Origin of the sequence: Pseudomonas sp. Q2-TVG4-2 (assembly GCF_013620795.1) — a bacterium.
Classification (GTDB): domain Bacteria; phylum Pseudomonadota; class Gammaproteobacteria; order Pseudomonadales; family Pseudomonadaceae; genus Stutzerimonas.
In genome coordinates this window covers 115,344-173,014 of record NZ_LGLW01000008.1, presented here as the reverse complement: position 1 = coordinate 173,014, position 57,671 = coordinate 115,344, and the positions used below count along the sequence as shown (strand labels likewise).

49 protein-coding genes (2 of these 49 cut by a window edge) are annotated in these 57,671 nt (G+C 60.5%); 29 read left to right on the top strand and 20 right to left on the bottom strand.

The window, feature by feature from the left end; genetic code table 11:
• The 4 genes from H3028_RS17610 to nirB all read right to left on the bottom strand — a co-directional run.
• Positions 1–866, bottom strand: the 5' portion of a protein-coding gene (locus tag H3028_RS17610) for a bifunctional protein-serine/threonine kinase/phosphatase (protein WP_181298521.1). The gene continues 856 nt to the left of window position 1, outside the view; 866 of the gene's 1,722 nt are visible here — the first part of the coding sequence; it begins with the start codon at positions 864–866; its stop codon lies beyond the left edge, outside the window.
• Between the two features lie 252 nt (positions 867–1,118).
• The gene (locus tag H3028_RS17605) at positions 1,119–1,931 is read right to left on the bottom strand and encodes a formate/nitrite transporter family protein (protein ID WP_181298520.1); all 813 of its coding nucleotides are present in this window, start codon (positions 1,929–1,931) and stop codon (positions 1,119–1,121) included.
• A 103-nt stretch (positions 1,932–2,034) separates the two neighbouring features.
• The gene (nirD, locus tag H3028_RS17600; protein WP_181298519.1) at positions 2,035–2,412 is read right to left on the bottom strand and encodes a nitrite reductase small subunit NirD; all 378 of its coding nucleotides are present in this window, start codon (positions 2,410–2,412) and stop codon (positions 2,035–2,037) included.
• A complete protein-coding gene (gene nirB / locus H3028_RS17595; RefSeq protein WP_181298518.1) occupies positions 2,412–4,970 on the bottom strand; it encodes a nitrite reductase large subunit NirB in 2,559 nt (852 codons plus the stop codon). Before nirB ends, nirD begins: the two co-directional genes overlap by 1 nt.
• A 557-nt stretch (positions 4,971–5,527) precedes the next feature.
• On the opposite strand from nirB, the gene H3028_RS17590 reads away from it, so the two are divergent.
• Together H3028_RS17590 and H3028_RS17585 are read left to right on the top strand one after the other, a co-directional pair.
• Positions 5,528–6,397 carry an aldo/keto reductase gene (locus tag H3028_RS17590; RefSeq protein ID WP_181298517.1) on the top strand — a complete coding sequence of 290 codons (870 nt, stop codon included), beginning with the start codon at positions 5,528–5,530 and terminating at the stop codon, positions 6,395–6,397.
• 161 nt (positions 6,398–6,558) lie between these two features.
• On the top strand, positions 6,559–7,905 hold the full coding sequence (locus H3028_RS17585; protein ID WP_181298516.1) for an esterase-like activity of phytase family protein: 1,347 nt from the start codon (positions 6,559–6,561) through the stop codon (positions 7,903–7,905).
• 139 nt (positions 7,906–8,044) lie between these two features.
• Here H3028_RS17585 and H3028_RS17580 read toward each other — a convergent pair whose 3' ends face one another.
• The 4 genes from H3028_RS17580 to H3028_RS17565 all read right to left on the bottom strand — a co-directional run bounded on the left by H3028_RS17580 (position 8,045) and on the right by H3028_RS17565 (position 10,677).
• On the bottom strand, positions 8,045–8,377 hold the full coding sequence (locus H3028_RS17580; protein WP_181298515.1) for a hypothetical protein: 333 nt from the start codon (positions 8,375–8,377) through the stop codon (positions 8,045–8,047).
• Positions 8,378–8,529: 152 nt separating this feature from the next.
• Positions 8,530–9,711: a hypothetical protein gene (locus tag H3028_RS17575; RefSeq protein WP_181298514.1), complete on the bottom strand. Its 1,182-nt coding sequence runs from the start codon at positions 9,709–9,711 to the stop codon at positions 8,530–8,532.
• A gap of 241 nt (positions 9,712–9,952) precedes the next feature.
• Entirely contained in the window at positions 9,953–10,240 is a 288-nt protein-coding gene (locus H3028_RS17570; RefSeq protein ID WP_181298513.1) for a hypothetical protein, read from the bottom strand.
• Between the two features lie 74 nt (positions 10,241–10,314).
• Positions 10,315–10,677 (bottom strand): hypothetical protein, encoded by a 363-nt coding sequence (locus H3028_RS17565; RefSeq protein WP_181298512.1) that lies wholly within the window; start codon positions 10,675–10,677, stop codon positions 10,315–10,317.
• A gap of 358 nt (positions 10,678–11,035) precedes the next feature.
• Between H3028_RS17565 and rfbD the strand changes: the two genes are divergently transcribed.
• A complete protein-coding gene (gene rfbD, locus H3028_RS17560) occupies positions 11,036–13,120 on the top strand; it encodes a dTDP-4-dehydrorhamnose reductase (protein WP_181298511.1) in 2,085 nt (694 codons plus the stop codon).
• A 118-nt stretch (positions 13,121–13,238) separates the two neighbouring features.
• Positions 13,239–14,405: an NAD(P)-dependent oxidoreductase gene (locus H3028_RS17555; RefSeq protein WP_181298510.1), complete on the top strand. Its 1,167-nt coding sequence runs from the start codon at positions 13,239–13,241 to the stop codon at positions 14,403–14,405.
• A 292-nt stretch (positions 14,406–14,697) separates the two neighbouring features.
• Here the strand turns inward: H3028_RS17555 and H3028_RS17550 are convergent, their stop codons facing one another.
• Entirely contained in the window at positions 14,698–15,072 is a 375-nt protein-coding gene (locus tag H3028_RS17550) for a YgaP-like transmembrane domain (RefSeq protein ID WP_181298602.1), read from the bottom strand.
• A gap of 542 nt (positions 15,073–15,614) precedes the next feature.
• On the opposite strand from H3028_RS17550, the gene hppD reads away from it, so the two are divergent.
• Positions 15,615–16,694, top strand: a complete 1,080-nt coding sequence (gene hppD / locus H3028_RS17545; RefSeq protein ID WP_181298509.1) for a 4-hydroxyphenylpyruvate dioxygenase — start codon at positions 15,615–15,617, stop codon at positions 16,692–16,694.
• 338 nt (positions 16,695–17,032) lie between these two features.
• Here the strand turns inward: hppD and H3028_RS17540 are convergent, their stop codons facing one another.
• On the bottom strand, positions 17,033–17,944 hold the full coding sequence (locus H3028_RS17540) for a LysR family transcriptional regulator (protein WP_181298508.1): 912 nt from the start codon (positions 17,942–17,944) through the stop codon (positions 17,033–17,035).
• A 153-nt stretch (positions 17,945–18,097) separates the two neighbouring features.
• On the opposite strand from H3028_RS17540, the gene H3028_RS17535 reads away from it, so the two are divergent.
• From H3028_RS17535 to H3028_RS17520, 4 genes are all read left to right on the top strand, one after another.
• On the top strand, positions 18,098–19,492 hold the full coding sequence (locus tag H3028_RS17535) for a uracil-xanthine permease family protein (protein WP_181298507.1): 1,395 nt from the start codon (positions 18,098–18,100) through the stop codon (positions 19,490–19,492).
• A 186-nt stretch (positions 19,493–19,678) separates the two neighbouring features.
• A complete protein-coding gene (locus tag H3028_RS17530) occupies positions 19,679–21,028 on the top strand; it encodes an amidohydrolase family protein (protein ID WP_258237837.1) in 1,350 nt (449 codons plus the stop codon).
• A 33-nt stretch (positions 21,029–21,061) separates the two neighbouring features.
• The gene (locus tag H3028_RS17525) at positions 21,062–21,769 is read left to right on the top strand and encodes a sulfite exporter TauE/SafE family protein (RefSeq protein ID WP_181298505.1); all 708 of its coding nucleotides are present in this window, start codon (positions 21,062–21,064) and stop codon (positions 21,767–21,769) included.
• Between the two features lie 203 nt (positions 21,770–21,972).
• Positions 21,973–23,229 (top strand): OprD family porin, encoded by a 1,257-nt coding sequence (locus H3028_RS17520; RefSeq protein ID WP_181298504.1) that lies wholly within the window; start codon positions 21,973–21,975, stop codon positions 23,227–23,229.
• A 122-nt stretch (positions 23,230–23,351) separates the two neighbouring features.
• Here the strand turns inward: H3028_RS17520 and H3028_RS17515 are convergent, their stop codons facing one another.
• Positions 23,352–24,125 carry an IclR family transcriptional regulator gene (locus tag H3028_RS17515; protein WP_181298503.1) on the bottom strand — a complete coding sequence of 258 codons (774 nt, stop codon included), beginning with the start codon at positions 24,123–24,125 and terminating at the stop codon, positions 23,352–23,354.
• A 102-nt stretch (positions 24,126–24,227) separates the two neighbouring features.
• On the opposite strand from H3028_RS17515, the gene hmgA reads away from it, so the two are divergent.
• Both hmgA and fahA read left to right on the top strand, forming a co-directional pair.
• Positions 24,228–25,532 (top strand): homogentisate 1,2-dioxygenase, encoded by a 1,305-nt coding sequence (gene hmgA, locus H3028_RS17510; RefSeq protein ID WP_181298502.1) that lies wholly within the window; start codon positions 24,228–24,230, stop codon positions 25,530–25,532.
• Between the two features lies 1 nt (position 25,533).
• A complete protein-coding gene (fahA, locus tag H3028_RS17505; protein ID WP_181298501.1) occupies positions 25,534–26,841 on the top strand; it encodes a fumarylacetoacetase in 1,308 nt (435 codons plus the stop codon).
• A gap of 59 nt (positions 26,842–26,900) precedes the next feature.
• Here the strand turns inward: fahA and H3028_RS17500 are convergent, their stop codons facing one another.
• The 9 genes from H3028_RS17500 to H3028_RS17460 all read right to left on the bottom strand — a co-directional run bounded on the left by H3028_RS17500 (position 26,901) and on the right by H3028_RS17460 (position 37,427).
• A complete protein-coding gene (locus H3028_RS17500) occupies positions 26,901–27,884 on the bottom strand; it encodes a hypothetical protein (RefSeq protein WP_258237835.1) in 984 nt (327 codons plus the stop codon).
• Between the two features lie 83 nt (positions 27,885–27,967).
• Complete coding sequence (locus tag H3028_RS17495) at positions 27,968–28,216, bottom strand: acyl carrier protein (RefSeq protein ID WP_168423789.1); 249 nt, start codon at positions 28,214–28,216, stop codon at positions 27,968–27,970.
• Complete coding sequence (locus H3028_RS17490; RefSeq protein WP_181298499.1) at positions 28,213–30,132, bottom strand: HAD-IIIC family phosphatase; 1,920 nt, start codon at positions 30,130–30,132, stop codon at positions 28,213–28,215. The genes H3028_RS17495 and H3028_RS17490 overlap by 4 nt, the downstream gene beginning before the upstream one ends.
• A 21-nt stretch (positions 30,133–30,153) precedes the next feature.
• The gene (locus H3028_RS17485; protein WP_181298498.1) at positions 30,154–31,692 is read right to left on the bottom strand and encodes an MBOAT family protein; all 1,539 of its coding nucleotides are present in this window, start codon (positions 31,690–31,692) and stop codon (positions 30,154–30,156) included.
• Between the two features lie 434 nt (positions 31,693–32,126).
• Positions 32,127–33,011 (bottom strand): lipid kinase, encoded by an 885-nt coding sequence (locus H3028_RS17480; protein WP_181298497.1) that lies wholly within the window; start codon positions 33,009–33,011, stop codon positions 32,127–32,129.
• Between the two features lie 263 nt (positions 33,012–33,274).
• A complete protein-coding gene (locus H3028_RS17475) occupies positions 33,275–34,615 on the bottom strand; it encodes a short-chain fatty acid transporter (protein WP_168423786.1) in 1,341 nt (446 codons plus the stop codon).
• A gap of 138 nt (positions 34,616–34,753) precedes the next feature.
• Positions 34,754–35,935, bottom strand: coding sequence for an acetyl-CoA C-acetyltransferase (locus H3028_RS17470; protein WP_181298496.1), 1,182 nt, complete (start codon positions 35,933–35,935; stop codon positions 34,754–34,756).
• 99 nt (positions 35,936–36,034) lie between these two features.
• Positions 36,035–36,691: a CoA transferase subunit B gene (locus tag H3028_RS17465; RefSeq protein WP_181298495.1), complete on the bottom strand. Its 657-nt coding sequence runs from the start codon at positions 36,689–36,691 to the stop codon at positions 36,035–36,037.
• A 37-nt stretch (positions 36,692–36,728) separates the two neighbouring features.
• Complete coding sequence (locus tag H3028_RS17460) at positions 36,729–37,427, bottom strand: CoA transferase subunit A (RefSeq protein WP_168423783.1); 699 nt, start codon at positions 37,425–37,427, stop codon at positions 36,729–36,731.
• A gap of 154 nt (positions 37,428–37,581) precedes the next feature.
• Here H3028_RS17460 and H3028_RS17455 point away from each other — a divergent pair, with 154 nt between their 5' ends.
• The 18 genes from H3028_RS17455 to pcaF all read left to right on the top strand — a co-directional run.
• Positions 37,582–38,481 (top strand): LysR family transcriptional regulator, encoded by a 900-nt coding sequence (locus H3028_RS17455; RefSeq protein WP_181298494.1) that lies wholly within the window; start codon positions 37,582–37,584, stop codon positions 38,479–38,481.
• Between the two features lie 231 nt (positions 38,482–38,712).
• The gene (locus tag H3028_RS17450) at positions 38,713–39,666 is read left to right on the top strand and encodes an AraC family transcriptional regulator (RefSeq protein WP_181298493.1); all 954 of its coding nucleotides are present in this window, start codon (positions 38,713–38,715) and stop codon (positions 39,664–39,666) included.
• 287 nt (positions 39,667–39,953) lie between these two features.
• Complete coding sequence (locus H3028_RS17445; protein ID WP_181298492.1) at positions 39,954–41,915, top strand: methyl-accepting chemotaxis protein; 1,962 nt, start codon at positions 39,954–39,956, stop codon at positions 41,913–41,915.
• A 349-nt stretch (positions 41,916–42,264) separates the two neighbouring features.
• A complete protein-coding gene (benA, locus tag H3028_RS17440; protein WP_181298491.1) occupies positions 42,265–43,626 on the top strand; it encodes a benzoate 1,2-dioxygenase large subunit in 1,362 nt (453 codons plus the stop codon).
• Entirely contained in the window at positions 43,627–44,115 is a 489-nt protein-coding gene (benB, locus tag H3028_RS17435; RefSeq protein WP_181298490.1) for a benzoate 1,2-dioxygenase small subunit, read from the top strand.
• A gap of 10 nt (positions 44,116–44,125) precedes the next feature.
• Complete coding sequence (gene benC / locus H3028_RS17430) at positions 44,126–45,136, top strand: benzoate 1,2-dioxygenase electron transfer component BenC (RefSeq protein WP_181298489.1); 1,011 nt, start codon at positions 44,126–44,128, stop codon at positions 45,134–45,136.
• Positions 45,137–45,317: 181 nt separating this feature from the next.
• Positions 45,318–46,097 (top strand): 1,6-dihydroxycyclohexa-2,4-diene-1-carboxylate dehydrogenase, encoded by a 780-nt coding sequence (locus tag H3028_RS17425; protein WP_181298488.1) that lies wholly within the window; start codon positions 45,318–45,320, stop codon positions 46,095–46,097.
• 146 nt (positions 46,098–46,243) lie between these two features.
• Positions 46,244–47,587: an MFS transporter gene (locus H3028_RS17420; RefSeq protein WP_181298487.1), complete on the top strand. Its 1,344-nt coding sequence runs from the start codon at positions 46,244–46,246 to the stop codon at positions 47,585–47,587.
• 36 nt (positions 47,588–47,623) lie between these two features.
• On the top strand, positions 47,624–48,745 hold the full coding sequence (locus H3028_RS17415) for a muconate cycloisomerase family protein (RefSeq protein WP_181298486.1): 1,122 nt from the start codon (positions 47,624–47,626) through the stop codon (positions 48,743–48,745).
• Between the two features lie 15 nt (positions 48,746–48,760).
• On the top strand, positions 48,761–49,051 hold the full coding sequence (catC, locus tag H3028_RS17410; protein ID WP_181298485.1) for a muconolactone Delta-isomerase: 291 nt from the start codon (positions 48,761–48,763) through the stop codon (positions 49,049–49,051).
• Positions 49,052–49,124: 73 nt separating this feature from the next.
• Complete coding sequence (catA, locus tag H3028_RS17405; RefSeq protein ID WP_181298484.1) at positions 49,125–50,063, top strand: catechol 1,2-dioxygenase; 939 nt, start codon at positions 49,125–49,127, stop codon at positions 50,061–50,063.
• A gap of 232 nt (positions 50,064–50,295) precedes the next feature.
• Positions 50,296–51,522, top strand: a complete 1,227-nt coding sequence (locus H3028_RS17400) for a benzoate/H(+) symporter BenE family transporter (RefSeq protein WP_181298483.1) — start codon at positions 50,296–50,298, stop codon at positions 51,520–51,522.
• A gap of 113 nt (positions 51,523–51,635) precedes the next feature.
• A complete protein-coding gene (locus tag H3028_RS17395; RefSeq protein ID WP_181298482.1) occupies positions 51,636–52,907 on the top strand; it encodes an OprD family porin in 1,272 nt (423 codons plus the stop codon).
• A gap of 132 nt (positions 52,908–53,039) precedes the next feature.
• Positions 53,040–54,359 carry an amidohydrolase gene (locus H3028_RS17390; RefSeq protein ID WP_181298481.1) on the top strand — a complete coding sequence of 440 codons (1,320 nt, stop codon included), beginning with the start codon at positions 53,040–53,042 and terminating at the stop codon, positions 54,357–54,359.
• A 211-nt stretch (positions 54,360–54,570) separates the two neighbouring features.
• Positions 54,571–55,413, top strand: coding sequence for an IclR family transcriptional regulator C-terminal domain-containing protein (locus H3028_RS17385; RefSeq protein ID WP_375154429.1), 843 nt, complete (start codon positions 54,571–54,573; stop codon positions 55,411–55,413).
• A gap of 202 nt (positions 55,414–55,615) precedes the next feature.
• Entirely contained in the window at positions 55,616–56,473 is an 858-nt protein-coding gene (locus H3028_RS17380; protein WP_181298480.1) for a CoA transferase subunit A, read from the top strand.
• A complete protein-coding gene (locus tag H3028_RS17375) occupies positions 56,473–57,267 on the top strand; it encodes a CoA-transferase subunit beta (protein WP_181298600.1) in 795 nt (264 codons plus the stop codon). The genes H3028_RS17380 and H3028_RS17375 overlap by 1 nt, the downstream gene beginning before the upstream one ends.
• Positions 57,264–57,671, top strand: the beginning of a protein-coding gene (pcaF, locus tag H3028_RS17370) for a 3-oxoadipyl-CoA thiolase (protein ID WP_181298479.1). 798 nt of this gene lie beyond the right edge of the window; the window shows 408 of its 1,206 coding nt (coding positions 1–408); the start codon lies at positions 57,264–57,266; its stop codon lies beyond the right edge, outside the window. The genes H3028_RS17375 and pcaF overlap by 4 nt, the downstream gene beginning before the upstream one ends.

Here is a 57,671-nt window from a genome sequence, read left to right as displayed (position 1 = left end):
GCGAGATATACGTGGCTGCGGCTACTGGCATGCACTTCGCGCACGATGGTGTAGCCGTCGAATACGGCCCGCGCCTCGAGAATCGGCGGGAAGGGCAGCTCGGTCAGCTGCTGGTAGAGCTCGTTAGCTTGAGGTGATGGAAGCGCGTCGATGCGCAGGATCTGCACCGTGAGGTTGTCATCGCTGCCCTGGTCCAGTGCCTGGGCGACGATCGCTCGTGCGGCTGCGTCGAGGTCTTCAGCGTTGCGGGCAATGGCACGGAGCATTGATGCCGCGCTGATGTGCTCGTAAACGCCGTCGGTGGCGAGGATGAAGGTATCGCCGACTTCGATGGGCTCGGCGCGGTAGTCCAGATCCAATTGCGGGTGGATGCCCAGCGCCCGGCTCAGGTAACTCGTATCTTCGGAGACCCACATACGATGGTCGTTGGTCAGCTGCTCCAGGGCGTCGCTCAGGACGCGATAGATGCGTGAATCGCCCGCATGGAACAGATGCGCCGTGGTCGACTTGATGACCAAGGCGCTGAAGGTGCAGACGTAACCGCGGTCAGGGTCGAAGCGATAGGGGCTTTGCTGGCTTTGTGCATACAGCCAGGAATTGGTTGCCATCAGCACCCGCTGCGCGGACGTTTTCACCGACCAGGCGTCGGAGGTGCAGTAGTAATCGGCGAAGAAACCGGTGACCGCCGACTCGCTGGCAATATGGCTGACGGCGCTGCTGCTGATGCCGTCGGCCAAGGCAATGGCGATGCCCTTGCTGCTCAGTTGCGGCTCTTTGGGCGTGTAGATGCCGTGGAAGTCCTGGTTGCTTTCCTTGCGGCCTTTGTCGGTGTGTTGGCCCACCGACACCTTGAGTTGGTTGGTCATTTGCTCATGAGGTCGGTGAGTACTTCGACGTGGCTTTCTTGGGGCAAACCGCAGGGTCCTTGAGGGCGATCCGCCGCATTGCATCTGGTACAGCGATCGCCAGCAAGGATTCGGCGCCCCCCCTCGCTCCTACAATAATCGTGGTGCGATGACGCGTTGTTGGAAACGACCGGTCATTCGATCTTGTAGGAGCCAGCTTGCTGGCGATCTGCTTGGCCCCGCGAGCGACCGGCGTTTCTACAAACGTCCGGCTCAGCGCAGCGCTCGCTTCGCGCCGGTCTTGACGTGGGTGGTGTAAAGCGTGAGGCCGGTGAAGGCCAGACCGCCAACCAGGTTGCCCAGCGCGGTCGGGATTTCGTTCCAGATCATGTAATCCATGACCGAAAAGTCACCGCCCATGATCATTGCTGAGGGGAACAGGAACATGTTCACCACCGAATGCTCGAAGCCCATGTAGAAGAACAGCATGATCGGCATCCACATGGCGATCGTCTTGCCGCTGACTGTCGTGGAGATCATTGCACCCACCACGCCCATCGACACCATCCAGTTGCACAGCATGCCGCGTAGGAAAATGGTGACCCAACCGGCCGCGCCGAACTCGGCATAACCCAGGGTCCGGGCTTCACCGATGGTGGAGATTTTTTCGCCGATGACGCCCGGATCGGTTGCAAAGCCTGTGGTGAAGACGAACGCCATCATGAAGGCCACGGTCAGCGCGCCGGCGAAGTTACCGAGAAATACCAGCCCCCAGTTGCGCAGCACGCCGTTCACCGTCACACCCGGGCGTCTGTCGAGCAGCGCCAGCGGGGTCAGCACGAAGACGCCGGTCAACAGGTCGAACCCCATCAAGTACAGCATGACGAAGCCGACCGGGAAGAGCATGGCCCCCACCAGTGGCGAACCGGTTTGTACCGTGATGGAGATGGCGAAGACTGCCGCCAGCGCGAGGATGGCACCGGCCATGAAGGCCCGAATCAACGTATCCCGTGTGGACATGAAGATCTTGGACTCACCGGCGTCGACCATCTTGGTGACGAACTCCGAAGGGACGATGTAGGACATATTCGATTCTCTAAGTTGGCGATCCGGCCCGAACAACGTCGGGTTTATCTTTTCAGCGAGCCCCTCTGCGACTGACGCACACACAAGGGGCTGGCGGTGCTGCTCAGCCCGTGGCGATTTCCACCGCATCGCCGTTAAGGCGCACCGGCCAGACCTGCAGACGTTGTTCGGGGTACTCCAGGCAGGCGCCGTCCTGCAGGCGAAAGTGTTGCTTGTACAGCGGCGAGGCGATTACCAGATCACCGTTCAGCTGCCCGACAATGCCGCGGCCGATGACGTTAGCGCCGGACTTCGGGTCCTTGTTGGCGATGGCGAAAATATGCTCACCGGCCTCGGTATCAGGCAGGTGAAACAGCGCCACCTGCTCGCCATCGAGCCAGGCGACCACGCCTGAATGGGCGACCAGGTCCCGGCGGCTGCACAGCGCTCGCCAGCTGGCAGATTCTCTCGATTGCATGCGTACGGCGTTGGGCTGGCTCATCAGAGCACCTCCTCGGTGACGGGAATCAAATGGAGTTCGGACGCGTGCACCGGACGTCGCTGGCCGCGTTCCTTGACGAAATGAATGTCCGGGTCGCCGCGCTGATCGTTGACGAATGTGCGGAAGCGCTTGAGCTTTTCCGGATCCTTGATGGCGTTGGCCCACTCGCATTCGTAGCGATCGACCACCAGCTGCATTTGCGCCTCGAGCTCGGCAGCGAGATTCAGGCTGTCGTCGATGATGACTTCCTTGAGGTAGTCGAGACCGCCTTCGAGGGATTCACGCCATACCGAGGTGCGTTGCAGTTTGTCCGCGGTGCGGATGTAGAACATCAGGAAGCGGTCGATGTAGCGCACCAGGGTCTCGTCATCGAGGTCTGTAGCGAACAGCTCAGCGTGGCGCGGACGCATGCCGCCGTTGCCGGCGACATACAGGTTCCAGCCGTTCTCGGTGGCGATGACGCCGATGTCCTTGCTTTGCGCCTCGGCACATTCGCGGGTGCAGCCAGACACACCGAACTTAATCTTGTGCGGCGAGCGCAGACCCTTGTATCGGTCCTCCAGGCGTAGCGCCATGCCGACGCTGTCCTGTACGCCGTAGCGGCACCAGGTGCTGCCGACGCAGGATTTAACCGTGCGCAGGGATTTGCCGTAGGCGTGCCCGGTCTCGAAGCCGGCCTCGATCAGCTCGCTCCAGATATCCGGCAACTCGTGCAGCTGGGCACCGAACAGGTCGATGCGCTGGCCGCCGGTGACCTTGGTGTAAAGGTCGTATTTCTTCGCAACGGCGCCCAAGGCGATCAGCTTGTCGGGGGTGATCTCGCCACCGGCGATGCGCGGCACCACGGAGTAGGTCCCGTTCTTCTGCATGTTCGCCATAAAGGTGTCGTTGGTGTCCTGCAGCGGAATCAGTCCCGGATCGGTGATCGGCTGGTTCCAGCAGGAGGCGAGAATCGAGCCCACCGCCGGCTTGCAGAGGTCGCAACCGGTGTGGCCGCGACCGTGCTTGGCCAACAGCTCCTCGAAACTGATGATGCCCTCGACACGAACGATTGCGTAGAGCTCCTGGCGGGTGTGGGCGAAGTGCTCGCAGAGGCTCTTGTCGACTTCCACCCCACGGGCGGTCAGCTCGTGTTCGAAGACTTGCTTGAGCAGGGCCGAGCAGCCACCGCAGCCGGTGCCAGCCTTGGTCGCGGCTTTCAGCTCGCCGAGGTCGGTGATGCCGGCATCGACCTGGCAGCAAACGGCGCCCTTGGTAACGTTGTGGCAGGAACAGATGGTCGCGGTATCCGGCAGGGCGTCGGCGCCCAGCGTCGGTGCGCCATCGGACAGGGGCAGGATCAGGCTGGACGGATCGGCCGGCAACTTGATGCCGTTCTGCGCGTACTGCAGCAGGGTGTCGTAGTAGCTGTTGTCGCCGATCAGCACGGCGCCGATGACGCGCTTGCCGTCCTCGGAGAGCACCAGGCGACGGTAGCTGGCGTTGGCTTCGTCGATAAACCGATAACTCTTGGCACCGGGCGTTGCGGCGTGGGCATCGCCGATGGAGCCGACGTCCACACCGAGCAGCTTGAGCTTGGTCGACATGTCCGCACCGCTGAAGGGCTGGTGCGGCTCGCCGCAGAGCAGGGCAGCCAGGTTGCGCGCCATGGTGTAGCCCGGTGCGACCAGGCCATAAATCATGCCGTTCCACGACGCGCATTCGCCAATGGCGAAAATTGATCGGTCGCTGGTGCGGTAGTCATGGTCGATCACCACGCCGCCGCGCGGTGCGATTTCCAATCCGGCGCTGCGTCCCAATGCGTCCTGCGGGCGAATACCCGCGGAGAACACGATCAGATCGGTCTCCAGATATTGGCCGTCGTTGAAGTTCATCCGGTAGGCGTATTCCTCGCCGATGACGATCTCTTGGGTGGCGCGCGACAGGTGCACGCCGACACCCAGCGCCTCGATACGGGTCTTGAGCGCCTTGCCGCCTTCCTCGTCCAGCTGAACTGGCATCAGGCGGGGGGCGAACTCGACTACATGGGCTTCGAGGCCGAGGGATTTAAGGGCATTGGCCGCCTCCAGACCGAGCAGGCCACCGCCGACCACAACGCCGCGCTTGGCGTTGCTGGCGGCAGCGCGGATGGCGTCGAGGTCGTCCAAGGTGCGGTAGACCAGGCGCGAGTTGCCTTCGGCACCGGGAATCGGCGGCACGAACGGGTAGGAACCGGTCGCCAGGATCAGCTTGTCGTAGGCCTGGCGGCCTTCGATGGTGATCACTTCCTTGCGCTCACGGTCGATCCCCAGCACCTGCACACCGAGGTGCATGCGCACCCCGTGAGCGGCGTAATAATCCGCTTCGCAAAGGGCGAGCGAGTCGGCATCGCGACCGCCGAAGTATTCGGACAGGTGTACGCGGTCATAGGCGCGCTGGCGCTCCTCGCCGTACACGTGCAGCTGGTAATGGCCCAGCGCACCGCGCTCGATCAACTGCTCGACGCAGTGATGACCCACCATGCCGTTGCCGATAACAACCAGCGTTTCAGTCTTGATCGGGGTGACGATTGCGTTCATGGCCTGGTCCTCCGTCGATGCCGATCACGGCGTCGTCGTACAAAAACAAAAAGGCGCCTGGAGCTGTCGTGCAGCTCCAGGCGCCTTTGCCTGGTATTCGTAAGTTTTCGGGGGTGACTGTCCGAGCCTCGTTGCCCGTCGCACCCGCCCCGTGCCGTTTGCGGCTGATGGTCTTCGCTGACCTCGGGAGCCTCTGCCGAATCGCTCGGCAGGTTACTCAGGGCTTAGCAGGTTGCGTGCCAGCGATGTGTGAGGCGTGAGTGCGACGGGCCGATGCCCGTATTTGGTGGGCTGGTGGTGGGCTGAAGCCCGCCCTACAGATCGATTGGATACGTAGGGTGGGCTTCAGCCACCTATGTTCACGAACCACAAGGGTGCGGTATTCGCAAAACGTTCCCTTTTTTGGGGCGATATGCCAAACGTTCTCATCGGGAGCCGACTGACGCTGCCGCACGGCGCCGAACCTTGCGCGCTGGGCTCGGTCAGTACACCACTTCCAGTACTCGGCATGGTTGTCCTTGCTGCTGGCCTCAATCTCTGACGAATCGGGAGATACCTTGAACAAGGTCGTTGAGCAACCCCTCTTGCTGGGCATGATGCGCCTGATGCAATACCCCGAACTGGCGCAGCCACAAGCGCTGCTGGGCTTTCTCGAGCGCTGCGTCGAGCGCGGCCTGAGTGGCTTCGATCACGCCGACATCTACGGCGCCGGCGAATGCGAGGCGCATTTCGGCGCCGCTCTGAAGCTGCGCCCCGCGCTGCGTCAGCAGATTCAACTGATCGGCAAGGCCGATATCGTGCCTGCTTCGCAGGACAGCTCCCGCTGGCAAGTCAAGCACTACAACACCCAGGCGGCCTATCTCACCCTGGCGGTGGAGGGCTCGTTGAAGCGGCTGGGTGTCGAACGTCTGGATGGTTTTCTGTTGCATCGCCCAGACCCCTTGCTGCGGGTCGACGAGGCTGTCAGAGCGCTGGACGATCTGGTCGGCAGCGGCAAGATTGGTTGGCTCGGCGTCTCCAATGCCGAACTGCTGTACTGCCAGGCGCTGGCGCGGGAGCTGCCGCTGCGCTGCAATCAGATCGAACTGTCACTGCAGGCCCAGGCGGCTGCGTGGGATGGGCGGCTGCACGCCATGGAAAGCGAAGGGCTGCACGTGCTGGCCTGGTCGCCGATGGGTGGCGGACGTTTCGGCCCGCAATTGCTGCGGGCGCTCGAAGAGGTCGGCGCAGCGCTGGACGCCACTGCCAATCAAGTCGCCTTGGCCTGGGCAAGCTACCCGGCAAGCCGGTACCGATCCTCGGCAGCCTGCGCTGGGAGCGTATCGAGGAAGCGCTGCTCGGTGCCGAGCTGCAGCTCGACACTCCAACTTGGTTCTATCTTGCGCAGGCGGCGCGAGGGCATGAGGTCGCCTGATGCGCAGTCATGACCGGGCCGCTCGGCGCTTCTCAGTGTGCGGTGACGTCTGGTTGACGGTTGTTCAGCTATAGCCATATTCCTGACACAGTGATTTTATAAGGTGGTTCTCCGGTGCCAGAGTGCCGCGCATGTCGCACGGTGCCGGCTCCAATCGGATGGAGACACTGACTCATGCGAATCCCGAAGCCATTGGTCGTGGCGCTTGCCACGGCAATTTCCACCCCGGTGATGGCCGCCGGCAACACCCTGGTCGGCTGGGCGATGATGCCCGCCGATACCTTTTCAGACGGCCCCACCTCAGGTCAGATGGCCAGCGGCAACCCTTACGGCACTTTCCAGCCGCCTTATGAGGGCCGCCAGCCGGTGCAGGGGTTCTCCGCAGTGTTGCCGGGCGCGAATGAAAACAGCTTCGTGTTCATGACGGACAACGGATTCGGTGGGCAGGGCAACTCTGCCGATACGCTGTTGCGCCTGTACAGCGTGCGGCCGGATTTCCGTACTGCTAATGGTGGCAGCGGCAAGGTCAGCGCAAGTGACTACCTCAGCGGCGCTCCGCTGGCACGTTTCACCCATCCCTCACGTCTCACACTCAACGACATCAACCAGAAGCTCGAGCTGCCCATCCAGGCGGACTACCGCTTTTATTACAACGACGGGTCGAAGCCGCGCGTCGACAGCGCGATCGACTTCGGTCGCCTGCTAACTGGCGCCGATTTGGACATCGAATCGGTGCGTCGCGACAAGAACTGCGCGATGTGGTTTGGCGATGAGTTCGGGCCCTATTTGATCAAGACCGATGCGTCCGGCACCGTTACTCGCAGCGCCATTTCCCTGCCCGGTGTCTACGCGCCGCAGCACGTCGATGTGGTGGCGGGGCGCGCAACGGCAAACCTGGGCGGCTCCGGCGGTTTCGAAGGCATGGCGATCAACCCGCGCGGTGATCGCCTGTACGCGCTGCTGGAGAAAACCGTCAGCGGCGATCCGGCCGGCACCTTGCGCATCAACGAGTTCGATATCGATCAGGAGCGCTACACCGGCAACGTGTTCTTCTACCGGCTGCAGGCGCCCGAGCATGCGATAGGTGACATGACGGCGATCGATGAGACTCGCTTCCTGGTGATCGAGCGCAATGGTGCGACCGCCACCAGCGGCACGCCGTTCAAGAAGATCTATCTGATCGATACACGTGGAGTCGCCACGGGTGGGGCAGTGCATAAGACCGAGGTCGTCGACCTCATGCACCTGGCCGACCCTGATGATCTGAACGGCGACGGACAAAGGACGTTCACATTTCCCTACGTGACTATCGAGAGCGTGCTGCCGCTGGACTCGCGGACCTTGTTGGTCACCAACGACAACAACTTCCCCGGCGGCGGTGGTCGCGAGCTAGCGGCGGATGCCACGGAGTTTCTGAAAATCCGCCTGGCGAAGCCCATTCCGGGCGTTCGCCCGCCGCACCTGCAGCAGGCGAAGGGCGAACGCCGCTGCGCTGTCTCGGGTCCCACGGCTCAGTATTGATGTACCCGGACCGTACTCATTTGCAGCGCCAGCTGTTGAACTATGTCCACCGGGGGCCGGTGAAATGGCCCTGAAATAGTCCGCCCCCAGCAAAGCTGAGGGCGGATAAGGTCGCTGGATGAGCATTCACGCTGCGGTTTTACACATCGAGCCAGCCTTCGTCACCGGCGTCATCGCGGAACATGTTGTACTCGTCTTCGTTCCAGTCACCGCTCTTGTCGCGATCGTAGCTATTGTACAAACCTTGGCCATATTCATCGTCAGATAGCGTGCCGTCTTTGTCCGTGTCCCAGCGAGAGAACAACGTGTCGTTATCGAAGCCGGCATTCCACTCGTTGTAGTCGAGCGCTCCAGACTTATCGGCATCCCACGTGTTGTAGTCCATGTCGGCCGCATAAGCCAAAGTCGAACCACCGACGAGAGCTGTTGCGAGGGCGATACCACCAGCTGCTTTTTGCCACTTAGTGTTCATGCTGCTTCTCCTCTGTAAATTACTGAAGTAGTCATCACCAGAGGATGGCGCTGACATAACTTTTGTAATTAGTCAGCATCGATGGTTCCATCGGATTCCGTTATGTGCGCCAGAATGAAACTGACGGATCCAACTCCGTCAACACCGTGAATTTACTGACCGATCAGGTTGATTGTGTTGTTGATGGGCATGTCTCTGACCGACTGTGCCTGGGCGAGCAGTTGTGAAACCATCGAAAGCACGGCGCCGGATTGCCCGCCAGCGGGGCCCTTGGGAATCCAGTACTGATCGCCGGCGAACTCGGTGCTGACGACCGCATTTCTGGCCAATCCGGTTTTCACACGGATGATGGGCTGCGGCCCGGAGTGTGTCCTGATGGTCGGCAAACTGCGTTTTTCATCCTGCACGCGCACGCATTCACCCAGGTAGTCGAAGACTTCCGCCAGAGAGCGGGTATGCAGCTCCACCTTGCCAACACCCTTCGCTTCGAAGTACACGCGGCCTCCGCCCACACTGCCAAAGAAGTCGGGATCATCCAGCTGAAACTCTTTCCGGCTTTCAAGTTCGCAGCGGGCGCGCTTGAACAGCTTTTCGTGGGGCCGCACGAAGCAGAACCGAGCGCTCTCCACCGCTTCAGTCAGTTGGTAGCGGTTGTTTCCAAGGGCACTGAATGCAAGGTTCTCCTTGCGCGCGGAGACCAGCTGATCGATCGAGGGGGCTTGCTCAAGCTCGAGTACCGGCCCGTAGCGGCTGAGGACCAACGCGGTTTCCATGGTGATGCCCTGGTCCACGAAGCGGTTCACTACCTGTTGGAATCGCTCGAAGTCGCTGACCTTTGATGGATTGTTGTAAAAGCGCTCCGTTCCGTTCGGGCTCTGGATATGCACGCTTTCGAGGAACAGGGAAAGAATCAATTCTGGGGCATGGTCCTGGCGCAACATGAACGCCAACGACGGGGTGCTGATTGGTGCGACGTAGCCCCGGTAGAACTCCTGGTTATCCTGCGTCGAGACATCGAACCCCGGCCCTTGCTCGACGGATACATGCGGATTGAAACTGAAGTCCGATGGTGCCTCGCCACCGAATGGCAGGGTCAAGTTGGCGCCGGCGAAAACACGGCTACGGCCACGGATGGTGGTCACCGTCGTGAAATGCGCTGGCAGCGAAGCGCTACGGCGCACGATGTTCAGCAGTAACGCTTCGTCCTGCAGCCGGCTGTAGTCCTGATTGATCGTCGCCATCGCCGAGGCAAGGCGTTCGGTCCCTACGCAGCCTGCCAAAAGGGTGAGCGAGGCGGCGGCCAGTAGCCGTCCTGCCAGCATCGAGCGGCTCATGTGCATTGCATTCCCGATTCGCTTTCAAGGTGATTGGATAGCGAAGCGGCCAGACCCACCGGACATATTCGCCAACAGAGGAGGCGCATACCTAACGCTACGGAGCTCTGTGAGCTGATGTAGGGATGCGCCTGATCGAGGCGATTACGGCCCTTGCGTCCCATACAAGCGCGCCATGCAGGCAAGTCCCTGAGGATATCTCCATACGAGTGCGGTGCCGCCTGCTTTGCCAAGGTTGCCTCTATTCGAGTTCCCCTGGAGTCGCGGAGTGGTGTGGCGGATCGTCGGTCACCGTTTCCTGCTCGGTGCGATGCATGTTGCGGTTGGGCACCGTGTCGTTCTCCGGCATGCCTTTAACAACGCGACCATCCTCGGTGACGATCTGGCCTTGTTCATTACGGTGGGTTTCAAGCTTTTCCTGTGACGTCGGGGTGCCCATCTGACTCGGCCGTGCGCCGGTATCTTCTCGTGGAGTGCCTGCTGGCCACTGTGCAAAGGCAGATTGGGTGGCGGCTAGCAGTGTAGCCATCGTCAAAGATGCTAGAAGGGATCTGCTCATTACGATCTCCTGTCGATCAGCGTGTGGATGGTGGGAATCCTTGGTCAGTGTCCTGGAGCGCCTTCCGGCTTGCACACCAGCAGGGCGATTGGCCCACCACCGGAGTATTTGCCTGGCACTCGCATGACGACTTGCTCGTTGGGGTTCACCGAAAACGCCGGCGCTGCCGTCATGACGGTTTCTTCTGGTAGCGCGTGGAACTGACACGAAGCAATCTCGTTGCTGCGGTTGGTCACCTTTACTGCCGGCACGCCAATTAGATCAACCTTGCTGGACTCTGCTTCTGGTACTCCGAGCGGCGTCACTTCAATGTCCATCCCGTTGAGCCGAGTGGACACATCAACGTCCTGCGCAAGGGCTGGGATTGCTATAGCCAGGCTGGCCAGCGCCAATAACGAGCTTTTCATCTAGTTCTCCGCTTGAGCGTATAGAGCATGTGAACAGCACCGGCACGCTGAGTTCGGAGCGGGTGTCACGGTTTTAGCGGCGCTTACTGGGCTGCCCGACGCCACAAGCGCCTGGGCTGGCTCATTTCGAAGATCCCTGCCTGGTAATGATTCCTGTTTTAGCGTGTCAATAACTAAAGCCAGGTTTATGCAACCTCTCATTACCGTGCAGTGAACCTCCACGATCTTCGCCGGTCCGAGCTGAGCGCTGTGCCCAAATCCGGGAATCTGCCGCAGCGGTGTCCAAAACCTGCATGTACCACCGCCGGCAGTTGCTTGGCTGAAATGACCTGCCTCTCGATCAGAGACCAATCACCCCATGGATCAGATATACGCTGTCGTACTCTCGTACAAACGCAAGCATCTGCTTGAGCGCTGTCTGGCCGGGATCAATGCCCAAAGCCGACCATGCGACGCCATCATCGTCGTCGACAATGCCAGCAATGACGGCACAGAAGAGATGCTGCTCGAGTCGGAGCTCGAAAATCTCCAGGTATACGTGCTGTCGCACAACACCGGCGCCTCGGGTGGCTTCAGCGCCGGGTTTCGCATCGCCTATCAACAGGGTGCTGACTTCGTCTGGATGATGGATGACGACGTCATACCTGAGCCCGATGCCCTGCTAAAGCTGCTTGAGGCCGATGAGCAACTTCGTGCGCTCGGCAAACCACGCTCGTTCCTGATTTCGATGGCGCATACCGAAGAGGGGCTGCTGACCAACGTTCCCCGAGTCGATGAGCGTCCCAATGCGATCGCCTATGAAAACTGGCCGGCACTGCTGGACCTGGGCGTGATTCCGGTGCGCCCGGCAACCTTCGTCTCGATTCTGGTTCCCAGGGCCTCGCTGCAAACCTACGGGCTGCCGATTGCCTCGATGTTCATGTGGGGAGATGACACCGAGTTCACCATGCGCATCAGTCAGGATGCACCCGGCTACCTGGTAGCGGCGAGTAAAGTGCTGCATATGCGACGGGTCAGCGGTGCCATCGATATCCACCGGGAGACCGATCCGAATCGGGTTGCATTGCATCGTCATCTGGTGCGCAACGAGCTGTTCGTGGCACGCAAATATTTCCGCAAGCGTCGTGTGTTGGGCTTACTGATGTCGCGCCTGGGTCTGATAGCGCAGATGCTCCAGCGCCGTCAGTTCAACAAGGCAAGAATCGTAATGAATGGCCTGGTCGAGAGCTTCCGCTTCTCGCCAGAGCCAGAGCCGGCCGACGCGCCGGTTGAGGCGCTTGGTGTCACTATGCGCGAGTTGATCCTCAGGCCGCAGAGCGCTATATCGGCCGCGGACACACCACTCTTTTCCGCCGATACCGCACCGGTTGCTGCAGCGAATGCGCCCTCAGGGGGAGCACAAAAAGAGATATCGGAGCGCCCACGCACACCCAAGTCAAACATGCGCGTCCTGATATGCGGAGCCGGCGGCCAGGTGGGGCATTGCTTGGTCAATCAGGCTGCGAGCTTTGGGCTAGAGGCCATCGGGCTGATGCATCAGGATCTCGACATTAGATCTGCGGAGCAGATCAGCCAAGCGCTCGAGCGTTACCAGCCTGCCCTGATCATTAATGCGGCGGCTTATACCAATCTGGATCACGCTGAAGCCGAGGTCGCTCAAGCCGAAGCGGTGAATCGCGATGGCGCCGCAAACCTGGCCCGAGCCGCCAGGCACTTCGATATACCGTTGTTTCATCTGTCCAGCGAACATGTTTTTGCCGGTGACAGCTCGGTGCCTTACCGGGAGACCGACGCGGCTTTACCGATCAGCGTCTATGGAGAAACTCGGCGGGCGGGGGAAATCGCGATCCGCGAAACCTTAGATCGGCATTTGATAGTGCGCACCAGCTGGATCTACGGCGAGCACGGCAACAATTTCGTCAAGACGATGCTGAAGCTCGGCCGTAAGACGGACGAGGTATCGGTCGTCAGCGATCAGGTTGGCTGTCCGACGCGTTCGCGCAGCGTGGCGCGCGTACTGATCGAGCTTGCGCTGCGCTACTGTCGCGACGGCAATCTCGAATGGGGTCTTTACCATTACAGCGGTTCATCACCTTGCTCATGGGCCGAGTTCGCCGTTGAGATCTTTCGCGAAGCCGAACGGGCAGGCCTGGTCGACAAGGCGCCGAGGGTGCTCCCGGTTACCAGCGGAAGCCTGCCACGCGCCGCGGCTCGGCCAGCCTGGTCGGTCCTGGACTGCAGCCGGATCGAGAACACGTTCGGAATCAAGCCCAAACCATGGCGAGACGAGTTGCGCCATGTGATCAGGCAAATGAGCGATCTTCCTTCGACACCCTTCGGGCCGGCGCACAGTCGCGTGCCATTCCGGACTTATCCGCAAAGTGGAGGCGAGGAACCGAGCCTGGCGCGGTTCGCGGTCGCGCAAGCAGCAAGCCAACAGTGAGGCCGTTCAAGCTGGAAAACTTTTGCTAAATGTTACGGTCTGATTTTCACGTTAAAACGAATGGGATTCTGTGATGGCCGATTCAGCGGTTACACGCGTGGGTGTTTCAGGCACAGGGATGATCTCGCACTGTTTCGTTCGCTTGATCATGGCGCACTATGACGATCTGCAGATCAGCCGTGTCCTGACTCGTCGACACATCGGAGCGCTGGCCGATTTTCCATTGCCGGACGTGCTGACCAATTCCATCGACGAACTCATCGCACATTCGGACATCATCGTCGAATGCACTGGCGACGTGTTTTTCGGAACGGAAGTGATTGAGCGCGCTTTCGAAGCCGGACTGCCGGTCGTCACCGTCAATGCCGAACTGCAGGTCACCACGGGTTCCTATCTGGCGGGCAGGGGATTGCTCACCGAAGCCGAGGGCGATCAGCCCGGCTCCCTCGCTGCGCTGCGCGAAGATGCGCTGCAGATGGGCTTTCAGCCGCTCGTCTACGGCAATATGAAGGGATACCTGAATCACAATCCAACCCCTGAAGACATGGCCTACTGGGCCAAGCGGCAGGGCATCAGTATCGACCAGACTACGTCCTTCACCGACGGCACCAAGGTGCAGATCGAGCAGGTGGTGGTCGGTAATGGCTTCGGCGCGACTATATCGCGACGCGGGTTGGAGGGTTTGGCGTCCACCGATCTGAACCGCAGCGGAAATATTCTCGGCTTGATCGCCGACGGCATTGGCCAGCCCATCGTCGACTACGTCGTGCCCAACGGTTACCCCGCTGGCGGGGTTTTCCTGGTCTGTCGTCACGACGAGATCCAGGCGCCGGCGATCGAATATTTCAAGCTAGGTACCGGCCCGTATTACTTGCTGACGCGGCCGTTCCATCTGTGCTCGCTAGAGGTCGGAAAGACAGTACGCCGCGTGTTGGCCGGTGGCGGTGTGCTGTTGAACAATTCCGTCGAACCCACGCTGGGCGTGGCGGCCATCGCGAAACGCGAAATGAAGGCGGGCGAACTGATCAGCCGGGGTATCGGCGGTTTTGATGTTCGCGGCGAAGCAGTGCAGCTTGCCAGTGAAATCGACCATGTGCCCATTGGGCTGCTGCGCAACACCGTGCTTAAAAGAGCCGTTGAGCCAGGTCAGTTGATCAGCTTCGACGATATCGAAATTCAGCCCAGCCGGGTGCTGGACATCATTTTTCAGCAGCGCCAGAGAGTGATACAGCAGGTCGAGGCCGCCACGCAGGCGGATCGCCTAATGCAGCAGGCGTGCAGTTGAACGGGGCTCATGACGAGGCGGAAGTCTGGGCCGATGGCTACGGGTTCGTTGAATTCCAGCGAACCGGGACCGGTCTCATCCCGTATCACTACGAGCCGTGTGCATCCAGATTGGCGCTGCCAGCGGATGGGGCTGTTTCAGCTGAGGACAAATCCCGAGATAGCGGGATGCCGTCCAGCTTTCTGGCCTGAATCGAGCTGCGTACCAGCTGTGGCGGCATTTTGCGATACGCGTCTCGATGATCGCCGGACCGCCAGGCAAACATCTGTACCGTTCGCCAGGTGCCTCAGCTTCAAGCGTTGCGGCGCGGCTCGCCCGGGTGCGTTTCGTGCCCCATCGGGGTGGTATCGGGAAGGGAGACTTCTGGTTTCGCGAAGTCGGGGCTGTGCACTTCCGAGTCGAGAGGCATATGACTATAGCGCTGCTTCTTTGCCAGATCCTGATCGGGCTGCGGCTGGTCCGTTTCGGTGAGAATTCGCTTGGCCTCGCAGCGTCCGCTGATACCCCGCGCCAAGGCCATGCCGCCCATGGCCAATTGCATAAGACCGCTCACGCCACCGCGACGCAGGCCCCGGCCCAACAGCATCAACCCGCCGGCAACGGAAGCGGTACGTTCCCAGCCGTGCACGTTCTGGGGAGCGGTCTTGTTGAAAAGTCGGTTCATGATGATTTCCTTGAGCTTAATGTCGAAATGTCAGGGTTATGGCTCCCTCGTGGTGCATAGATTCGGCACCTTGCTGGGAGGATTCGTTCTGAGTGAGGGACGAGCGGCGCTCGGTGACGGGTGGCTCGGCCTCGGTGCTGGCCGATAAGGGCTTGACAGTCGAGCAAGGCTCCCGCAGATTTCGCTAAACGTAATTCAGTTACGCAAAATAATAGAGCGCTCCGAAGACGAAGCGCGACCTTGCATCAGGCGTGGCACCAAATATGGATCCATCCAGCTATCACCCGTTCGACTCGGATCGCCTCGACGAACGAGCAGCCGGCCGACCGGACGAGCCCGGTAAATACCCTTGCCCGGTACGGACGAGCGGCTTCGCGCTGCGCTCGCTCGGCGTACTGGCGAGCTGCTGAGATGAAAACTTTCGGCTTTCGACTGATTCTTGGCGATCACCTCGGTCGCAGCGTCCGTGGAATTTCCTGTGCACCGCCGGGCTGACGCTTCGCACGTCATCCCTTTCTCACGCACAGCCAGTCAAGGAGCCAATCATGGCCGACCTATTTGAAAATCCCATGGGCCTCATGGGCTTCGAATTTATCGAATTCGCCTCGCCAACGCCCAACGTCATCGAACCTGTTCTGGAAAGCATGGGTTTCTCCCATGTCGCTAACCACCGCTCCAAGGATGTTGCGCTCTACCGTCAGGGCGAAATCAACGCCATCGTCAATCGCGAAACCACTGGAATCCCCGCCTATTTCGCAGCCGAGCATGGCCCGTCGGTGTGTGGCATGGCGTTCCGTGTGAAGGATGCGCAAAAAGCCTACGCTCGGGCGCTGGAGCTGGGTGCACAGGCCATGGAACTGCCTACTGGGCCTATGGAGTTGCGCCTGCCTGCGATCAAGGGCATCGGTGGTGCGCCGCTTTACCTGATCGATCGTTTCGGCGAGGGCAGCTCGATCTACGACATCGACTTCGTCTTCCTGGACGGCGTTGATCGCCATCCGGTCGGTGCCGGACTGAAGATCATCGACCACCTGACACATAACGTGTACCGCGGCCGCATGGCCTATTGGGCAGATTTCTACGAGAAGCTGTTCAACTTCCGCGAGATTCGTTACTTCGATATCAAGGGTGAATATACCGGCCTGACGTCCAAGGCCATGACCGCGCCGGACGGCATGATTCGCATCCCGCTCAACGAAGAATCATCGAAGGGCGCCGGGCAGATCGAAGAATTCCTCATGCAGTTCAACGGCGAGGGCATCCAGCATGTCGCGTTCCTCACCGATAACCTGATCGAGACCTGGGACAAGCTGAAGGCCAGCGGCACGGTGTTCATGACCGCACCGCCGGAAACTTATTACGAGATGCTGGAAGGGCGACTGCCCAACCACGGCGAGCCGGTCGAAGAGCTCAAGTCTCGCGGCATCCTGCTCGATGGTGCGTCTGAAGACGGCGAGCAGCGCCTGCTGCTGCAGATCTTCTCCGGCACGCTGCTGGGCCCGGTGTTCTTCGAGTTCATCCAGCGCAAAGGGGATAGTGGTTTCGGCGAAGGCAACTTCAAGGCGCTATTCGAATCCATTGAGCGCGACCAGATCAAGCGTGGCGTGTTAAGCACCGCTGAGTGATCGAACCAACGGCAGCCGGCTTTGGCTGCCGTCCGCGTCCTAATACTAGGATCAAGCCGCTACAGCGGTCTGCTGGACGCGGCGGGAGGAGGGCGGTACTGGCGCCGCGGCGCGGTACCCTACCGGAAGCACACACCGGCCTCTGCGCGCAAACCCGTTCAGCGGGCTGACCGCTGTAATCGCCCGCGTCGCCCAGCAGCCATGCGTGGGCGCGGAGCGATTCCTTGATGGTTACGAATTTCGACGGGGGCGCATCGCGGTGTTCCGCTCGTTCGTTGAAGCGCCATTTTTCTACCGAAGCGTCCTCTACCGAAGCGTCAATCTGGTTGATATGACCTTTATGGAGCCGGTTCGATAGAAAGCATTGCTTCTCGCAGCTGCTCTATCAATACAGTCACGGCCAAAGGCATTTCGCGCTCGGCATGGCTGCACAGTGTCAACTGAGCCTTCGCAATATGACGATCGGCGAGCGGTTTGAACACTAGCTCTTCCCGAGCAAGCTCTCGAGCGATATCCAGCCGATTGAGAAAGGCCACACCCAGCCCTGACCGAACCAGGGACTTGATGGTCAGGATCCGGTTGCATGCGGATAAAGAGGTAAGGTCGACATCTGAACGCGCCAACACATGTTCGAGTGTCGAGCCATGAAACATCTCGGTTCCCGGCAGGATCGTGGGATATGAACTGAAATCGCGTAACCAAACAGTCTGCTTTTCAGCCAATGGATGGGTGGGCGCCATGACCGCACCGAACTCTAGCTCGACTTGTTCGATAAACCGGATCCTGCGGGTTAGTGGTGGGTTGATGCAAATGCCGATGTCGGCGTCGCCTATCAGCACCTGCTCCATAATGGTTTCTGTCATCCCCGTGGTAAGTATCGAGCGCACACGCGGGAAGCGCTCATGAAACCTAAAAAGGATGTCGGGCAGTACCTGGTCAGTCAACGACTCCACTGTAGCGATCCTAACTTCGGCACACCCGGCGCCCTTGATCTCCCCGAGATGCTCCAAAAGTCGCCGCTCATCTCGCTGCCATTGTCGTACTTGTTGAAGTAACAGCTCGCCAGCCGGTGACAGTCTCAGGCCACGCGGGAGTCGTTCAAACAACGGCACTCCGAGCTCATCCTCCAATTTCAAGATCTGGCGATTGATGGCCGAGGCTGCCACGTGCAGCCGCTCCTCGGCTTTACGTAGCGATCCCTGACGCACCACCTCTTCGAAATAACGAAGTCCTGGCATCAATAGATTCATTGTCCTGACCTTTTATGACCGTTGCCAAAATGGCAACAAAGCAGCCGAAATATTGTTATAGACCAGAACAGTCGAGGCTACTAGGGTTTGCTCATAGGGTGGCTACGCCGCCTTCAGTGAGCTCCCGAACACAAAAATAAAAGGACAGCTGCTATGAGAACGACCCAGACGCCTTTCGAAAAAAGCTTAGAGCCAGTTGATGAGAGGCTACCTTTACGGACCCTCATCATCTTCGGCCTGCAACACGTTTTGGTTATGGCGGCGGCCCCAATCACGGCGGCTTTTTTAATTGGTCACACGTTGGGGCTTTCTGATGATGTAACCATCAGTCTTATGAGCGCCATTTTCTTAGCCTGTGGCCTAGGCACCATCCTCCAATCCACCGGTGTGGCCGGCTTCGGGGCCCGGCTTCCCTTCGTACAGGTGCCAGGCGGGGCACCGTTGGTGATTTTTCTGGGTATTGCCGAGGTCACCGATCTACAAACCGCCACTGGTGCCGTCATCATGACGGGGTTGTTTTATTTCCTGGCGCTGCCTTTTTTTACCAGAGCTCTGAGGTTCTTCCCGCCTATCGTGATCGGCACCATGCTATTGCTGGTGGCTGTGAATCTGATCCGCATCTTCGGCAGCCTTATCACGGGCCGGCCGGGCTCGCCGGACTTTGCCAGCATGACGAGTGTCGCCTTAGCGCTGGTGACTATCGGATTTACCGTGGTATTTGCGCGCGTCTTTACAGGTATGTGGCAGCGCATTGCGGTCATGCTCGGTTTGCTTGCAGGTGCCGCGGTTGCGGTGGCGACCGGAAATATGGCGGTTGAAAACGTGATGAACGGGGCCATGTTTGCGCTGCCCGAGCCTTTTCCGTTCGGCATGCCTAAGTTTGATTTTTTCGCTTCGCTTCCGTTGATCATCTTTAGCGTGGTTTCGATGACCGAAGCGACTGGTCAGACCATGGCCACCGCTGAGATCGTTGGCCGAAAGGGAGACCACCACTCAATCGTACCGAAGAATATTCGCGCCGACGCGTTGGGGTCCGTATTCGGCGGTTGTTTTGGCACTTCGCTAATCATTACAAGCGGCGAAAACATCGGAATCATTCGCGCTACAGGTGCCCGCTCTCGCTATGTCACGATCATGGCAGGATGCATGCTCACGGTGATGGCTCTTTTCGTACCGCTCGCCAGGCTGGCCTACGCAGTCCCCAACGCGGTGGTTGCCGGCACGGCCGTAATCGTCTTCGCCATTATCGGGGTGATGGGGATCAACATCCTTCGCAGGGTTGATTTCAACACCAACGGTAACTTGTTCACGCTTGCATCAGCGTTGGCGATGGGCCTGATACCAATCGTAGTGCCTGGCTTTTACAGCGCGTTTCCCGCCCACTTTCAGGTTGTCCTAGGCAATGGTTTGGCCATGGGAACCTTGACGGCCGTGCTCGTGAACATTCTTTTCCACCATCTGGGCAGCAGCTCCTCTCCAGCTGAAACAGTTGAGGCAGATGTAGCGATGGCCCCCGCTGAACCTAATAAGCCTTCCGTTTCGGAATAGTCCCGCCTGTCTCGGCATCCGAGCTAGCCGCTCCTGAAGCTAAGGCTGTAGCCCCGCTCGCTCAACACTTAGGTGGTACGCCGCGCTATTCGCGACAAGAACTTCACCAAGCAACACGCAACCGCGCAATTTTTAAGGACTGATATGAACCCGGCGAAAGAACATCTACCGAACCAGGAGCAACTAATGGCTCCCAATCAATTGCTCGCGCCGGAGTGGCTATTGCTGCCTGAGGGGCCCCGCCAAAATCACGCAGTGTTAGTAACGGACGGGTGTTTTGCAGACGTGGGCCCCCTGCAAATTCTTCAGCACCGTTATCCGGAGTTACCGGTACTGCGGCTGCAAAGTCAGTTGCTGATGCCTGGGTTTGTCGATACGCATCACCACTTAAGCCAGAGCTTCGGTAAAGGACTTGTCTTCGGGGAGCCTTCCGAAATCTTCAGGCGCATCTGGGTGCCGCTGGAAAGCAGCCTGAACGCTGAGCTGCTCTACCTCACGTCCAAGCTGGCTACCCTCGAGGCTCTGCGCGGAGGCTTCACAACAGTTTGCGATGCAGGAACACGCGCGCAGGAGGGGCTGGATGCCATCGCCAAGGCTGCGAAGGAAACGGGCATCCGTTGCGTCCTGGCAAGAGTTTGCAGTGACCGTCACGGCGAGGGCGTCCTTGACTCCGGTCCCGTTCTTGCCGATGCCGAACGGCATCTATCTGCATGGGACAGCGACCCGCTAATCATTCCATCACTGGCAGTCCCGATCCCTGAAATTGCTACGGATGGCATGTTGAGAAGTGTGTATGGGTTATGCGCCGAAGCTGGGCGCGTGTTTCAAAGTCATGTCAATGAGCACCTGGTTGCAGTGGAACGGTCCCTCGAACGCTTTGGCTTGCGTCCGTTGGAGCATCTGCATAGAGCCGGCGCTTTAGGCCCGAGGGCTTTGTTGGCTCATGCCACGCTGCTTACGCCTTCTGAGCTGTCCCTGCTGAGGGATAGCGGCGCAGCGGTCAGCTACAACCCTGTAGCCAGTGCATGGAAGGGCAACGCTGTCGCGCAGGCCCTGATGATGCACAGCCTAGGGGTGCCGTTAGGGCTTGGCACAGACGGGACGCGCAGTGATGGATTCCGCTTGCTTGATTACTCCGAAGCAGCGCAGCGCTTCGCCCATGGCCTTGCTGTCGGGGATTCGGTTTGCGGCTCTGGTCAAGTCTGGCTGGATGCGGGCACGCAAGGCGGTGCCAAGGTACTCGGTCTCGGCGAAGTGACCGGACGCATCGCAACTGGTCTGTCAGCGGACTTCTTGCTGGTTGATCTTGCTGTACCCGAATTGCTGCCTTCATGGGATCTGTCGTGGGAGTTGGTTCGCCTCGTCAACCGCGACCAGATCCAGGCAGTGGTCGTGCAAGGGCAGTTACGGTTGTGGCAGGGATGGCCCACGGACTGGGACGCGCGCGCGCTCATGCGTCAGGTCGATGTGTTGGCCAAAGATGCGATCGCTCGAGCACCCATTCACAAGGTCAATCCCAGCCCTTTGAATCGGTAATCCCTTCCATCATTAACGTGCACGGATCCAGCCATGCTGATCGAATCGTTTTTTTTCATCGCAGTCGCCGTCGCCGTAGGTGCTCTTGTACAGGGCACGACAGGTATGGGATTTGCCTTGATTGTCGCGCCGGTGATGGGGTTGTTAGAGCCAACATTGCTTCCCATTACCTTGCTGGCCTTGATGCTGCCGCTCAACGCCATCGTTGCGTGGCGTGAGCGTGACGCCATTGATTTGCGGGGCAGCTCGTGGATTACCTTGGGGCGAGTGTTCGGCACGTTCGGCGGGATATGGGTGCTCTTCTGGCTACCGTTGTCCCAGCTCAACGTGTTGATCGGCTTGTCGACGATTGCTGCTTGTCTTGCCACGTGGATGGCACCGGTCTTCGTACCTGGTCGTTGCGCGTTCGTTTCTACCGGGCTCATTACGGGTATCACCGAGACGGCTACGGGTATTGGTGGTCCCCCATTGGCACTGGTCTACCAACATTCGCCAGTGGCAACCCTCCGTGGGTCCGTAGCCCTCTGCTTCCTGATAGGTGAAGTGATCTCCCTTGCAGTGCTCGCTGCAGGGAACCATCTGCATGCTGAGCAGTTTCCGCCCCTGTTGTGGTTGTTTCCGCCACTGGCGCTGGGCTTGGCAGCTAGCCACTGGGCTCGGAGCGTTCTCGACGATGCCCGTCTGCGCCGCTTCGTACTCCTGTTTGCCTTCGTCTCAGGATTGTTGCTCTTGGCTCAATAAGACGGCGTTGGTTTAAACGCGAAGGTTGCTCAATTCCGTCTAGCAGCAGGAATCGAACAGCACCAAGTCTTGATTAGTGCTGTGGCTGACTGACCTCCACCGCAGAACTATTTGCCGCCTGCGCGGCAGAACTACTCCCCCTCGCTTAGACATCCGCAACGGCGGCGGGGAGCCCTCAACCTTGAAAAAGGAAAACAACAACAATGAAACACCACACCACCCAATCAAGCCGCATCCTCGCAACCACCTTGCTCGCCGCGTCCATCGCCGCTCTCGTTCCGCTGACCGCCGGTGCCGGGGGATTCGTTGAAGACACCAAGATCACCGTGAACGCGCGCAACTTCTACATTGGCCGTGAATTCCGCGACGACTCCATCACCCGCACCAAGGCCGAGGAATGGACCCAAAGTTTCTTCCTAAACGCCCAATCAGGTTACACCCCCGGCCCGGTCGGCTTTGGCATCGACATGATTGCCGGTTTAGCTGTCAAACTCGACGGCGGCCGTGGCACTTCCGGCACCGCGCTGTTGCCGCGCGACAGTAGCGGCCGCCCGGTCGACGACTATGGCCGCTTGGGCGTAGCTGCCAAGGCCAAAATCTTGAATACCGAACTGAAAGTCGGCGAAATGATGCCGGTGCTGCCGATCCTCCGTGCGGACGATGGTCGCTCGCTGCCGCAGACCTTCGAGGGCGGCATGATCACCTCGCGGGCGTTCGACGGGCTGATGCTTTCTGCCGGTCAGTTCCGCCAGAACAGCGTGCGCGACAACGCGAGCATGGAAGACATGAGCTTCGGCGGTGGTGTCTCGGACCGCTTCAACTACATCGGTGGCGAATACGCCTTCAATGACAAACGCACCACCGTCGGCCTGTGGACCGCTGAGTTGGCGGATGTTTATGAGCAGCAGTACGTACAGCTGTTGCACACCCAACCGCTGGGCGCCTACCTGGCCCTGACAGCCAATCTCGGCTATTTCCAGGGCGATGAAGATGGCAGCGCCCGTGCCGGCGAACTGGACAACAAGACCTATTCCGGCCTGTTCGGTCTGAAGGCTGCCGGCAACTCCTTCTACGTTGGCTTGCAGAAGGTCAGCGGCGACGCTTGGATGCGCGTCAACGGCACGAGCGGCGGCTCGATGGCCAACGACAGCTTCAATAACAGCTACGACAACGCTGGCGAGCGTTCCTGGCAGCTGCGTCATGACTACAACTTCGCCGCAGTGGGCATTCCCGGCATGACCCTGATGAATCGCTACATCAGCGGCGACAGCATCAGAACAGCCAGCACCGAAGACGGCGAGGAATGGGGCCGTGATACTGAGCTGGCTTATACCATCCAGAGCGGCCCGGCGAAAAATCTCAACATAAAGTGGCGTAACTCAAGCTATCGCTCCGAAATCAACGCCCGAGATAACGACGAGAATCGCCTGATATTCAACTTCCCGTTTTCGATCCTGTAGCTGCGGCCGCTATTGTTCCGTTGAACGCACCGCTGCTGTGTGCTCTTGGCCCGTCATTGGCGGGTCTTTTTTAAGCGTCCCGAATCGACCTGGCTCTAGCCACTGGCAACGCGAGTAGCACGCTACGCCCCCATCCGCGCGCTGATCGCTCGCGCAACCTCAAGCAACCGCTTCGCCGCTTCGCCGTCCGCTTCGGCCGTAAAACCGGGTTCTGCGCCGACGACTGTGATGACCCCCGCCAATTTCTGCCCGCCGCTGAACAGCGGTGCCGACAGCGCATTGACGCCTGCCATCAACAGGCCGTGCACGGGTTGAATATGTGTGCGCTGCAGCGCGCTCATGGTGGTGAGCAGGGCATCTGAGGAGGGTGCTGACGGCAGCTGCATTTCGGCTTCGCGCAGCTGGACGGTTTCCGCGTTCGGCATGAAGGCATTGAACACCAGGCCGGTTGATGAGCCCAGCAACGGCAGCACCGAGCCCACCTGCGTCACCAGCGTGACGGCGCGTACTGCCTGTTCAACATGCACCACCGCCGGACCGCGGTTGCCCCATACCGCGAGAAAGCAGGTCTCATTGAGTTCATCGCGCAGTTGCGCCAGATGCGGTGTTGCCAGCTTGACCACGTCCAATCGCCCCAGCGCCGCCAGACCAACGAACAGCGCGGCGCGGCCCAGACCGTAGTGATTGGTCAGCGGATCCTGCTCGGCGAAGCCGCTCGCCATCAGTGCTTGCAAGTAGCGATGCACCTTGCTGGCAGGCATGCCGACGTGCTCGGCCAGGCGCGACAGGGAGGTCGCCGGGGCTAGTTCGGCCAGCGCCGTGAGGATCTCCGTTCCCACCTCTGCCGCCTGGACTTTCTGCCGCCTTGGCGCTGTTTCCGCGTTGTTGTCTGCCATGAGTTCGATTGCCTGCCCGTGAAGGCGCTGTTTATAGCTTGACGCTGGAACGAGTTCAAATTACTTTTTGCGTAACACGGTTACGCAAGTCGAGAGGCAGCCATGCTCAGCCAAGAACAAGATATCCAGGCTCATCGATACCAGTCCGGCTTCGGCAATGAATTCAGCAGCGAGGCGTTACCCGGTGCGCTGCCCGTCGGGCAGAACTCGCCGCAGAAGGTGCCTTATGGGCTCTACACGGAGCTGCTTTCCGGGACGGCCTTTACCGTCTCGCGCAGCGAGGCGCGGCGGACGTGGCTGTATCGCATTCGCCCATCCGCCAACCACGGCCAGTACCAACGGCTGGGGCACCAGCTGAACAGCACGCTGGGAGCGGTCACGCCCAATCGTCTTCGCTGGAATCCCATGCCGATGCCCGAGGTCGCGACCGATTTCATCGATGGCCTGATGTGCGTTGCCGCTAACGGCGAGCCGGGCCAGCCGACAGGCGCAAGCATTTATCGCTACGCGGCGAATCAGTCGATGGAACGGGTGTTCTTCAATGCTGATGGCGAGCTGCTGATCGTGCCGCAGCAGGGCGCGCTGAAGCTGGTCACTGAGCTGGGCGTGCTCGAGGTGGCACCATTGGAGATCGCTGTCATTCCGCGTGGAATGCGGTTCCGTGTTGAGCTGGTTGATGCGAACGTCAGCGGATATGTGTGTGAAAACCATGGCTGCGTGTTGCGTCTGCCCGACCTTGGCCCGATCGGCAGCAATGGCCTGGCCAATCCGCGCGATTTCCTGGCGCCGGTTGCGCATTTCGAAGAGCGTGACGAGCCGGTGCAGCTGGTGCAGAAATTTCTCGGTGAACTCTGGGCGACTGAGCTTGATCATTCGCCGCTGGACGTGGTGGCTTGGCATGGTAACAACGTGCCGTACAAGTACGACCTGCGCCGTTTCAACACCATCGGTACGGTCAGTTTCGACCATCCTGATCCGTCGATTTTCACGGTGCTGACTTCACCCAGTGCCATCCATGGGATGGCCAACATCGACTTCGTGATTTTCCCGCCGCGCTGGATGGTGGCGGAGAACACCTTCCGTCCGCCGTGGTTCCACCGCAACTTGATGAACGAATTCATGGGGCTCATCGCCGGCGCCTACGACGCCAAGGCCGACGGCTTCTCGCCGGGTGGTGCCTCACTGCACAACTGCATGAGCGCTCACGGGCCGGATCACGTTTCGACTGAACAGGCGATCAACGCCGAACTCAAACCGCACAAGATCGAGAACACCATGGCCTTCATGTTCGAAACCGGCCAGGTGCTTCGCCCAACGCGCCAGGCGCTGGAAAGCCCGCAGCTGCAGGATGATTACGACAGCTGCTGGGCCGGCCTGACCAAGACCTTCGACAAGAACAGGAAGTGACATGACCGCACAAAACGAACTACGCAGCTGGGTCGAGTCCGCCAATGACCATTCGGACTTCTCTCTGGCCAACCTGCCGCTGGGTGTGTTCAGCCGCGACGGCGGACAGCCACGGGGCGGCGTCGCCGTCGGCGATTACATTATTGATCTGGCTGCTGCCTGTGAGGCCGGCCTGTTCGAAGGGCGAGCCGCCGAAGCGGCAACAGCCGCCAGCGCCAGCAGCCTCAACACCTTCTTTGCCCTGGGTGTATCGGCTCGCAAGGCGCTGCGTGAAGCGCTGCAAGGATTGCTGGCCGAGACCAGCGAACACCGCGAGCGCCTGCAGGGCATGGGTGAGTCCCTGTTGAAGCCGATGGGCCAGTGTCAGATGCACTTGCCGGCCCGGGTTGGCGACTACACCGACTTCTATGTCGGTATCCATCACGCTAACAACGTCGGCAAGCTGTTCCGCCCGGACAATCCATTGCTGCCGAACTACAAGTACGTCCCCATCGGCTATCACGGTCGTGCGTCCACCATCGATGTTTCGGGCGCGACAGTGAAGCGGCCCAACGGCCAAACCATGCCGCCGGGTGCCACCGAGCCGAGCTTCGGCCCGAGCAAGCGCCTTGATCATGAGCTCGAACTGGGGATTTGGATTGGCGAAGGCAACGCCCGTGGCGAGGCTATCCCGATTAGCGAGGCGGGGCGTCACGTGGCGGGCTTCTGCCTGCTCAACGACTGGTCGGCTCGTGATCTGCAGGCCTGGGAATATCAGCCGCTGGGTCCGTTTCTCTCCAAGAGCTTTGCCACCAGCGTCTCGCCTTGGATCGTGACGCCGGAAGCGTTGGAACCCTTCCGCTGCGCCCAGCCGGTACGTCCCGAAGGCGATCCGCAACCGCTGCCGTATCTGTATGACGAAAAGGACCAGCAACAGGGCGCTCTGGATATCGAGCTGGAAGTGTTGCTGCTGACCGAGGCCATGCGCGACAAGGATCTACCGCCGCAGCGCATCACCCTGAGCAGCACTCGGAACATGTATTGGACGGTGGCCCAGATGGTGGCGCACCACAGCGTCAACGGCTGCAGCCTGCAACCGGGCGACCTGTTCGGCTCGGGCACATTGTCCGGCGAGAGCACCGACAGCTGCGGCAGCCTGCTGGAGATCACCCAAGGCGGCAAGCAGTCGCTGGAGCTGGCCAGCGGTGAGACGCGTACCTTCTTGGAGGACGGCGACGAGATCATCCTTAAGGCGCGGTGCCGACGTGAGGGTCATGCCTCGATTGGGTTCGGCGAGTGCCGTGGTCGGGTCCTGCCCGCTTCGCGCTAACTCAATCAACAAGCCCGGTGGCTATTAAGCACCGGGCTTTTTTCGTGGCGTTCAGCGAATCAAGGTGCCCCCGCTGTTTCCAAGGCCGGCGCAGGCCCTGGTCCGGTGGCCGCTTTTTGCATCTGCTCAGCCAGGGCAGCCGAGAACTCCTGGACGGCGGACCAGCGCATATGCACGGCATCGACGAACGAGGTGACCGGCGTGTTCCAGTCCTTGTCAGCGTTCCAGTAGGTACCGCTGGCGCCCAAACTATCGACAATGCGCTGGTCGAAGTCGGCGAGGAAGGTACCGTCCGGGTCGTATTTTTCCTTCCATTGCGGATGCAACGGGGTGGAGACCACCATTAATTGCCGACCTTCCTGCTGTAGGCGCGCGCTCAGTTCGCGTAAGGCGTCGAAGCAGTTGCGGTCCAGCGCGTCTGGACGGCCGTACATCAGCTTGCGGGTGTTTTCGGTTACCAGCGGGCCATCACCAAAGCGGTTGAAGACCAGCGGATCCCATTCGATCTGTCCGGCGCGCTGAGCTTTGACCGTCAGCGCGTTTCGCGCCAATGACTTCGGCGAGAAGTAGCGCATGTAGTAATTCCAGCGCGAGGCACCCTGATAGACGTAGGGGTCGACATGCTCGCGGCTGAAAACCGCGTCTTGTACCTTCCAGCAGCCGGCGAAATCCTGCGGATCGGCGATCATGACGACGCTGCGGATGCTCGACTCCCGGTCGAGTAGCCAGTGCGCGACATAAGCGGACTGATTGGCGAACAGACCGCAGAAGGCGCCATTCATTGGCCGAACCTCCGGCAGTGCCTGCGCCAGTACGTGGCCGTTCACGTGGCGCCAGGCCACGGAAGAACCAATCACCAGCAGGTTGGGGGACTTGATCCGGTTGGCACGCATAAAGCTGAGTTTTTCATCAACGCACAGGTTGTTGGAGAACGCTGGCGGCGGCAGGTTGCCGGTTCGGTCCAGACTCAGCAGCGTCAGACAAAACAGCGTCAGGGCACCGACCAGACCGGCAAACAAGGACAACAAATACAGTGAACGCATCTGGCCCGGCGCGCTGGCCGCGCTTGCATCTCCGCTTTGGGCGGCGTTCCCGTTCCTGGGTAGTCCAGCGGCATGGGCCATGGCTATTTCCCTTCGAGTTTTGCGCTGATGACTTGAGCGAAATGGCCAACGTTGCGCAGCGATTCAAGCTCCGCTGTCCGAAACTTGATACCGAAGCGTTGCTCCGCCGCGACGGTGAGCATCACATGAGCTTGGCTGTCCCAGCCGTCGATGTCGTTGGCAGTCATTTCCGGTGAGAGGATGATGCTGTCATCGTCGAATATGTCGTGGAAAACCGGGGTGAGCGCCGTGAGTACTTCTGATTCGGTCATGCCGTTACCTCGATAAAATGGCAGGGAATGCGGGTGGTGTTGAGGTCATAGCGCCAGAATGTCGCCTGGCTGGAGGAATCGGTGGGCGCGGGGTATTGATCAAACCCCAGTCGTGGATAGTGTTCTGCGACCATGCCATTGCGTTCGGTAGGTCGGTATTCGCCGATCAACGCGCGGTAGCCGGCGGCAATTGCGGCACTGGCGAGCACCTGAAGTACGGCGTCTTCGACCTGTCGACCGAGCACGCGGCAACTCATCAGCCAGCTGTCGATGAGCAGTTCATCTTCGGCGATAGCCTCGTCCGGGCGCGCCAGCACCACACTGATCAACCCGTTGTCGCCAAACTTGTCGGCCAGCCGGATGGCGAGCGCCACGCAGTGCGGGTCGCTGGCCATGCGCTCGACCTCCGCCTCGCTGTAGCGACGGGTGGCGAGGTTGAACTGGTTGGTCTTGTTGATCAGCTGGGTGCAGCGGGCCAGCTCGGCGGCGCCGATCGGGGTCGCGGTCAGCACCATTTCCAGCCCGCGCAGATAACCTTCCATATCGGTGGCCTGGCTCATCGCCGCCTTGCGTTCGGCATTGAGCGCATAGTTGCGGCCGCGGGTGGCGTCGTCGGACGTGAAGGACACCGCTTCGAAGTAGCCGGCCGCAGCCACTCGCGCGGGGTAATCGGCCACGTCATCGGGCAGCTCGGGCACAGCGACTTCTGGCAACTCGCGGCGCACGATGTCGCGCTCGGCCGGGTTGTCGTCGACGAAAACCAGGCTGTCCAGGCCGATGTCCAGCATCGACGCGATACGCCGCAGGTTGCCGGCCTTGTCGTCCCAGTTCGCTATGAAAGCGGCAACGTCGCTGCGTTTGAGTGCCATCTCTGGGTGATTGAACGCCGCCTCGGCGACGCTCAGGTCGTTCTTGCTGCACACGGCAAGGATGATCCCCCGACGGGCGAGCAGCGCGGCGTAGCGCTGGAAGGCAAGGAAGGCTTCGCCGCTGGGTGAACCTTGGCCCAGGTGAATGCCGCCAACACCGTCGTCGCCGACCACGCCGCCCCACAGCGTGTTGTCCAAGTCCAGCACCAGGCATTTACGCGACAGGCCAACGCTTGCCGCAGCGATGCGTGCCAACTGATCGCCGTACAACGGTGCCAGATTGGGGCTAACCAATTGCTTGGCCTGATGCCAGCGCAGCGGTTCGGCCAGACCATCACCGTAGCTGCCGCGTGCGGCTTCCCAGGCGAGATCCATCAACAGCACGCCGTCTTCACGAGCGGCGGCGCGAATGGCGGCGTTCAATCGGTCGATCACTGCGTAGGGCGCGGCCGGCACCAGCGCTTCGAAGGAGCCGAAGATTGGCGGATCGGCCGGCACTAGCGTTTGCTGCACCACCTGCGCGGCGAAGCGTTCCCGGGCACGTCGCCAGAGTAGCCGCAGTTCGTCGACCCGTTCGGCGACCGCTACGTCCACATTCGCCTGCGAGGCCTCCAGGGGCAGCTGCAAAGGTGCATCGCGCGCATCCAGCGCCAGCACCAGCAGTTGCGGGGCGAAGGCAGCCAACTCCGCGTCGTGTGTCAACAACGCCTGGCGATACATCCCATAGGGCGCAACGTGAACGGAGAGCGCCAGTCGGCGCTGCAGGCCCGCGACCCGGATAGCCGGTAGTAGATGGTCCACTGTGTGTGAGGAGAGCAGGGCGATGCGTAAAGAGCACAATCCCGACACGGACGCCTCGCCGCTGGCCACGCTGCGCAGGCCCTCGCTTGCCAGGCGATCCAGGCGCATCGTTTGGGTGAAGTCGCGGCGGTAGCCGGCCAAGCGTGCGGCTTCGATGAGTCGCGCGATCGGGTCGAGTTCGCGTTTGGCCTCGCTGATGGCGGCGCTCAGGTCCTGATGTCGGGCTAGCCAGAGAAGCTGATCCATTAGCCATTCACTCCTTGAAGATCAGAACTGGAAGTAGAGAAACTCGGTTGGGGCCACGGAGAACGCGACGGCCAACGCGAAGAAACCCAGCACGCCGATGGCCACGCCGATTACCGGGGTCGGGCTCCACAAGGCGACCGGGAACCAGCGCAGCAGCCAGTTTTCGCGGGGTTGCGCATCCAGGGCGGTACGAAAGCGCGCCATCCATTGCTGCACGTTGGGCATCAGCCAGACGAAGGCGAGTAGCAGGGCGATGGTGAGGAAATCCGATTTGTCGAACTTGGTGGCCTGCTCGCTCAGCCCAACCATGCCGGAGAGCATCGCCATCGCCGCCGGAACACTCGCTGCGCGGAAGAACACCATTGCCACGACCACGCAGAGGAAGGTCAGCAGGACGGCGCCGGTGTGATGCCAAAGCTTGTCGCTATCGAGAGGCAACCCCTGGCGCGCCTTATAGGCCCGGAAACCGTGCGCAACCACGAGATAGAAACCATGTAACAGGCCGAACACCACGAACTGCCAGCCAGCGCCATGCCAGACGCCGGAGATGAACATGGTCAGCACCGTCGGATAGGCGACCAGTACGACAAATGTGCTCAGGCTCATCTTGCCGCGACGTGGTAGCGGTTTGCCCGTCGCCATTCGCGAGCGAGTGATGCGCATGACGATGGGGTTGTAGATGTAGGCGGTCAGGAAGCGCGTCAAGGTCATGTGCCAGCGCGACCAGTAGTCGATCACGTTGTGGGCCTTGAACGGGCTATTGAAATTCACTGGCAAGCGCAGGCCGAAGAGCAGTCCGAGGCCGATGGCCATGTCGCTGTAGCCGGAGAAGTCGAAGTAGATCTGCAAGGTATAGGTCAGCGCGCCAAACCAGGCGTCGTATAGCGCCGGTACTGTGCCGTCGGCCGCGACGGCGAAGATCGGCGAGGCATTGGCGCCCAGCGGATCGGCAATGATTACCTTCTTGAACAGGCCAAGCAGGAATACCGTGAGGCCCAACGAAATGTTGTCGATTCGCGGGCGGAAGGTGCTGCTGTCGTTGAACTGCTTGAGCATCTCGCCGTGATGGGTGATTGGGCCGGCGATCAGTTGCGGGAAGAAGCTGATGAACAGGCAGTAATTGATGAAATCGTGTTCGCTCACTTCCCCATCGTGGGCGTCGACCAGATAGGCGATCTGTTGGAAGGTGAAGAACGAGATCGCTAGCGGCAGGATGATGTCGCCCACCGACCAGCCCAGGCCGAACGCATTGTCGAGCGCGCCGAAGAGGAAGCCGGTGTACTTGTAATAGCCCAGCAGTGCGACGTTGGCAGCGACGCCGAGCACCAGCAGCAGTCGCGACGGCCGGCGCAGCAGATATCCCCCGATCAGGTAGTTGACCACCATGCTGCCGACCAGCAGCGGCACATAGGCAGGGTTCCACCAGCCATAGAACACTAACGATGCCAGCGTCAGCCAGATCGCCGCGTAGCGTTGTCTGCCAGTGCCCGCGAAAAGAATGAAACCCAGTAAAACGACCGGAAGAAACCCGGCGATGAACACCACGGAGTTGAAGAGCATCGTCCTTTTCCCTATCCCTGAACATCCGCCGCCGTTCTACGATCAGAACCGCGGCTTAGCGGTGAACCACCACATACCGATAACTGCCTATCGGTGCGTTCGCTGAAGACTCCTCGACCTTTACTGCATGCCCTCAAGGGAGGCACTACCGCCAGGCTTGCTTCGTGAGGCACGCCGGCCTGGCTTGGGTCTGTTAATTGCGACACGGATTTGTAAAAAAAAGTTGCGCTGTTTATCTGGCCCTAGAACGTCCAGCAGACGAGCGGGCGTGTCGCCAAATCAAGCGAAACGCCTATTCCAAAGGGAACGTTTGATGTGCGTAGCCAATTGGAGGACATGTTGCCCCGTGCACCTGCGTGGTGCGCGGTTGCAAGGCGATGATGGCGCCTGGCTTGAAGGGAAGACCGGGCATCGCCAAGAGCGGCTGAGTGCGATCAGCGCTCTGGCGAATAGACTGATAGTGCTTTTGGCTTGATGCTGAATTCGGCTGGTGTATGGGTCGTCAGCTCGCCATCGGTATTGATCGGCATCGGCTTGCGCGTGGAGAGGGTGATTGCCGTGGTGCGAAATGCTCGCACGTCGCGGGTCGCACCATGGGTGCCGCGCCGCAGGCGAGGAAACAGCAGCAGCAGTTTCCACCAGCGACGAATTTCAAGGCTGTAGAAATCCAGATGGCCGTCGTCTGCCGTAGCGGTTTGTTCCACGGTCATGCCACCGCCGTAATATCGGCCATTGCCCACCGACGCCTGGATGGTTTTGACCATCATGCGTTCGCCGTCGTGCTCGATATACAAAACGAAGCGCCGTAAACGGCGCAACAGCCGGAAAGCGGTGATGGCATAACCCAGCCGACCCCACTTTTTCTTCGCTTCGGCGCTGAGCTGACGGGCCAGTTCCGAGCTGAACCCGATGCTCGCTACGTTCAGGAAGATATGCCCATTGACTACGCCAACGTCCATCGGGTGGGGCGTGCCGGATACGATCAGCAGTGCCGCCGCGACCGGGTTCGGCGGTATACCCAGCGTCTTTGCCAAGTCGTTGGCGGTGCCGAGCGGCAAAATGCCGACCGGAAGTCCCGCCATGATGAGCGCCGGTGCCGCGGCGTTTAGCGTGCCGTCGCCACCGCCGATGATGACCAGGTCACAGCCATCGGCGCTCTGGGCAATCTGCTCGGCGACTGGAGCATCCGGATTGCTTGGGCGCACCAGTTCGATACCGCCCTCGCGCAGCGTATCGAGCACATCGTCGATCAAGCCGGAGCCGTTACGCGCGTGACGGTTGATAACAAGCAGAGCGCGGCGGGTCTCGTCTGTTGGCATTGCAATACTCGAAGTCAGAGTTGTCACCGGGCGTCACGGCGGGGGTGGCGAGCTTACCGCTTGCCCAAGCCTGCCGGGCGAGCGCGCCTTCTGGCGTTGTTCACGCTGCATCGGATACGCCGCGCCTGTGATTGTTCATTCATCGAAGACAATCAGCGTGCCTGGCGGATAAGGTGAGCATGTATAGAGGGCGTTCTGGGTGCGAGCCGGTTGTATCCGACTATGGAGAGAGGCCGACGCCGTTGCGGCGTCAGCCTTTTTTATCAGCCGAGAAAGTACAAGCAGCCTGAAATGACGATGCCCGAGTACACCAGCATCAGCAGGCAGTAGCCCATGATGTCCCGCGCGCCAAGACCGACAATGCCGAGGATCGGCAATGCCCAGAAGGGTTGGACCATGTTGGTCCAGGCATCGCCCCAGGCAATCGCCATGGCCGTGACGGCTGGCGTCACGCCGAGTGCTTGGCCAGCAGGCAGCATGATTGGCCCTTGCACCGCCCATTGACCGCCACCGGACGGCACGAAGACGTTGACCAGACCGGCGCTGAGGAAAGCCAGCACCGGGAAAGTATCGGCCGACGACCAGGCGATAAAGGTGTCGGTGATCTGCTTGCCTAGCGAAAGCCCGTCAGCGTTGGCACCGACCATCATGCCCATGATCCCGGCGTAGAAGGGAAACTGAATGACGATGCCGCTGATGCCGCCAATACCGTCTTGGACGGCGCGCATGTAGCGCTCCGGCGAGCCATGCAGCGCCAGACCGATGAATAGGAACAGACCGATGACGATGTTCAGCGTCAGGGCGAAGCCGTTCTCAGCGAAGTAATAACCGAAGTAGATGGCACCCAGTGCGACGATGATCAGGTTGAGGATACGGCTGTCGTCCAGGCGTTGCGCCAAGGTGCCGCGCGGCAAGGGCTCATGTTCGGGATCGAGCAGCAGTGCCGGGTCGGCGACCTTCGGCTGCTTGGGGTGCATCGCCCAGTTGAGGATGGGCAGGCCGATCACCAGCAGGGCAATGATGGTCAGGTTCAGGGTGGTAAACAGCGTGTCGCCAACGCCGATGGCCGCTGTCACGACCCCGCCGGTCATACGTTCGACGTCCGCGCCGCCGGTGGCCAGTGACAGCGGAATGGAGCCGGACAGGCCGCCATGCCAAATCAGGAAGCCCGAGTAGGCCGCCGCCACCAGCAGAGGGTAGTCGACGCCTTTGACCTCACGCGCCAGGGCGCGGGCGAACACCGCGCCGATGACCAGACCGAAGCCCCAGTTGATCCAGGAACCGGCCAGCGCTATCAGCGTGACCAGCACGACGGCTCGGCCGGGTGTTTTGGCGGTGCGTGCCAATCCGGCAAGCAGACGATGTATCAGGGGGGCGCTGGCCAGTGCATGACCGGTGACCAGAATCAGCGCCATTTGCATAGCGAAGGTCAATAGATTCCAGAAGCCGGTGCCCCAGTGCTTGGCCATCGCCGGCAAGCCTTGGCCGGTGATGAGCATGCTGGTGGCGAGCACGATGAGGCTCAGCAGTATGGCGAAAACAAAGGGGGAGGGAAGGTAGCGCTGTACGAGCTTGACGCTCCACGCGGTTACGGTGTTAAGCATGGTGATCCTGCATTATTTTTCTTAGGGAGGGCGGCGCCGGTCTCCCAGGGCGCCGCCGTTGAGGTGAAGCGGTGTAATAGGCTATCCGGCCACAGTGACAGGACAGCGAACCTCGATGGCGGAGGCGGATGAGCCTCCTCAGTCGCGCTCGATTGCCAGCGCGACGCCTTGCCCGCCACCGATGCACAAGGTGGCGAGCCCCTTTTTGGCGTCGCGTCGAATCATTTCGTGCACCAGCGTGACCAGGATGCGGCAGCCCGAGGCGCCGATCGGATGTCCCAGGGCGATGGCACCGCCGTTGACGTTGACCTTGCTGGCGTCCCAGCCGAGCTCCTGGCCGACCGACAGCGCCTGCGCGGCGAAGGCTTCGTTGGCCTCGATCAGATCGATGTCCTCCAGTGACCAGCCGGCCTTGTCCAGGCAGCGGCGGGTCGCCGACACCGGGGCGATGCCCATGATCGCCGGGTCAACACCAGCATTGGCGTAGGCCTTGATCCGTGCCAGTACCGGCAAACCGAGAGCTTTGGCCTTGTCCGCGCTCATCAGCAACACCGCGGCGGCGCCGTCGTTGAGACTGGAAGCGTTACCGGCCGTGACGCTGCCGTCCTTCTTGAAGGCAGGGCACAACTTGGCCAGCGCTTCGGCGGTCGTACCGGCGCGCGGTTGCTCGTCGGTATCGAAACGAAGCGGCTCACCCTTGCGCTGAGGAATCTCGACCGGGGTGATCTCGTCCTTGAAGCGCCCGGCCTCAATGGCCGCAACCGCTTTTTGCTGCGAGGACGCGGCAAAGGCGTCTTGCGCCTCGCGGCTGATGCCGTATTTGTCCACCAGATTTTCGGCAGTGATGCCCATATGAAAATCGTTGAACGCATCCCAAAGCCCATCGCTGATCATCGAGTCGACCAGTTCTGCATGGCCCATGCGCAGCCCGGTGCGGGCCTTTGGCAGTACGTAGGGTGCCAGGCTCATGCTTTCCTGGCCGCCGGCGATGATGACCTCGGCGTCGCCGCAGCGAATCGCCTGGGTGGCCAGATGCAGCGCTTTGAGGCCGGAGCCGCAGACCTTGTTGAGGGTGAACGAGGGCACGGCGTGTGGCAGGCCAGCCTTGATCGACGTTTGCCGTGCTGGGTTCTGGCCGGCGCCTGCAGTCAAAACCTGGCCGAGGATCACTTCGTCCACGTCGGCGGGGTTCAGCCCGGTTTGGGCGAGCAGATTCTTGATGACCGCCGCGCCCAGGTCCGGCGCGGCGATATTGGCCAGCGCGCCCTGAAAGGAGCCGATGGCGGTACGGGTCGCTGCAACGATGACGACGTCTTGCATGTTCTTGCTCCGGTTGAGTCGGGTGTTGTAGAGAGCGGGCGGTCGCTGGGCTCTGTAGAGCCTGCGAGCAAGCTCGCTCCTACAGGGAAACGTGTGCGTTCAGAACGTCATTTCCGGCACGTGTTCCGGTACCACCAGCTCGCCGGCGGTCTTGGCGACGATTTCTTCGACGCTGACGCCCGGCGCGCGCTCCTTGAGCACGAAGGCGCCGTTCTCGATTTCCAGGTAGGCCAGGTCGGTCAGTACGCGCTTGATACAGCCGGCGCCGGTCAGCGGCAGGGTGCACCTCGGCAGCAGCTTCGACTCGCCGTCCTTCGACGCGTGGGTCATCAGCACGATGATGTTCTCGGCGCCGGCCACCAGGTCCATGGCGCCGCCCATGCCTTTGACCAGCTTGCCGGGGATCATCCACGAGGCGATGTTGCCCTGTACGTCAACCTCGAAGGCGCCAAGCACGGTGAGGTCGATGTGCCCACCGCGGATCATCGCGAACGATTCCGCCGAGTTGAAGATGGAGGCGCCGATGCGCGCCGTAACAGTCTGCTTGCCGGCGTTGATCATATCGGCGTCGAGTTCTGCCTCGGTGGGAAAGGTGCCCATGCCGAGCAGGCCGTTCTCCGATTGCAGCATCACTTCCATGCCCTCGGGCACGTAGTTGGCGACCAGGGTCGGGATGCCGATTCCGAGGTTCACGTAGTAGCCGTCCTGCAGTTCGCGAGCGACGCGCTGGGCCATTTGTTCGCGGGTTAGTGCCATGGTTTTGACCTCTTGTTCTTTCAACCACTAAGGGGGATCAGCTGCGGACGGTGCGCTTTTCGATGCGCTTCTCGAAGGTGCCGCAAATGATGCGGTCGACGTAGATGCCGGGCGTGTGGATCTGGGTGGGGTCGATCTCGCCGGGCTCGACGATCTCCTCGACCTCGACCACCGTGATCTTGCCGGCGGCTGCCGCCAGCGGGTTGAAATTCTGCGCGGTATGCCGGTAGATCACGTTGCCGTAGCGGTCGGCCTTCCAGCCTTTGACGATGGCGAAGTCGCCGGTGATGGCGTGTTCGAGGATGTGCGGACGGCCGTTGAACTCGCGGACATCCTTACCTTCGGCGATGGGCGTGCCATAGCCGGTGGCGGTGTAGAAGGCCGGAATCCCGGCGCCGCCTGCGCGCATCTTCTCGGCCAGGGTGCCTTGGGGCGTCAGCTCGACTTCCAGCTCGCCGTCGAGCAATTGCTTCTCGAACAACCCGTTCTCGCCGACGTAGGAGGCGATCATCTTGCGAATCTGACGGTCTTCCAGCAGCACACCCAGGCCGAAGCCATCGACGCCGCAGTTGTTCGAAACCACCGTCAGGTCGCGGGTGCCCTTGCGCTTGATCTCGGCGATCAAATTTTCCGGGATGCCACACAGACCGAAGCCACCGGCCAGCACGGTCATGCCGTCCTGGAGCCCGTCGAGGGCTTCGGCGTAGGTGCTGACGCGCTTGTCGAAACCAGCCATGAACCATTCCTCTTATTGTTGGAGACGCATGTCGTGCGACCGAGTGTTCCTGCTGAGAAGTGATTTGTTAAGTTGATTTTTAAGCGCTATTGATTGATAAAACGAATCAAGCTGATGCGATGACTGCGAATCGCACTTCCCGTGGATTGGGCCTATGACCGTAAAACAGCTGCGCGCCTTTCTAGCGGTGGCGCATACCCTGAGCTTTGCCCAGGCGTGCGAGCGCCTGCATCTATCGCAGTCGGCGCTGAGTCTGACTATCAAGGCGTTGGAAGACGGCCTGGGGGGACGGCTGTTCAGCCGCACTACGCGCGCGGTAAGCCTGACGCCCGAAGGCGAGGCGCTGTTGCCACTGGCGCGTCGGCTACTGGCCGATTGGGACAACGCCGAGGACGAGCTGCGCCAACGCTTCACCTTGAAACAGGGCCGGGTGGCGTTGGCATCGATGCCATCGTTCGCCGGCAATCTGTTGCCGTCGGTGCTGCGTACCTTTCGGGATCAGTACCCCTCGATCAGCGTCACGGTGCATGACGTGATCAACGAACAGGTCATGGAGATGGTGCGGGATCGGCAGGTCGAACTAGGCATAGCCTTCGAGCCGGAGCCCAGCTCACCGCTGAGCTTCATTCCGCTCTACACGGATCGCTTCGTCGCGGTGGTGCCGGCTGATTCGGCCTTGGCTCGCGATGGTGAATTGAGCTGGTCTGAATTGCTCCAGCATCCCTTCATTACGCTGCAACGACCCTCTACCGTGCGTTACATGCTCGAAGATCACCTGCGCCAGCGCGGCTGCAGTCTGCCGGTGCAGTTCGAGAGTCATCAGCTGGCCACGGTCGGGCGCATGGTAGCCAGCGGCCTGGGGGTCAGTGCTGTGCCGGCGCTGTGCCGCGAGCAGATGCTGGAGCTCGGTGCACGTTGTGTTGCCTTAGGCGACCCCGTAATCGAAAAGCCCGTCGGCATCCTGACCAAGCCCGGACACGAGCTCTCGGTGGCTGCCCAGGCCATCGCTGATACCTTGTGCGCTGAAAAGGGATATCCACGCGCCATTGGCTAATTGCCTCAGGTTGCGAAAACCGGGGGCGCCCGCCGGTCAGTGAGTACGAAAACGTGCGGTTACCGGACGGTACGGATGTTGGCCGTTCGTCCAATCTCCTATGCTTGGCAACAGCGATATGCTTCGCGCACAGGCTGAGTGACCACGGTCCCGGTCCGGTGTGACGACAGGCCTGGTGTCGCTTCGCAATGACACCAGCCTAACTATAAAAAAGACAAGAGTGCCCCTGTGATGGATAGTCTGCTGAACGCGAAAAGCAGGATTTTCGAGCGTGCCGATCCCCACGCGGTGTCGGAGTACGTCAATCAGCATGTTGGTGCGCACTGCATTCAGTTGCCACGCACCGGCAATCCGCAAGCCAGCTTGAGTCACTGTACGTTCGGCAAGCTCGATCTCTGCCGGCTGAGTTACGGTGGCAGCGTGCATGTTACGTCCCCGGCGCTGGAAACCATCTACCACTTGCAGCTGTTGCAACGCGGTCACTGCCTCTGGCGCGGCCGTGGTCAGGAGCACTATTTCACTCCCGGCGAGCTGCTGTTGATCAACCCGGACGATCCGGTCGATCTGACCTATTCCGATGATTGCGAGAAGCTCATCGTCAAACTGCCGGCTTCGTTTCTGGAAAAGGCCTGTGCCGAGAACCAGTGGCGCGCACCAGGCGAGGGCATTCGGTTCACCAGCAGCCGCTATGATCTCAAGCAGCTCGAAGGGATCGAAAGCCTGCTCGGGTTGATCTGCCAGGAGGCCGAAGCCGAGCATTGCATACCGCAACTGCAAGACCAGTACAGCCGCATCATTGCCTCGAAGCTGCTATGCACCCTGGCTAATAACATCCACCGCGAGCCGTTGAGCGACAGTTGCCCATCGTTCGGGCGCATCACCGATTACATCGACGAGCACCTGAAGAAGGACATTTCGGTAGAACAATTGGCGCAGCTGGCGAACATGAGCCCGCGCTCGCTGTACATGCTGTTCGAGCGCAAGCTCGGCACGACGCCAAAATCCTACATTCGCCAGCGCAAGCTGGAGCAGATCCATGGCCGTCTGAGTGACCCCTCGGCCAAGGTTCGCAACATCACCGAGATCGCGATGGACTATGGCTTCCTGCACCTGGGGCGCTTCTCGGAAACCTACAAAAGCGCTTTTGGCGAGTTGCCGTCCGATACGCTGCGCCGACATCATTAGAGCGCTCTAGTGGCCATTGCCCGCGCGTCGTTGCACATGAGCGACGCGCCCGAACAGTAACCCCCTCCCCAACGGCGGAATCCACAATTCCGCCTGCTCAAGAATGCTCCGCGATTGCCGCTGGGTCTCGATGCGAGAAACGGTCCGGTATGTAGAGCTCGTAGTTGATCTCAGCGGACCGCTCACACTGGTGGTGTAAAACTGACGCCCAATAATTGACGAGCCTTTACAAAGCTTGTACAAAACGCTTCGGCTGTTTTCTGTTGTACAACTTTTAAGGTGAATAGATGGACAGGTTCCGAAGCCTTCTGCTCGATATCAGCGTTAGACGCAAATTGTTATTGGGCTTCGGCCTTGTACTGATGATCACATTGGCGATCGCCTGGATCAGTTACCAGGCGTTGGATACGGTTCTGGAGCGGTTCGCCAAACTAAGTCAGGTCGCTGAGATCAAGGGACTGGTGGCCGAAGCACGGCAGAACGAGAAAAACTACCTGTTACGACAGGAGGCCGCCTTTCTGAACGAAGCCCGGCAGGCGATCGATAAGACCCTGCAAATTGCCGCCTCCACACGCGCCGACTTACGAAGCCCCGATAAAATCGCACAGTTGGACCAGCTCAAGCAGGACGGAGAGGGCTACCAGACCAAGCTGGGCGAATTCAGCCAGGCGATGCAGCAAAGCCAAATTGCCGAGGACAATATGGAAGAGGCTGCGCGCGACGCGCTCAATGGCTTCGCCACGGCGGAATCCGAATTACGCAGGCGGGCCGAGGAGCAGATCCGACAGACTGGCGACACCGAGAGTATTCAGACTCTGGATCGTTTCGATCAGGCCGCCGGACTGGCCAGGCTGATGCTGGATGCCCGCAGGCTGGAAAAGAACTTCGTCATCGGCGGCAACCAGAGCGATGCTGATGCCTTGCTTGCCCAGCTGGAGACTTCTGCCGTGGCAGGCGCAGCGCTGCGCAACAGCTTGCCCGAGGGTGACAGCAGGCGTGCACTGGACCGGGCGTTGCCCAGGCTGAACCAGTACCGACAGGAATTTCTCGGTTACCTCAAGGCGCATTCGACTCGCGTCGCCAGCGAGGCGGAGTTGACTGAGCGTGCGCGTCAGATGGTCGGTGTTGCACAAAATGCCTACGCCAGCCAGCTCGAAGAATTGCGTCTCGAGCAGCGCCAGGTTCGCATGGTCCTGATTGGTGCGACGGCGGTGGCGCTCGTCATGAGCTTGTTATGTGCCGTGTTGATCACCCAAATGATCGTCGGTCCACTGCAGCGCGTGGTTTCTCTCGCCCGGCGTGTGGCTGATGGGGATCTGTCGGAGAATCTCACCATTGATCGCCGAGATGAGCTGGGTCAGTTGATGCAGGCCATGCAGCAAATGACCGAGAATCTGCGCATGCTGATGACCCGGCTCTCGGATGGCATTGCCCAGCTTGCCGCTGCTGCCGAAGAGATGTCCGCGGTGACCGAACAGACCAGTGTCGGAGTGGGGCAGCAAAAGCTCGAAACCGATCAGGTGGCTACGGCGATGAACGAGATGACGGCTACTGTTCAGGACGTTGCGCGCAATGCCGAGTCGGCGGCGCATTCGGCAGCATCGGCTGACGTTCAGGCACAACAGGGGCAAGCGGTGGTCCGGCAAACCATCGAGCGTATCGAAGAACTGGCACGATCCATCGAAGCTTCAGCCGAATCCATCGAGCGGCTAAAGCATGACAGCAGTGGCATCGGTAGCGTGCTGGATGTAATCAAAGGCGTCGCCGACCAGACCAACCTGCTCGCACTCAACGCTGCAATCGAAGCGGCTCGTGCAGGCGAGGCGGGCCGAGGTTTTGCTGTAGTGGCTGATGAAGTACGAGCACTGGCGCGCCGCACCCAGGAATCCACATTGGAAATCGAGGGCCTGATCGGAGCACTGCAGAGCGGATCTCAGACCGCGGTTGAGGTCATGGGTAAGAGCTGCGGCCTGGCAGGCCAGACGGTTGAGGCGGCGCAATTGGCTGGAGAAGCACTCAATGCGATCAATGCTGCGGTATCGAGCATTCAACAAATGAACCAGCAGATCGCGACTGCGTCGGAGCAGCAAAGCGCCGTCGCGGAGGAGATCAATCGAAGCGTTTCCAGCATTCGTGACGTGGCCGACCAATCTGCTGCTGCCACAGAGCAGACCTCGGCAGCCAGCGCAGACCTCGCACGGCTAGGCAGCGAATTGCAGTCCCAGGTTGCTCGATTCCGCCTCGTCTGACGCCCACGCGCAGCGACAGCGAAGGCGCCGATTATCGGCGCCTTTTTTTTGGGTTACGAAATGGCCTCTTGAGCCGCGATGCCTCCCGGTGCGTACTCCCAGTGCGTCGGCTGGTTGGTTCTTGCACCAACCGGTCTCCGGCAGCTCAAGGGGCAAACCGTCTGGCGTCCTGCCGTGCTCAACCATTCCCCCTCCGTTACTCCTCTTGTTATAGGCCAGCCCGTCGACCGGCCGGCTCGGTGTGCCATTGCAGAAAACGGATAAAGGTGCTGCAGGAAACGGATATTGATGCCGCTTCTCGCGCCGTAGCCTTCATCACGTAGACACAATAACAATGGAGGCCCCGGTCATGTCCCTGGGATTCGACTACCTTGATTCGCTTGTTGAAGACGACAAAGAGAAGGGCATCTTTCGCTGCAAGCGCGAGATGTTCACCGACCCTCGGTTGTTCGAACTGGAGATGAAGCACATCTTCGAGGGCAACTGGCTGTATCTCGCTCATGAGAGCCAGATTCCCGAAAAGAACGACTACTACACGACCTATATGGGCCGTCAGCCGATCTTCATCGCGCGCAACAAGGAAGGCGAACTCAACGCCTTCATTAATGCCTGCAGTCACCGCGGTGCCATGCTTTGCCGCTTCAAGAGCGGCAACAAGGCCACCTATACCTGCCCCTTCCATGGCTGGACGTTCAATAACTCCGGCAAGCTGTTGAAGGTCAAGGATCCGAAGGAAGCCGGCTACCCGGACAGCTTCGATTGCGACGGTTCCCACGACCTGAAGAAGATCGCCCGCTTCGAGTCCTACCGTGGCTTCCTGTTTGGCAGCCTGCGAGAAGATGTCGCTTCGCTCGACGAATTTCTCGGCGAGTCGAAGAAGATCATCGACATGGTGGTTGACCAGTCGCCCGAAGGCATCGAGGTGCTGCGAGGCTCTTCCAGCTACGTCTTTGGTGGCAACTGGAAGCTGACCGCCGAGAACGGTGCCGATGGCTACCACGTCACGGCCGTGCACTGGAACTACGCGGCTACGCAGAATCAGCGCAAGCTGCGCGAAGCCGGTGAAGAGATCCGCACCATGAGTGCCGGTGGCTGGGGCAAGAAGGGCGGTGGGTTCTACTCCTTCGAGAACGGCCATCTGCTGCTCTGGACTCGCTGGGACAACCCGGAAGACCGGCCGCTCCACGCGCGCCGCGAAGAAATGATCGCTGAGTTCGGTCAGGCACGTACCGACTGGATGATCGGCAACTCCCGCAACCTCTGCCTATACCCGAACCTGTATCTCATGGATCAGTTTGGCTCGCAGCTGCGCATCGCCCGGCCGATCTCGGTCGACGAGACCGAAGTCACCATCTACTGCATCGCACCCAAGGGTGAGAGTGCCGAGGCGCGCGCCACCCGCATTCGTCAGTACGAAGACTTCTTCAACGTCAGCGGCATGGCCACGCCGGACGACCTGGAAGAATTCCGCGCCTGCCAGGCCGGCTTCCAGGGACGCGCCATGGAGTGGAACGACATGTCTCGCGGGGCCAAGCACTGGATCGACGGGCCCGACGAGGGCGCGAAGGAGATCGATCTGCATCCCAAGCTGAGCGGTGCCCGCTCGGAAGACGAAGGCCTGTTCGTCATGCAGCACCAGTACTGGCAGCAGCAGATGATCAAGGCCGTCAAGGCGGAACAGGATCAGCTGATCCATGTGGAGGGCGCATAAATGACCATCTCCTACGACGCTGCGCGCGACTTCCTCTACCGTGAGGCGCGCTACCTCGACGACAAACAGTGGGAAAGCTGGCTGGAAATGTACGCCCCGGACGCCACGTTCTGGATGCCGGCCTGGGACGATCGTGACCAACTAACCGAAGACCCGCAGCGTGAAATTTCGCTGATCTGGTACGGCAATCGTGGCGGCCTCGAAGATCGGGTTTTCCGCATCAAGACCGAGCGCTCCAGCGCCACCGTTCCGGATACCCGCACCAGCCACAACATCAGCAACCTGGAGTTGCTTGAGCAGTCCGATGGCGTCTGCAAGCTGCGCTACAACTGGCACACGATGAGCTTCCGGTACAAGACGGTAGATCACTTCTACGGCACCAACTTCTACACCCTCGACACACGCGGCGAGAACCCGCTGATCAAGGCCAAGAAGGTCGTGCTGAAGAATGACTACATCCGCCAGATGATCGACGTATACCACCTCTGAGGGCGCCGCCATGACCCATAAGATTGCATTGAACTTCGAAGACGGCGTCACTCGTTTCATCGACGCCAATACCGGCGAAACCGTAGCTGATGCGGCTTATCGTCAGGGCATCAACGTGCCGTTGGACTGCCGTGACGGTGCATGCGGCGCCTGCAAGTGCTTCGCTGAGAGCGGCAGCTACGACCTCGGTGAGGAATACATCGAGGATGCGTTGAGCGAAGACGAAGCCGAGCAGGGCTACGTGCTGACCTGCCAGATGCGTGCCGAGAGCGACTGTGTGATTCGCGTACCGGCCGCCTCGGATATCTGCAAGACCCAGCAGGCCAGCTACGAAGCGTCGATCAGCAATGTGCGCCAGCTATCCGAAAGCACCATCGCGCTGTCCATCCGGGGCGAGTCGCTGAATCAACTGGCGTTCTTGCCTGGCCAGTACGTCAATCTGCAGGTGCCGGGCAGTGACCAGACCCGCGCCTATTCCTTCAGCTCGCTGCAGAAGGATGGCGAGGTCAGCTTCCTTATCCGCAACGTGCCGGGAGGGCTGATGAGCAGCTTCCTGACCGGGCTTGCCAAGGCGGGTGATAGCGTCAATCTGGCCGGTCCACTGGGTGCTTTCTACCTGCGCGAGATCAAGCGGCCGCTATTGCTGTTGGCTGGCGGTACGGGCCTCGCACCATTCACCGCGATGCTGGAGAAGATTGCCGAACAGGGTAGTGAACACCCGCTGCATCTGATCTACGGCGTCACCCATGACCACGACCTGGTGGAGATGGACAAGCTCGAGGCCTTCGCCGCGCGCATCCCTAATTTCACCTACAGCGCCTGCGTCGCCAGCCCAGACAGCGCCTACCCGCAAAAGGGCTATGTGACTCAGCACATCGAGCCCAAGCACCTCAACGACGGTGAGGTGGATATCTACCTTTGCGGTCCGCCACCGATGGTCGAGGCGGTCAGCCAGTTCATTCGTGAACAGGGCCTGGAGCCGGCGAATTTCTACTACGAGAAGTTCGCCGCCAGCGCGTGAGCCGTTCGTTCCGGCCATAAATAAACAAAAGCTTCGCCCCGGGGCGGGCCTCCCACAGAGCACACGCGTCCGCCGGACCTGTGGGAGGCGCGCCCTCGCGGCGAACGCATATCGCAGATGAGTAGGGTGGGTAACCGCGAAGCGTTACCCACCGGACCCTGGCATTCCAGAGGTTAGAAACATGAACAAGCGTTTCCAGAACAAGGTTGCAGTGATCACCGGCGCTGCCCAGGGCATCGGCCGTCGTGTGGCCGAGCGTATGGGAGAGGAGGGCGGCCGCCTGGTGCTGGTCGATCGCTCCGAGCTGGTGCATGAACTGGCCGATGAGCTGGGCATGAAGGGTGTCGAGGTGGTCACCCTGACCGCTGATCTCGAACAGTTCGCCGATTGCCACCGCGTGATGAGTGCGGCCAAGGAGCGCTTCGGGCGCCTCGACATTCTGGTCAATAACGTCGGGGGGACCATCTGGGCCAAGCCGTTCGAGCATTACCAGGAGCACGAGATCGAGGCCGAAGTCCGCCGCTCGCTGTTTCCCACGTTGTGGTGCTGCCATGCCGCGCTACCGCACATGCTGGAGCAGGGCGCGGGCGCCATCGTCAACGTGTCCTCGATTGCAACTCGCAGCCTAAACCGTGTGCCTTATGGCGCGGCCAAGGGCGGTGTGAATGCCCTGACCGCCTGCCTGGCGTTCGAGAATGCCCAGCGTGGCATCCGGGTTAACGCCACCGCACCGGGCGGTACCGAAGCGCCACCGCGTCGTATCCCGCGCAACAGCGCCGAGCAGACCGAGCAGGAGAGAGTCTGGTACCAGCAGATCATCGACCAGACCGTCGATTCAACCCTGATGAAGCGCTACGGAACCATCGACGAGCAGGCCGGTGCGATTCTCTTCCTCGCCTCCGATGATGCGTCCTACATCACCGGCGTGACCCTGCCGGTGGGTGGCGGCGACCTGGGCTAGAGATCCGAAAGACAAGGTCGCTGCTGGGACTTGCTGCTCTGCAAGCAGCAATCCGCCGCGCAGCTGGCGTGCGCGGCGCCAGCCACGAGAGCCGGGCCGGTACGGCCGGCGAATCAAGACATACAAAAACAATAGAGAGTCATGCCATGCGAAAGATAGACGTACACGAAGTCATCGATAACGCTCGCTTCAGCGGGTTTCACTGGTTGGTCGTGAGCCTGTGCGCATTGCTGTTGATCTTCGACGGCTATGACCTGTTCATCTATGGCGTGGTACTGCCGGTGATCATGAAGGAGTGGGGGCTGACCCCGCTGGAAGCGGGTGCTCTGGGCAGCTACGCGCTGTTCGGGATGATGTTCGGTGCCCTGGTATTCGGCACCCTGGCCGACCGCATCGGCCGCCGGATGGGCATCGCCATTTGCTTCGTGCTGTTCAGCGGCGCGACGGTGCTCAACGGCTTCGCCAGTACGCCGACTGAGTTCGGCATCTTTCGCTTCCTTGCCGGTCTCGGCTGCGGTGGCTTGATGCCCAACGTGGTCGCGCTGATGAACGAGTACGCGCCAAAGAAGCTGCGTAGCACCCTGGTAGCGGTCATGTTCAGTGGTTACTCGCTGGGCGGCATGCTCTCTGCGGGACTGGGCATCTACATGCTGCCGCGTTTCGGCTGGGAAGCCATGTTCTTCGCCGCTGCCGTGCCGCTGCTGCTGTTGCCGGTGATTCTCTGGCATCTGCCGGAATCCGTAGGCTTCCTGGTGCGTCAAGGGCGTACCGATCAGGCGCGTGCGTTGCTCAACAAGGTCGATCCGAGTCGCCAGCTGACCGTAGCCGACGATCTGGTGATGACAGACGTAAAGGGCAAGAGCGCCTCGGTGCTGGCACTGTTTCGCGATGGCCGCGGCGTGCGCACGGTGTCGATCTGGGTTGCGTTCTTCTGCTGCCTGCTGATGGTCTACGCGCTGGGTTCCTGGCTGCCGAAGCTGATGGCCAATGCCGGCTACAGCCTGGGTTCGAGCCTGTCCTTCCTGCTTGCACTGAATTTTGGCGGGATGGCCGGCGCGATTCTCGGCGGCTGGTTGGGCGACCGCTTCAACCTGTCCAAAGTAGTGGTGGCGTTCTTCGCGGTGTCCGTGGTTTCCATCAGCCTGCTGGGCTTCAAGACGCCGATGCCGGTGCTCTACACCCTGATTTTCATCGCTGGCGCCACCGTAATCGGCACTCAAATCCTGCTGTACGCAACCGCCGCGCAGTTCTACGGCCTGTCGATTCGCTCCACCGGTCTTGGCTGGGCATCGGGCATCGGCCGCAACGGCGCGATCGTCGGTCCGCTTCTAGGTGGCGCGCTGCTGGGTATCAACCTGCCGCTGCAGCTGAACTTCATGGCCTTCGCCGTACCAGGCGTCGTCGCTGCCCTGGCCATGACTGTCTTCACCATTTCCAGCAGGCGCAGCAGTGCGACCACGCCGGTGATGATGTCGGCGGCCAAGGCCTGATCCCTGATCTCGAAAAACTGGAAATCGGAAATCGATATGAGCCCCATCCTGATTGAAAGCATCCAGGCGATCGTCGTCGACCTGCCGACCATCCGCCCGCACAAGCTGGCCATGCACACCATGCAAAAGCAGACGCTGGTGGTGATCCGTGTCCGCTGCTGCGACGGTATCGAAGGCATCGGCGAATCCACCACCATCGGCGGGCTGGCCTACGGTAACGAGAGCCCGGAGAGCATCAAGCAGAACCTCGACAGCCATCTCGGCCCGCTGCTGGTGGGTCAGGATGCGGCGAATATCAACGCAGCCATGCTGCGTTTGGATAAGGCGGCGAAGGGCAACACCTTCGCCAAGTCCGGCCTGGAAAGCGCGCTGCTCGACGCTCAAGGCAAACGCCTCGGACTGCCGGTCAGCGAGCTGCTCGGTGGCCGCGTTCGCGATAGCCTGGAAGTGGCCTGGACCCTGGCCAGCGGCAATACAGCCAAGGACATCGAAGAAGCCGAGCACATGCTGGACATCCGTCGCCATCGCATCTTCAAGCTGAAGATCGGTGCCAACGAGGTGAACGCCGACCTCAGACACGTCATTGAAATCAAGAAAGCGCTGGGTGACCGTGCCAGCGTGCGTGTCGATGTGAACCAGTACTGGGACGAATCCCAGGCCATCCGCGCCTGCCAGATTCTCGGCGACAACGGCATCGATCTGATCGAGCAGCCGATCTCGCGAATCAACCGCGGTGGGCAGATTCGCCTGAACCAGCGCAGCCCCGCGCCAATCATGGCTGACGAGTCCATCGAAAGCGTCGAGGACGCCTTCAGCCTGGCGGCCGACGGCGCGGCCAGCATCTTCGCCCTGAAGATCGCCAAGAACGGCGGCCCGCGTGCCGTACTGCGCACCGCGCAGATCGCCGACGCTGCGGGCATTGCGCTGTATGGCGGCACCATGCTCGAAGGCGCCATCGGCACCCTGGCCTCGGCGCATGCGTTCGTCACCATCAACAAGCTCACCTGGGCAACCGAGCTGTTCGGCCCGCTGCTGCTCACCGAAGAAATCGTCACCGAGGCGCCGGTTTACCGCGACTTCCAGCTGGAAGTGCCGCGCGCGCCGGGTCTCGGCCTGACCCTGGATGAAGAGCGCATGGCGTTCTTCAGCCGCAAGTAACCGGAGGCTGAAAAGATGCTGTTTCACGTGAAGATGATCGTAAAACTGCCGGTCGACATGGACCCGGCGAAGGCCGCCAAGCTCAAGGCCGATGAGAAGGAACTGGCCCAGGGCCTGATGCGTGAAGGCAAATGGCGCCACCTGTGGCGCATCGCCGGCCAGTACGCCAATTACAGCGTATTCGACGTGGCCAGCGTGCAGGAGCTGCACGACACCCTGATGCAGCTGCCGCTTTATCCCTACATGGATATCGAGGTCAACGCCCTTTGCCGGCACCCCTCGTCGATCCGTGAAGACGATAGCTGATCCTGTTACTCAATCGACCGGGTGCGCCGGTCCGTTGTCAGCGTGACCAAAATTACAAGATGAGGCCTGAGCCATGACTGTGAAAATCTCCCACTCCCCTGAAATTCAGCAGTTCTTCAAGGAAGCCAGTGGCTTCAACAATGACGCGGGCAGCCCCCGTCTGAAGCACATCGTCAATCGCATCCTGCTGGACAGCGCGAAGATCATCGAAGACCTGGAAATCACCCAGGACGAATTCTGGAAAGCCGTCGACTACATCAACCGTCTCGGTGGGCGCAATGAAGCGGGCCTGCTGGTGGCCGGACTTGGCCTCGAGCATTTTCTCGACCTGCTCGAAGACGCCAAGGATGCGCAGATCGGACTGACCGGTGGCACCCCGCGTACCATCGAAGGCCCGCTATACGTGGCCGGCGCGCCGATCGCTGAAGGCGAAGCCCGCATGGATGACGGCAGTGAAGATGGCGTTGCCACGGTGATGTTCCTCCAGGGCAAGGTCACCGGACCCGATGGCAAGCCGTTGGCCGGCGCTATCGTTGATCTGTGGCACGCCAATACCCAGGGCAACTACTCCTACTTCGACAAGAGCCAGTCCGACTACAACCTGCGGCGTCGCATCGTCACCGATGCCGAAGGTCGTTACCGTGCTCGCAGCATCGTGCCGTCCGGCTACGGCTGCTCGCCGGATGGCCCGACCCAGGAAGCGCTCGATCTGCTCGGCCGACATGGCCAGCGCCCGGCACATATCCATTTCTTCCTTTCGGCGCCGGGTCATCGTCACCTGACCACGCAGATCAACCTGTCCGGCGACAAGTACCTGTGGGACGACTTCGCCTACGCTACCCGTGACGGGCTGATCGGCGACATCCATTTCAACGACGATCCGGAAGCGGCACACGCCCGCGGTGTGGAAGGGCGGTTCGCCGAGGTCGAGTTCGACTTCCAGCTGCAGCAGGCGCCGGTACCGGAAGCCGAGCAGCGCAGCAGCCGTCCGCGGGCGCTGCAGGAGGCATGACCCGGAAAGGCCGGTCCCTGGATGCGCCGGCCTGGCTGCAGATGGATGCGACACCAAATGCCAAACCGGCCGTAGGGTGGATGGCGCTCTGTTCATCCACCGGCTTTGCGGAGTACGGCGGTGGTTGGGTGAAGCGTCATCCACCCTGCGCTGAACGGTTTCAAATGCGTGACCTACAACAAGAGCGATCCGGATACCGTCACGGATAGCCAGGCCTGACTTGCGAGGCTTCATGAATACGCTACTCAGAGACTTCTCCCTCTCCGCCGTGATTGCCGGTTTCATTGCGACGGTCATCTCTTACGCCGGCCCGTTGGTGATCATCTTTCAGGCGGCGAAAGCGGGCGGGTTGCCACACGACGTACTCTCGTCTTGGGTCTGGACCATTTCCATCGGCAGCGGCGTACTCGGTATCGTCCTTAGCCTTCGCTACAAGGTACCGATCATCATCGCCTGGTCCGCGCCGGGATCGGCATTGCTGGTGACCATGTTGCCCGACATCAGCATGAACCAGGCGGTCGGCGCCTACCTCGTATCGAGCCTAATTATCCTGCTGGTGGGACTATCCGGCGCGTTCGACAAAATCATCCACAAGCTGCCCGCGGCGATTTCCGCCGGGATGCTGGCCGGCATCCTGTTCCGCTTCGGCACTGGCTTGTTCGTTTCGGTGAAGGAGCAACCTTGGCTGGTGCTGGCGATGTTCGGCACCTATCTGCTGTTCAAACGGCTGATGCCGCGCTACGCCGTGATGGCGGTGTTGGTAGTCGGCGTTGCGATCGCCGTCGGCAGTGGCGAGTTGCGCAGTGAGGCACTGGTGATCGGCCTGGCCGTACCGGTGTGGATAACGCCAGAGTTCAGCTGGCAGGTCATCCTCGGCGTGGCCTTTCCGCTGGTGATGGTGGCCCTGACCGGGCAGTTCGTGCCTGGCATGGCCGTGCTGCGCAACGACGGTTACCAGACCCCGGCGAGCCCGCTGATCAGCAGCAGCGCGCTGGGTACCTTGTTGCTCGCACCCTTCGGTTGTCACGGCCTGAACCTGGCGGCCATCACCGCGGCGATCTGCACCGGTAAGGAATCCCACGAGGACCCCAGCAAACGCTATGTCGCCGGTGTTTCCGGTGGGGTGTTCTACCTGCTGCTGGGCGCGTTTGGCGCCACGTTGGTTTCTATTTTCACGGCGTTTCCCGCCGCGCTGATCGCGGCGTTGGCTGGCCTGGCGCTGCTGGCCGCCATTGGCGGTGCACTGAGCGCGGCCATGTCGGTGCCGGAAGACCGTGAAGCGGCGCTGATCACCTTTCTCGTCACCGCTTCGGGGATGTCGTTCCTCGGTTTGTCCGCAGCCTTCTGGGGATTGATCTTCGGTATCGCCGCGCACCTGCTGTTGACGCTGAAACGAGCGCCGGCTCCCTTGCCGGCCAGCCCGCCCGCATCCCTGGAAGAGGAGCAACCCGCCGGCTGATTCCCCGCCGCAGCGGTTCATTTTCGCAACCCCGAACCTTCGTCGTTTCTGTCGGCCTGTGCCGGCGGGGCGACGGCGTGCACCTGAAAAACAACAACAACGAGTTCAAAACCATGAAGAACAAGCCAGAACGTTCCCCTATTGCATTGGCCATCGGCGCCTCTCTTTGCCTCCCTTCGGCCTTTGCTGCCGAAGCAGGCTTCATTGACGGCACCACGGCGACGCTGCAAGCGCGCAACTATTACTTCAGCCGGGATTTTTCCGACATCGTCGGCACGAATCAGCAATCAAAGTCGGAGGAGTGGGCCCAAGGCTTTATTCTCAACGTGAAATCCGGTTATACGCCCGGTACGGTCGGTTTCGGTGTCGACGTGCTTGGTCAGCTTGGGTTCAAGCTCGACAGCGGTAGTAGCCGCGTCAATACCGGTCTGCTGCCCACGGGCAGCGATGGCAAGGCCGCGGATAACTTCGGACGCATCGGCGCGGCGCTCAAGGCGCGGGTGTCGAAGACCGAGCTTAAGATCGGCGAGCTGACGCCGAACCTGCCGGTGCTGACGTTCAGCGACATTCGTCTGTTGCCGCCGACCTACCAGGGCGCCAGCATCATCTCGCAAGAACTCGACGGGCTGACGCTGCAGGCCGGCCAATTCCATTCCGGCAGCGTGCTAAACGAGGCGGGCGACGGTGCGATGCGGGCGAAGCTAGGCCATGTGCCGCAACTGGGCGGCGACGTGGCAACCGATCGCTTCAACTATGCCGGTGCCGACTACGCCTTTAACGACAAGCGCACATCGGCGGGCCTCTGGTACGCGCAGCTCGAAGACATCTACAACCAGCGCTTTTACAGCCTCAAGCACAGTGAGCCGGTGGACGACTGGGTGTTTGGCGCCAACCTCGGCTACTACGACTCGCAGGAAGATGGCGAGCGGCTGCTCGGCGATATCGACAACCGTGCGCTATTCACGGTGCTTTCCGCCAAGCGCGGCGGCCACACTGTCTCCGTCGGTTATCAAGCGATGTTCGGCGATGACGCTTTCCCGCGAGTGTTCAACAACGTCAGTCCATTGGGCAATGAAGTCCCCACTTACGAATTCGCCGGCGCGGATGAGCGCTCCTGGCAGGTGCGGCATGATTTCGACTTCTCCGTCGTTGGCATTCCGGGTCTGGTATCCACGGTGCGCTATATCCGCGGCGATAACGTCGACACCGGCCGCGGCTTCGAGGGTCAGGAATGGGAGCGTGATCTGGACCTCGGCTACACCTTCCAGCGCGGTGTGCTGAAAAACCTCGGGGTGCGGGTACGTAACGTCACGGCTCGATCCAATTACCGCAGTGATATCGATGAGAATCGGCTGATTTTCAATTACACCTGGCATTTGCTGTAGCGCAGCGACCAAACGTGCGCGCTGGAAGACGTCTTTTACTGGCGAGTATTTGGCAGAATTTATATAGCGATCATTTTTCTGCCGATGCTGTTTTCGTTAATTAATCTGCCAATCATTTCCAGGGTTAGGTATATGCATATTGGATTCGTAAAATCAGTTGCTGCAGTTCTGTTTATTACTTCTGTAACAGGGACGGCGGCTGCTCAAGGCTGGGTTGAGCAGGCAGCAAAGGATGTCAACGCGCAAGTAGTTGCTTGGCGTCATGATATCCATCAACACCCGGAACTCGGGAATATGGAGTTCCGTACGTCCCAAATGATCGCGCAGCAGCTGGAAAACTTTGGTCTGCAAGTACATAGCGGCATTGGTAAGACCGGTGTGGTTGGGGTTTTAAAGGGCGGAATGGATGGTCCGGTGGTGGCGCTGCGCGCGGATATGGACGCATTGCCGGTCAAGGAAGAAACAGGGTTGCCATATGCGAGCCAAGCCAAAGGCATATTTCACGGCGAGGAAGTCGATGTCATGCATGCATGTGGCCATGATGCGCATGTCGCTATGTTATTGGGAGCGGCGAAAATCATGGCGGCCAACAGCGAAAAGATTCCGGGTACCGTCGTGTTTGTGTTTCAGCCAGCAGAAGAGGGTGCGGCAGATATAGATGTGTTTGCCCAGCCGGATGAGCTGTACGGGGCGCGGCGGATGATCGAGGAGGGCGTTCTCGACAACCCGAAAGTCGAGGCGATGTTTGGGCTTCACGTCATGGCAGGAATGAACAGCGGGCACCTGTTTTATAAAAAAGGGGCCACGCTTAACAGTTCAGATAGTTTCCGCATCACGTTGCAAGGTGACCAGACGCATGGTTCGATGCCGTGGGCAGGGACCGATAGCATTGTCGCTGGATCGCAGGTGGTCAACGCAATGCAAACGCTGGTTAGCCGGCATACGGATCTCTCAAAAGGCGCTGGTGTCGTCAGCGTCGGCAGCATACACGCCGGAACGGCAGATAACGTAATACCGGAGTTATTGCAAATGGGCGGAACCATACGCAGCAATCATCCGGAAGTACGCTCGGTGCTGCTTGAAAAACTTCCTGCGATCGTGAAGAACACAGCTGAGGCCAACTTCGTTAAAGCCAATGTTCAGATTGCCACTTTGATGCCGGTCACCATGAATGACGAAGCCCTTACTGAAAAGGTCATCCCGGGGCTGAGGGAAGCTGCCGATGGAAGACTCGAAGAGCTGCCGGCAAATCTTTCTCCAAGTGAGGATTTCGCCTTCTATGCGCAGAAGGTGCCCAGCCTATTTGTTTTCTTAGGTGTATCCCCGCAAGAAGCGGATGCTAGCGAGGTGGCCATGAACCATAACTCGAGGTTTATGGTGGATGATGGTGCGTTGGCTACAGGCGTCAGAGCGCATATCGAGTTCGTCCTGGCATTCGCCGAGGCTAGTTGAGGCCGATCAGATTAGGCGTGGACTATTTTCAGGCTTTAATCCACACGACTCGCCGCCATGGCTGCCATGCTTCGCCAGGGATTGTTTCTGGCAAGCGCAGTGACGTGCCGCAAGCTTGCCGGCGAGCGCAACGGGGTCAGAGAGGAGGGCTTTGTGATTATCGGTCGGTAGTACGATAATCGCACAATGCATCCCGACAAGGCTGTCCGCCATGAACGACGAGTCCCATTCCCGCATTGCTCCGATGGCGCCAGCCATCATCGCCTCACCAGCCAAACGCATCGACGCGTTGACGGGCGATCCGAACTTCATGACCTCGCTGGCACGCGGGCTGGCGGTGATTCATGCATTTCAGGAGCGCAAGCGTCATCTGACCATCGCGCAAATCAGCCACCGCACGGAAATCCCGCGAGCGGCTGTGCGGCGCTGCCTGCATACGCTGATCAAACTTGGCTACGCCACCACCGATGGCCGCACCTATTCGCTGCTGCCCAAGGTGCTGACCCTCGGCCACGCCTATTTGTCATCGACCCCGCTTGCGGTCACCGCGCAGCCGATTCTCGATCGCCTCAGTGACCAGCTACACGAAGCCTGCTCCATGGCCACACTGGAAGGTGATGAGGTGCTCTACGTGGCTCGCTCGGCCACCCCGCAGCGGTTGATTTCGGTCGATCTGAGCGTAGGTAGCCGGTTGCCGGCGTATTGCACCTCCATGGGGCGGATCCTGCTGGCGGCGCTGGACGACGCTGCATTGGATGATTATCTGGGCCACGCGGAGCTGCAGATCAAGACCAGCCGTACCCTGCATACGCCCGAGGCCATCCGTGCTTCGATCGCTGAAATTCGCCAGCAGGGCTGGGTGATCATCGATCAGGAGCTCGAGGTTGGGCTGCGATCGCTGGCCGTACCGCTGAAAGATTCCGCCGGCCAGGTGCTGGCCGCCCTTAACGTCGGCACCCATGCCAGTCGGGTGACCAAGCAGGAGCTGGAAACGCGCTTTTTGCCGGTGTTGCTGGAGGCAAGCAAGGAGTTGAGCACCCGCCTGTTCCATTGACTGGCGGCCTAGTGCGACAGCTTCGAAGACGAGATGAACCAAGGGGGAAGTGGGTCAGCGCAGTCTTTGGTAAATCTGAGGTTTTGTTCGGTAATCGCACGGTGATTCGATTATCGGATTGTCCTCCCGCAGCTCGATGTTTAGTGTTTGCCTCAAGCGCAAATTCGTTCGCGCACCCGGACACCAACACGAGACATGACCCATGGCCGAGCTCCTACCCCTAAACGAGGCAATCGATCGCTTCGTCAGTAACGGCGACACCGTCGCCCTTGAAGGCTTCACCCATCTGATTCCCACCGCTGCCGCTCACGAAATCATCCGTCAGGACAAGAAAGATCTGACACTGGTTCGGATGACGCCCGATCTGGTCTACGACCTGCTGATCGGTGCCGGCTGCGCGAAGAAGCTGGTGTTCTCCTGGGGTGGCAATCCTGGCGTCGGCTCGCTGCATCGTTTGCGCGATGCAGTGGAGCAACAATGGCCGCAGCCGCTGGAAATTGAAGAGCACAGCCATGCCGACCTGGCCAACGCCTATGTCGCCGGCGCGTCCGGTCTACCCTTCGCGGTGCTGCGTGCCTACCTCGGTTCCGACTTGCCGAAAGTCAATCCGATGATCAAGTTCATCGAATGCCCCTTCACTGGCGAGGTGCTGGCTGCCGTACCGAGCGTGCGGCCCGATGTGACCGTAATCCACGCGCAGAAAGCCGACCGCAAGGGCAACGTATTGATTGCCGGGATTCTAGGCGTGCAGAAGGAGGCCGCGCTGGCCGCCAAACGCTGCATTGTCACCGTTGAGGAAATCGTCGACGACCTTCAGGCGCCGATGAATGCCTGTGTTCTGCCGACCTGGGCGCTGAGCGCCGTCTGCCTGGTGCCGGGCGGCGCGCATCCGTCCTACGCTCATGGTTATTACGAGCGCGACAACCGCTTCTATCAGCAGTGGGATCCGATCGCGCGCGACCGTGACAGCTTCACCGCGTGGGTCAATGAGTACATCCGCGAGACGGCGGATTTCACCGCTTTCCAGGCCAAGCTGGCCGCGCAGCAGGAGGCCAAATGATGAGCGCTCACGCCAATGACTACAGCACCAATGAAATGATGACCGTGGCCGCTTCGCGTCGCCTTGGCGATGGCAGCGTCTGCTTCGTTGGTATCGGCCTGCCGTCCAAGGCGGCCAACCTGGCGCGCCTGACCCACGCGCCGGAAGTCGTGCTGATCTATGAATCAGGCCCGATTGGTGCCAAACCATCGGTGTTGCCGCTGTCCATCGGTGATGGCGAACTGGCCGAGACCGCCGACACCGTCGTGCCGACTGCCGAGATCTTCCGCTACTGGCTACAGGGCGGCCGTATCGATGTCGGTTTCCTCGGTGCCGCGCAGGTGGACAAGTACGGCAACATCAACACCACGGTGATCGGTGACTATCACCAACCGAAAGTCCGCTTGCCAGGGGCGGGCGGCGCGCCGGAAATTGCGGGGTCGGCCAAGCAGGTGCTGATCATCCTCAAGCAATCGCACCGCACCTTTGTCGACAAGCTGGCGTTCATTACGTCGGTCGGTTTCGGCGAAGGCGGGGAGCATCGCAAGCAACTTGGGTTGCCCGGCAATGGGCCGGTCGGGATTATCACCGACCTGTGCATCATGGAACCCGAAGCCGGGTCCAACGAATTCGTGGTGACCTCGCTGCATCCGGGTGTGACCCGTGAGCAGGTGATCGAGAACACCGGCTGGGCGATTCGTTTCGCTGATGTTCTGGGCGAGACTGCACCGCCGACCGAGAACGAACTGGAGGCTCTGCGCGCCCTGGAGGCCCGCACGGCCGCCGCCCATGGACAATCTGGAGGTGACGAGTGACACGCGAAGTCTTTATCTGCGACGCCGTACGTACGCCCATCGGCCGCTTTGGCGGTGCCCTGGCCGCCGTGCGAGCCGACGACCTGGCGGCAACCCCGATCAAGGCCCTGCTGGAGCGCAATCCGACGCTCGATCCGGCGGCCATTGATGAAGTTTTCATGGGCAGCGCCAATCAGGCCGGCGAAGACAATCGCAACGTGGCACGCATGGCCGCGCTGCTCGCCGGTCTGCCGGAAACTGTGCCGGGCATCACCCTCAATCGCCTCTGCGCTTCGGGCATGGATGCAGTGGGCAGCGCCTTCCGGGCCATCGCCTGCGGCGAGATGGAGCTGGCGATCGCTGGCGGCGTCGAGTCCATGACCCGTGCGCCTTATGTGATGGGTAAAGCCGATACGGCGTTCGGT

Bases quoted from the DNA above. Each gene is read 5' to 3' on its own strand.
- H3028_RS17605 (WP_181298520.1), bottom strand. From the start codon at position 1,931: ATGTCCTACATCGTCCCTTCGGAGTTCGTCACCAAGATGGTCGACGCC.
- nirD (WP_181298519.1), bottom strand. From the start codon at position 2,412: ATGAGCCAGCCCAACGCCGTACGCATGCAATCGAGAGAATCTGCCAGC.
- nirB (WP_181298518.1), bottom strand. From the start codon at position 4,970: ATGAACGCAATCGTCACCCCGATCAAGACTGAAACGCTGGTTGTTATC.
- H3028_RS17585 (WP_181298516.1), top strand. From the start codon at position 6,559: ATGCGAATCCCGAAGCCATTGGTCGTGGCGCTTGCCACGGCAATTTCC.
- H3028_RS17580 (WP_181298515.1), bottom strand. From the start codon at position 8,377: ATGAACACTAAGTGGCAAAAAGCAGCTGGTGGTATCGCCCTCGCAACA.
- H3028_RS17575 (WP_181298514.1), bottom strand. From the start codon at position 9,711: ATGAGCCGCTCGATGCTGGCAGGACGGCTACTGGCCGCCGCCTCGCTC.
- H3028_RS17570 (WP_181298513.1), bottom strand. From the start codon at position 10,240: ATGGCTACACTGCTAGCCGCCACCCAATCTGCCTTTGCACAGTGGCCA.
- H3028_RS17565 (WP_181298512.1), bottom strand. From the start codon at position 10,677: ATGAAAAGCTCGTTATTGGCGCTGGCCAGCCTGGCTATAGCAATCCCA.
- rfbD (WP_181298511.1), top strand. From the start codon at position 11,036: ATGGATCAGATATACGCTGTCGTACTCTCGTACAAACGCAAGCATCTG.
- H3028_RS17555 (WP_181298510.1), top strand. From the start codon at position 13,239: ATGATCTCGCACTGTTTCGTTCGCTTGATCATGGCGCACTATGACGAT.
- hppD (WP_181298509.1), top strand. From the start codon at position 15,615: ATGGCCGACCTATTTGAAAATCCCATGGGCCTCATGGGCTTCGAATTT.
- H3028_RS17540 (WP_181298508.1), bottom strand. From the start codon at position 17,944: ATGAATCTATTGATGCCAGGACTTCGTTATTTCGAAGAGGTGGTGCGT.
- H3028_RS17535 (WP_181298507.1), top strand. From the start codon at position 18,098: ATGAGAACGACCCAGACGCCTTTCGAAAAAAGCTTAGAGCCAGTTGAT.
- H3028_RS17530 (WP_258237837.1), top strand. From the start codon at position 19,679: ATGGCTCCCAATCAATTGCTCGCGCCGGAGTGGCTATTGCTGCCTGAG.
- H3028_RS17525 (WP_181298505.1), top strand. From the start codon at position 21,062: ATGCTGATCGAATCGTTTTTTTTCATCGCAGTCGCCGTCGCCGTAGGT.
- H3028_RS17520 (WP_181298504.1), top strand. From the start codon at position 21,973: ATGAAACACCACACCACCCAATCAAGCCGCATCCTCGCAACCACCTTG.
- H3028_RS17515 (WP_181298503.1), bottom strand. From the start codon at position 24,125: ATGGCAGACAACAACGCGGAAACAGCGCCAAGGCGGCAGAAAGTCCAG.
- hmgA (WP_181298502.1), top strand. From the start codon at position 24,228: ATGCTCAGCCAAGAACAAGATATCCAGGCTCATCGATACCAGTCCGGC.
- fahA (WP_181298501.1), top strand. From the start codon at position 25,534: ATGACCGCACAAAACGAACTACGCAGCTGGGTCGAGTCCGCCAATGAC.
- H3028_RS17500 (WP_258237835.1), bottom strand. From the start codon at position 27,884: ATGCGTTCACTGTATTTGTTGTCCTTGTTTGCCGGTCTGGTCGGTGCC.
- H3028_RS17495 (WP_168423789.1), bottom strand. From the start codon at position 28,216: ATGACCGAATCAGAAGTACTCACGGCGCTCACCCCGGTTTTCCACGAC.
- H3028_RS17490 (WP_181298499.1), bottom strand. From the start codon at position 30,132: ATGGATCAGCTTCTCTGGCTAGCCCGACATCAGGACCTGAGCGCCGCC.
- H3028_RS17485 (WP_181298498.1), bottom strand. From the start codon at position 31,692: ATGCTCTTCAACTCCGTGGTGTTCATCGCCGGGTTTCTTCCGGTCGTT.
- H3028_RS17480 (WP_181298497.1), bottom strand. From the start codon at position 33,011: ATGCCAACAGACGAGACCCGCCGCGCTCTGCTTGTTATCAACCGTCAC.
- H3028_RS17475 (WP_168423786.1), bottom strand. From the start codon at position 34,615: ATGCTTAACACCGTAACCGCGTGGAGCGTCAAGCTCGTACAGCGCTAC.
- H3028_RS17470 (WP_181298496.1), bottom strand. From the start codon at position 35,935: ATGCAAGACGTCGTCATCGTTGCAGCGACCCGTACCGCCATCGGCTCC.
- H3028_RS17465 (WP_181298495.1), bottom strand. From the start codon at position 36,691: ATGGCACTAACCCGCGAACAAATGGCCCAGCGCGTCGCTCGCGAACTG.
- H3028_RS17460 (WP_168423783.1), bottom strand. From the start codon at position 37,427: ATGGCTGGTTTCGACAAGCGCGTCAGCACCTACGCCGAAGCCCTCGAC.
- H3028_RS17455 (WP_181298494.1), top strand. From the start codon at position 37,582: ATGACCGTAAAACAGCTGCGCGCCTTTCTAGCGGTGGCGCATACCCTG.
- H3028_RS17450 (WP_181298493.1), top strand. From the start codon at position 38,713: ATGGATAGTCTGCTGAACGCGAAAAGCAGGATTTTCGAGCGTGCCGAT.
- H3028_RS17445 (WP_181298492.1), top strand. From the start codon at position 39,954: ATGGACAGGTTCCGAAGCCTTCTGCTCGATATCAGCGTTAGACGCAAA.
- benA (WP_181298491.1), top strand. From the start codon at position 42,265: ATGTCCCTGGGATTCGACTACCTTGATTCGCTTGTTGAAGACGACAAA.
- benB (WP_181298490.1), top strand. From the start codon at position 43,627: ATGACCATCTCCTACGACGCTGCGCGCGACTTCCTCTACCGTGAGGCG.
- benC (WP_181298489.1), top strand. From the start codon at position 44,126: ATGACCCATAAGATTGCATTGAACTTCGAAGACGGCGTCACTCGTTTC.
- H3028_RS17425 (WP_181298488.1), top strand. From the start codon at position 45,318: ATGAACAAGCGTTTCCAGAACAAGGTTGCAGTGATCACCGGCGCTGCC.
- H3028_RS17420 (WP_181298487.1), top strand. From the start codon at position 46,244: ATGCGAAAGATAGACGTACACGAAGTCATCGATAACGCTCGCTTCAGC.
- H3028_RS17415 (WP_181298486.1), top strand. From the start codon at position 47,624: ATGAGCCCCATCCTGATTGAAAGCATCCAGGCGATCGTCGTCGACCTG.
- catC (WP_181298485.1), top strand. From the start codon at position 48,761: ATGCTGTTTCACGTGAAGATGATCGTAAAACTGCCGGTCGACATGGAC.
- catA (WP_181298484.1), top strand. From the start codon at position 49,125: ATGACTGTGAAAATCTCCCACTCCCCTGAAATTCAGCAGTTCTTCAAG.
- H3028_RS17400 (WP_181298483.1), top strand. From the start codon at position 50,296: ATGAATACGCTACTCAGAGACTTCTCCCTCTCCGCCGTGATTGCCGGT.
- H3028_RS17395 (WP_181298482.1), top strand. From the start codon at position 51,636: ATGAAGAACAAGCCAGAACGTTCCCCTATTGCATTGGCCATCGGCGCC.
- H3028_RS17390 (WP_181298481.1), top strand. From the start codon at position 53,040: ATGCATATTGGATTCGTAAAATCAGTTGCTGCAGTTCTGTTTATTACT.
- H3028_RS17385 (WP_375154429.1), top strand. From the start codon at position 54,571: ATGAACGACGAGTCCCATTCCCGCATTGCTCCGATGGCGCCAGCCATC.
- H3028_RS17380 (WP_181298480.1), top strand. From the start codon at position 55,616: ATGGCCGAGCTCCTACCCCTAAACGAGGCAATCGATCGCTTCGTCAGT.
- H3028_RS17375 (WP_181298600.1), top strand. From the start codon at position 56,473: ATGAGCGCTCACGCCAATGACTACAGCACCAATGAAATGATGACCGTG.